The organism is Streptomyces sp. NPDC028368, from assembly GCF_055565615.1.
Genome location: NZ_JBVHTY010000015.1, coordinates 163772 through 215116, shown reverse-complemented (window position 1 = coordinate 215116; position 51345 = coordinate 163772). Strand labels below are relative to the sequence as shown.

Here is a 51345-nt window from a genome sequence, read left to right as displayed (position 1 = left end):
CGGCCCGCTGGGCATCAGTTACCGACAACGGCGGGATCTTCGGTCCAGGACGACTCACACTCAACCAACGACGAAACTCCGACTCAGGTCACTAGTGCTGGATTCCTCTTTCGCTGGGTATATGTGCTGGTGGCGGGGTGGTTGCGAGTGCTCGGGGCGGGTGCTGGTCGATGGTGTTACGGGCACGGCCGGGCAGTGACGATGACGAGCTTGCGGTGATCCGGCGGTTGACACGGGCGCGGAAGGCTCCGCGGGGTCTGGTGATGGGGGCGCGGATGGTGGACCTGAGCTGGGCCGGGTTCCGGCATTCAGGTCGGCGAGTTCGGCCAGGGTTTTGTTGGCGACGGCGCCGGAGCCGTCCGTCAGGGCCGCAAGATCGGTTGGGCGGTACAGCACAGGGATGCCGTCCTTGGTCGCCTGCACGCTCAGTCACTCCCCGTCCACCCCGGCCTTCAGGGACCGGCCAATGGCCAGCAGGGTGTTCCCCGGGGCATCACCTGTGCCCGCGCGGTGCGCGATGACCAGCGGCTTCGCCCTTGCCTTCACCGTGTTGGCGCCATCAGCCCGTGCGGATGCCGAGATGCTCGCCGTAAGCATGGGAACGGCGCAGGCCAGCACGGTGACGGCCACGGCGAAGGCGTGTCTGCGAGGCAGGGAAGTTGCTCCGTTCGGAGAAGGGCGAAGGAGGGTGTGATGCTGCTGGCAGTCGGGCGTGAAGTGCCTGAGTGTTGCCTGCGCCATGCCCGTCTCCGGCGTCCGCACCACCTGCGGCCACACCGAAATCACCCTCGCCCACCCGGCCGCCAGCCCCAGGCCCCGCAGACAACCAGGACGCCGGCCCGTCGAACACCGAGAATGCGGCCGTCGAACGACCGACGGGGCTGACGCGGCCGCTCCGTGAGGTCACTACGAATCGGCCGAAGTGCCTGGTCGTCATCAGGAACTCCACCCGAGACGGATATCGTCACTCAGACAAAGCCGCACATGGCATGAACACTTCGCATTTACATACCCAGAGGAGACTGTTGTGTCATTGGAGAAAGATGAGGCCATTGTGGCGTTACCGAACAACGCGGCACATGGCATCTCCCAGGCGGGAGGCCCCGATCTCGCCGTGGGCAAGCCGATGGTGGCGAGCAGCTCCAGTCAGGACCACGGCCCGGACAAGGCCGGTGACGGGCTGCTGCATACGTGGTGGCAGTCTGCGTATGCGGCCCCGTACCCCCAGTGGATCCAGGTCGACCTCGGGTCCCGGCGCACCGTGTGCCGGCTCGTGCTCAAACTGCGGGACGACTGGATTCCACGGAATCAGACGCTGAGCGTGGAGGGCAGCGTGGACGGCTCGACGTTCACTCCGATCGTCGCCTCGGCAAGCTACGCCTTCGCTCCCCATGCGACCGTCGAACTCCCCGCGACCATGGCCCGCTACATTCGGCTGGTATTCACGGCGAACTCCGGCCCCGTGGCCGCCGACGGGGCGGGGCAGCTCTCCGGTTTCGAGGTGTACGGCCTGGCCGCCGGTGAGGCCAGCAGGGCGGGCAGGACGTACGTGAAGATGGGGAAGTCCCGCGACTTCGTGGGCACCGTCCATCTGTACTTCCAGGGCGACCTCAGCTGGGACGGCGAGGGCGGCTACACCATCGACGGCAAACTGGATGCCTCAAGCGGTCGCGAAGCGCGCCGTGCCACCGTATGGCTTGAGCACGGCGGTGAGAGCGAGTCGTGGAAGAAGTCCGAAGAAACGGAAACTGCTTGGGGCCGCAGTGGGGTCCTGCGGATCAAGCTTTCCGGAAAGCTTGCCCTGGGGGAAAAGCTGGAACTGCGTCTCGGTACGTGGCAGACCGGCCTGATGGGCATCGGAAGCACTGAGTACACCGACACCCAGCAGTACGAAATCTCCTCACCATGATGCGGAACCCGCCTGCTCGGTGATGTAGAGGTGTGAGCCGCGCGGGCCGGTCAGCCGGGTGGGATGTGCTGCAACGGGGGCGCGCCTGAGCACCGAGGAGAACTCGGCGAAGGCGCCCCCGTCTACCAGCAGGACCACATCGGCGCGGACACCCAGAAGCGCCGCCGACTCGTACCGAACCACCAAGGGACGCTTGTCAACGGCCAGTTCGTTCCTGGTGGCTGCTGTCAGTGAACCTTGACAAACCTGCCATTCGAACTGGACCTGGGACCAGAGCTTGGGAGTGACGATGGGTTCCCACGTCCCCAGCAACGGGCGCCCCTCGTCGTCAAAGAGGACCAGGGACCAGCCGTCCCCGGCCGTGGCAGTTTGCACTCGGTGCTTGCCGGCGTAGGAGACCATGCCCGCGTAGCGGGGATTGCGGAGCATCTTGGCGATGCTGTAGGCCGATTCCCCCGACATGAAGTCCTGGAAGATCCGGACGACGACGTCGGCCTCGTCCGGGACAAGCTGCCCCTTACGCTCACCCTTGCGGACCCAGCCGTACGCGATGCGGCCCTGGGCGATGCCGTTCTGGGCGGCAGAAAGATGCTGACGGGCGATGCGGCGGGTGGTGTCCTCGGAGGGCTTGAGCGCCATCACGCACATCATGCGGGCCATGTGGCGGTCGCTGTCGTTGATGAGGTTCATGCGGCCGCCGGTGGCGCCGGTGACCGGACGCTTGACGTACTCGACGATGTCGATGAGGTCTTCGAGATCCCGGGGCTGGCGGACGAGCCGGTCAAGGTCATAGAAGATCACGCCATCGATGACGCCATTGGCCGGGTCGGCGAGGAGCTGGCGGAATTCGGGGCGCAGGACGATCCAGTCGATGGAGCCGTCGGGCTTGATGACCTTGCGCTTCTTGAAGGCCGAGGTGTCGGTCTCCCGGTAGACCTTCGCAAACGCGCCTCAGCGCAGGCGGGTCCTGGAGTCCTCGGCGTCTTCGAGCTGGCGGTCGACGTCGGCTTCGAGCCCGAAGCGGTCGGAGGAGATACGGAGATAGGCGCCTGGCCGTTTGGGGGCGTAGGCGGCGAGGTGGTCGTAGAGGTTGAGGGTGACCTGGCCCCCACGGGCGTGTGCGGGGACGTCGAAGTCCTCCATACGGTCACGGCTGTCGTCACGGTGTCGGCTCCTGGTGCTGGTCGGCTCCGATACCGGGCACTTTCCGTCGCACTCAGGGGTTTGGGGGTGCCATGGATCCGCTGTGGGATCCGCGGCCGCCCGTGTGGATACTGATCACCATGCGTACCGACTTTGATCCCGCTGACATGACCCGTAACGAGTTCTACAAGCTCCTGACCTCGGTGGTTGTCCCGCGTCCGATCGCCTGGGTGTCGACCTACGACCCATATAGTGATTCAGCGAACCTTGCCCCGCACTCCTTCTTCAGCATCGCCAGCGTGGCGCCGCCCGTCGTGCAGTTCAGTTCTGTCGGTCGGAAGGACACTCTGCGGAACATCGAGGCCACCGGGCAGTTCGTGGTGTGTTTTGCGCCGGAGGGGCTGGACCGGCAGATCAATGACAGTGCTACGGATTTTCCGCATGGTGTGAGTGAGTTCGAGGCGGCGGGGATCGCTTCCGAGCCGAGTGCGCGGGTGAAGCCGCCGCGGGTGGCGGAGTCGCCGGTGGCGCTGGAGTGCGAGGTGCACAGCACGCTGGGGATCGGGGACTCCACGGTCGTTTTCGGGCGGGTGGTGCATGCCGTGGTGTCGGACGATGTGCTGGTCGACGGGCATCCTGAGATTTCCCGGCTCCGGCCGTTGTCGCGCCTGGGCAAGGATGAGTGGGGCGCGGTCGCCGGCCTGCGGGAGATTTCCCGTATCCGGCATGCGGAGTGGCAGGGGCCTGCCGGGCAATAGTGAGCCGGAGGTTTCAAGTCGGTTCTGTTCGGAGCCACTTCCGGCTCACGGAGGTGTTCGAGACTCTGCGGTGATGGTGTCGGTGTGGGCCGGCGCAATGGGTGAATGGAGTCGCTGTGAACGACCTTGTCCCCGTCGTCCGGGAGTCTCTCGAGTCCGAGTCCGAGTCCGAGTCCGAGTCCGAGTCCGAGTCGGAGTCCGGGTTCAGCTCCGAGTCTGTGATCAACTCCGACTCGGAGTTGGAGTTCGGGTCCGTCTTGGCGTCCGCGTCCACCTCCGGGACCGCGTCCACCTCCGGGACCGCGTCCACCCCCGGGGCCGTGTCCGCCTCGCGGGCCGTGGTGGCGGCGTTCAGTCGGCGGTTTGCGCTGCGGGCGGTGGCTGCGGGGGCGGTTGCCGTACCGGTGACGGCGTACGGGGCCGGGGCTGCGCACGCCGCCACCGACGGTGGGCGGGGGCTGCGGGTGATGACCTTCAACCTGCGGTACGCCTCCGACACTCGGCCGAATTCGTGGGCCGAGCGGCGTTCCGTGATGCGGTCGCTGCTGCGTCGCGAGGCCCCTCAGCTGCTCGGCACACAGGAGGGCCTCTACGGGCAGCTGCGCGATATCGCGGCCGATCTCGGTCCCCGTTACGACTGGGTGGGGACGGGGCGCGGTGGCGGAAGCCGGGATGAGTTTGCGGCGGTCTTCTATGATGTGCGGCGGCTTGCTCCGGTCGAGTACGACCATTTCTGGCTGTCCGACACGCCGTATCTGATCGGTTCGGCGACCTGGGGTAACACCGTCATTCGGATGGCGACCTGGGTCCGATTCCGGGATCTGCGTGCGGGGGGCGAGTTCTATGCGCTGAACACCCACCTTGATCACGCACACCAGTACTCGCGGGAGCGGTCCGCCGCGCTGATCACCGAGCGACTGGGGGCGCTCGATCCGTCACTGCCGCGGATCGTCACGGGCGACTTCAATGTCGCGGCACACAAGAACCCCGTGTACGAGGCGATGCTGGGTGGCGGGGGGCTCGTGGACAGCTGGGATGCGGCTGAGGAGCGGAGTGCCCAGTACGCGACATTTCATGGGTATCGGCCGCTTGTGCCGGACGGGGACCGGATCGACTGGATTCTCACGTCGGCGGGGGTGCGGACGCGGCGGGCCACCATCAATACGTTTTCCGAGCACGGGCAGTTTCCGAGCGATCACCTTCCGGTGCAGGCGTTGCTGGACTGGTGAGCCGGGCACTCAGTGCTGGCGGGGGGGCCGAACCGCGGATCTGGAGGTGGTCGAGGAGGTCCTGTGTCGCGGCCGCCACGGCGTCAACGGCGTGGTCGAAAACCTCGCGGTTGTGTGCGGCCGGCGCGCGGAATCCGGAGACCTTGCGGACGTACTGCAGGGCCGCGGCCCGGATGTCCTCATCGGTGACCTCGGGCGTGACGGGCGGGCGGAGAGTCTTGATGCTGCGGCACATGCCTCCAGTCTGCCCCTTGGCCCCCGAGTACGGACCGCGGCGTGCGGTTCAGTCGAGCCCGGTGACCCGCATCGTGATGTTGAGGCGGCCGCTGGTCAGGCCGGATTCCGGGTTGCAGGTTCCCGGCCGGACCTTGGGTACGCCGTGGTAGACGAAGCGGGACGGTCCACCGAAGACGAAGAGGTCCCCGGAGGCCAGCTCGATGTCCGTATACGGCTTGGTGCGTGTCTCGGTGTTCCCGAACCGGAAGACGCAGGTGTCGCCGATGCTCAGGGAGACGACCGGCGCGCCGGACCGTTCCTCCTTGTCCTGATGCATGCCGAGCTTCGCCTGCGCATCGTAGAAGTTGATCAGCGCGGTGTCGGGGGTGTAGTCGTCGCCGGCGGCCGCGTCCTGGTAGGCATCGACCAGTGCCCGACGGCCCAACTCCACCATCCAGTCAGGGAATTCGGGTACCCGAGCGCCGTTGACGTCATCGGCGGTACGGGTGTACGCGTACGGCTGCCAGTGCCAGCCGATGCACACCGTCTGGACGGACATCACACCGCCCCGGGGGAGCTTGGTGTGCCGGATCGGGGCCGGGCCGCGCGCCCAGCCGCGGCAGGCGGTGACGAGCTCGCGCTGCTGGGCCAGGGTCAGCCAGCCGGGGACGTGGACGGCGCCGGGGGCGAGCTCGCGGCGGGCTGGTCGTTCTTGGCCGGAGGGCGGCGAGGCTTCGGCGGCGGTGCCGTGTGCCGCATCGTCGGGCCCGGGGGTGCCGGAAAGCCCTGTGCGCGCCGCGAGCCCCTCGACGTCCTCGAAGCCGGGAAGTGGCGTGCTCATGTGCTCCTCGACCTGCCTCGTGGTCTCGTGGTCTCGTGGTTTCGTGGTCTCGTTGTCTCGATTTCCGCCCGGTGACTGCGATGCGAAGGCCCGTTTCACCGATCCGGTCGCTTCGCGTCGCGTCGCGTCGCTTCGTGCCGCGTCCGATCGCCGGTGTCGCGTTGTTCCTCGGTCTTCTCTTCAGCGTGCCACGAGGCGGTCCGTCATGGGGGCGGGAGCGGCCGATGGCCGACGATCGTCGGCCATCGGTCTTCAGCCACCAGCCACGGGCCCCCGCCGCCGGCTGCCCAGCGTGCCTACGCCCCCGGCCGCGCTACTTAAGGTCGATCCGGAACACCTTGTCGGAGCCGGCCCCGCCACCCCCGTTGCTGTCCGCGTTCGTCGTCGTCAGCCACAGGGAGTTCTTGCCGGGTACGGGCACGACCGTACGCAGCCGTCCATAGTCGTTGGTGTAGTACGCCTTGGGGGTGCCGGCCGTTGTGCCGTTGACCGGAATGCGCCACAGGCGTTCGCCGCGCAGCGCCGCCATATAGACGGCCCCGTCGGCGTACGCGACCGCGCTGGGTGAGGCTTCCTTGACCGGCCACTGGCGTTTGGGGTTGGTCATCCCGTCAGTGGAGCAGGTGCCCTCACACAGGGGCCAGCCATAGTTCTTGCCGGGCTCGATGAGATTCAGCTCGTCGTACTTACTGTCGCCCAACTCGCCTTCCCACAAGTGTCCTTGGGCGTCCCAGGTGATGCCCTGCGGGTTGCGGTGGCCGTAGGAATAGACCAGGGAGTGGAACGGATTGCCCGGTGCCGGTTTGCCGTCTGGGGTCATCCGCAGGATCTTGCCGTTGAGCGACTCCCTGTCCTGCGCCAGATCGGGGGTCTGCGCTTCGCCGGTGGTGGCGTAAAGGAAGCCGTCCGGTCCGAAGGTGATGCGTCCGCCGTTGTGGTACTTGTTCTTCTTGATGCCGTTGACCAGCACCTTGTAGTCGCTGAGCCGGCTGCCGTCGAAGGTCATCCGGGCGATGCGGTTGCCCTCCGAGGCCGTGTGCATCACATAGATGTAGTGGTTGGTCTTCCAGGACGGCGATACGGCGATGCCGAGCAGCCCGCCCTCGCCGCCCGTGGTGACGACGTCGGGGACCGTGCCGACCTGCTTCTTCGTGCCGTCCTGCGCGAGTGTGTAGACCTTGAACGCGTCGCGCTCGGTGATCAGGGCGGAGCCGTCGGGGAGCCAGCTGAGGCCCCAGGGGATGGACCAGCCCGACGAGATCGTCTGGGGAGTCCCGGGGATCGAGGCGGGGGTGGCGCTCCCCGGTCCCTTCAGTTCCTTCGGCCCCTTCGGTTGCTTGGTGGTGGCGCCACCGGTACCGGCGGCCGAGACGAGAAGTCCGACGGCGAGGGCGGTGGCGGCCGCCACGGTGAGCGTGGTGTGACGTGCGGCTCTGCTGGTGCGGGTGCGCATGGGGGTCCTCCGGTCAGAAGGCATGACGGGGCGTTCCCTCGGGGCGAGCATCAGCGGCGCCGGGCTGATAGGAAAGTTTCCTGTCTGTCTCTCTGTTGGCGGGAACGTACTGCGCTCACGGGTGCGGGTCAAGGGGCGGAGGTGGGAGGTATCTCCGGTTCCGTTAAAGGGAGTTGAGCATTTCGATGACCCTCGCTCTGTGGGTTTCCTGCGCAGGAATCCGTAGTGAGCAGGGGGATTGTGTTTGCGGGAGGCCCGAGGGCGAGCCGCTGTCGCACCATAGGTCGGAGCATTTTTGTTCTGCCCCATTGACCGGGACCCCGCGGCTGGGGATTCTGCAAAGCGACACAAGGCAACACCACGCAACGTGGTCGATGAACCGCCGACGGCCGGCGCCCCCTGGGACCGTTGGCGAGCGGACCGCAGCCGCAGTCCCTTCCTTCGCAGTGCGAGCAAGAACGATGCGGTCATGCCCTTGTAAGCCAGGTCATGCCCTCGTGCATCAGGTCATGCCCTCGTACAGGAGGTTATGCCCTCCTACAGCAGTTACGTGCCCCGGTCAGGGGCCGTTGAGCAAGGGCCGGCAGGCAATGAGCCCACGGCCACAAACACCCACGAAAGGCTGGCCCCGTATGAACGACGCGATGGAGCAGAGCTCCCACACCGCCGACATCCCCCAGCACTCCCTCTCCGCCCCGTCCGGCGAGCAGACCTCCTGGAAGACGCCGGATTACACGGTGATCGAGACCGCGCTCGAGGTCACCGCCTATTCCCTGACCGCCCGCTGACCGCCCCGCCGTGCTGCTGCACGTGCTCGGCACCGCGGCGGGTGGCGGAGTGCCCCAGTGGAACTGCGCGTGTCCCGGGTGTTCCGGGGCGCGCGCCCACCCCGCCCGGCGCCGCCGCCATGCCTCGCTCGCCGTACGGGCCGACGACGCTCGCTGGTATCTGATCAACGCCACTCCCGACCTCGCCGACCAGATGGAGAGCACGCCGGCACTGCACCCGGGCCCCGAGGTGCGCCGCACGCCCGTGGCAGGCCTGGTACTCACCGACGCCGAACTCGACCACACCCTGGGCATCGCCCGGCTCCGTGAGGCCGACCGCATCGAGATCCTGGCCACCGCCCCCGTCCGCTCCGCGCTACGGGAACGGGCGCACCTGGACGACATCCTCATGCCGTACACCGACCTCGTATGGCGGGAATTGGGCCCTCGGCCGGTGCCGTTGTGCGAGGGGTCCGACGTCGAGATCAGCGCGATCCCGGTCTCCGGCAAGCGGCCCCGTTACGCGGCTGTCTCCGCTACGTCGTCCAACGCCGCCGGCAACACCTCCTCCAACGTCTCCTCCAACGGCTCCTCCAACGTCTCCTCCGACCTCTCCTCCGGCACCTCCGCCGACCTCTCCTCCGGCGTCTTCTTCCGTACCTCCTCCCACAGCTCCTCCCACACCTCCTCCCACACCTTCTCGCGCAGCGACCCGTGGGTGATCGCCCTCCGCCTGCACGACCGCCGCACCGGCGGCACCGCCGTCTACGCGCCCGCGCTCGCCGCCTGGTCCGACGCGTTCCAGGAGGCCCTGGCGGATGCCGACTACGTCCTGCTCGACGGCACCTTCTGGGACGACGAGGAGCCGCGCCGCAGCGGATTCTCCGCCCGAACGGCCACCGGCATGGGCCATCTGCCCATCGACGGACCGGACGGCACCGCCGAGCGGCTCGCCGCCTTCACCGCTCGCTGCTTCTACACCCACCTCAACAACACCAACCCCCTCGTCGACCCCGACGCGCCACAGCATCAGCGACTGGCCGCACGGGGCCTCGCGGTGGCCGCAGAAGGGATGGAGATCGCCCTATGAGTACGCCGTTCGAGGAGCGGCTGCGGTCCGTGGCGCGCGACAGCTACCACGACCGTCATCCCTTCAACATCCGTATGCATCAAGGCGAGTTGACGCCGGACGAGCTGCGCCGCTGGATCCGCAACCGCTTCCACTATCAGCGCCATATCCCGGTCAAGGACGCGCTGATCACCGCGAAGCTGCGCACACCGGAACTGCGCCGGATGTGGCTGCGCCGGATCCAGGACCACGACGGGCAGCAGCCGGGGGAGGGCGGCATCGAACGCTGGCTGCGGCTCGGCGAGGCGGCCGGGCTCGACCGGTTGCTGCTGTGGGACGAGTCGGGAGTGCTGCCGGGTGTACGGCTCGCGGTCGACGGCTATGTCAATTTCTGCCGGCTGGGATCCCCACTCGAAGCGATCGCCGCCTCGCTCACCGAACTGTCTGCCCCGGACATCATGACCACCAGGATCGACGCCTTCGAAAAGCACTACCGCTGGATCGACGCCGAGGGCCTGGCCTACTTCCGCGGCCGCCAGAGCCAGGGGCGACGGGACAGCAAGGAAGCGCTGGCGCTGGTCCTGGACTGGGCGCGGACGACGGCCGAGCAGGAGCAGGCGATCGCCGCGCTGACCTTCAAATGCCAGGTGCTGTGGGCGCTGCTGGACGCGGTCGAGCTGGGGGAGCGGCCATCGAGAGACCGGTCGTCGGGAGACCGGCCATCGGGAGACGGGTCTTCGGGAGACCGGCCGTCCGGAGACCGCTCTTCGGGAGACCGGCCATGACGGCGCGGTGGCGGCCCGTACTCGCCCCCGCCGTCCATCTCCGACACGACCGGGTGCGCGACACCGATCTGCTGCTTCTGCCCGAGCGCGTCGTGGTGCTCGAGGGCAGTGCGGGCGTCGTACTGCGACTGTGCGACGGAGCGCGTGACGTGCCGCAGATCGTCGAAGTGCTGGGGCGTCGCTACCCCGACGCACCGGTGGCGGACGAGGTGCCGGACTTTCTCAGCCGGTTACGGGAGGAGGGCTGGCTGCGATGACGCAACCCGCCGGGTCCTCTCCACCGCCCCGCCCCTGGGCGCTGCTGGCCGAGCTCACCCACCGCTGCCCGCTGCACTGCTCGTACTGCTCCAATCCACTTGAACTCACTCTCAGATCAGCGGAGTTGACGACTTCGCAGTGGGAGGAAGCGTTTCGTCAGGCAGGCGACCTCGGCGTGGTCAGCGCGCATCTCTCCGGTGGTGAGCCGCTGCTGCGTCCGGACCTGGCGGCGATCGTCGCGGCCGCCGACGCCGCCGGGATCCATACCCAGCTCGTCACCAGCGGCGTCGGCCTCGGCAAGGCGCGGCTCGGCCGGCTGATCGACGCCGGGCTGCGCAGCGTGCAGCTGTCCGTCCAGCATGCCGATCCGAACGCCTCCGACCTGATCGCCGGTCGCCCCTCCTTCGCCGGCAAGGAACGAGCCGCCGGCATGGTCCGCGACGCCGGGCTGCCCCTCGGCCTCAATGTCGTCCTGCACCGCCACAACCTCGACGCCCTGGACGCGCTCATCGATCTCGCGCCCGCCTGGGGCGCGGACCGTATCGAGCTCGCCAACACCCAGTTCTACGGCTGGGCACTACGCAACCGCGCCGCCCTGCTGCCCTCCCGCGAGCAGCTCGCCGCGGCGGAGGAGATCGTACGGCGCCGCCGCGCGGAACTGGCCGACGACCGGATCGAGGTGGTCTGGGTCGTACCCGATTACTTCGACGGCAACGCCAAACCCTGCATGGGTGGCTGGGGCGCCATCTCGCTCACCATCACTCCTGACGGTACCGTCCTGCCCTGCCCGGCGGCCGCGGCCATTCCGGATCTCAACGCGCCCAACGTCCGCGAGCACCGCCTGGAGTGGATCTGGAGCCGCTCCCAGACCTTTCACCGTTATCGAGGCACCGAGTGGATGCGCGAGCCATGCCGGAGCTGCGACCTGCGGGAGAAGGACTTCGGCGGCTGCCGCTGCCAGGCGTTCGCGCTCACCGGCGACGCGGCGGCCACCGACCCCGCCTGCCGACTCTCCCCGGACCACCGTCTCCTGCGCGACCTGGTGGACGCCCCGCCCGAACCGGCCATCCAGGGGCTCGGCCAACCACGCAAGCCCGCCCGACGCGCCGCGGCGACCCCGGACGGTGCGGGATGAACGTCCTGGTCCTCCGATGACGTGGCGACCGGATCGCGAGACGGCTGACCTGCGCGGCCTGTGCGGCCTGTGCGGCACTTCTGGTGCTACGGCGTCTCGTCCACGCCGGCCCTGCCACCGAGCCGGCCCAGCCAACCCTACGAGCCCGCCCCTTCCACAACCCACTACCCCAGAGAGTTGCGATCCCATGACCCGACCCCACCGTTTGCGATCCCTTTCGATCGCACTCACCGCCTCCGCCCTACTGCTCGGCACCACAGGAGCCGCGGGCGCCACCGGCGCGACGACTTCACCGGAGTCCGCGCCCGCCGCCTCGCCGCGGGCGGCCGTCCCGATGGCCGCCGCGCCCTATGAATATCTGGGCTGGGGCAATCCGCAAAAGCCCGCCGACGTGATGGCGGCGACCGGCACCAAGTGGTTCACGCTGGCCTTCGTCCTCTCCGACGGCGGCTGCAACCCGAAGTGGGACGGGAGCCGCGCGCTGACGGGCGGCAGCGATGAGTCGGCGATCAAAGCGATACGTGCCAAGGGCGGCGATGTGGTCGTCTCGGCCGGCGGCTGGAGCGGTGCCAAGCTCGGCGAGAAATGCGGCAGTGCCGCAGCGCTCGCCGGTGCGTACCAGAAGGTGATCGACGCCTACCACCTCAAGGCGCTCGACATCGATATCGAGAACACCGAATTCACCAATGCCACGGTCCGCGAGCGCGTCATCGACGCCCTGAAAATCGTCAAGGCCAAGAATCCCGGCATCATCACCTACGTCACCATGGGCACCACCCCGAACGGACCCGACGCCAACGGCAAGGACCTCGTCAAGAAGGGCGCGGCGGCCGGTCTGGACAACGATGGCTGGATCGTCATGCCCTTCGACTTCGGCGGCCACAGCGGGACCATGGGACAGGCCACCCTCAGCGCACTGGAGGGCCTCACGTCAGCGGTCAAGAGCGCCTATGGATACGGGGATGCGGATGCCTACCGCCACATCGGCGTCTCGTCGATGAACGGCAGGACCGATGACGCCGGCGAGACCGTCACCCTGGCGGACTTCCGTACGATCCTGGCCTACGCCCAGCAGCACCACCTCTCCCGCTTCGCCTTCTGGTCGGTCAACCGCGACCGCCCCTGCGGCTCCGGCGATGACGGCGACAGCTGCAGTGGGGTGTCGCAGGCGCCGTACGCGTACACCAAGATCGTCGTCAAGTACGCGGGGTGAGAACGCCGGGTGGCGTGAGCGGGCGTGCTGCGCCGCCGACGCGGGCAGGTGGGGGCTCGGCATGCGCTCCCGATCAATTCGGGTGCCGGTGGTGCCGGCGGGGACTACGGTGGAACTCGTCCAGGTGCGAAGGCCGGGGTTACTTCCACTCCTAATGGGGCGGTTGCGGGTTCGAGTCCCGTCGTCGACTTCGAGTCGGCGTAGCTCAATTGGCAGAGCGCCAACGTTCCCCAGCCGCTGAGATCTCTGGACGCACGAAGGCACGAACGCGCGAAGGCCCTGCCGGGCCCCGCCCAGCGCGGGCGCTCCCGGCAGGGCCTTCGCGCATCGTTGCCTTCGTGCACCGTCGTCCGGCAACGTCTTCCTGCATCGTCTGCATCGTTCGGTTTCACGTGCCCGTGCAGATCTCGCGCCGCGGCGCCCGAGGAAGGGCAGGCAGGCCTACGCCGCCTCAACCACCTCTGAGCGCACCGCCGTCGTCCAGATCTCCAGCAGCACCGCATACTCCGCCATGTCCTGCGCCGTCCACGCCAAGCCGTGCCGGGTACGCACAAATCGCCGGATCGATTCGTTGGCCTCGGACGCAGGAGTAGGCACCCCGGAAGGGGGAGAAGGAGTTGGGGACATGTGAGACATGCTAGGGGCAGTCACTGACAATTCGTCACCCGTGTGCGCCCGTCGTGCGCCCCCCTGCCCCCTCGCGCCCCCGCCCCTCCGCCACCCCCAACTCTCTGACCAGCAAGGACCATCGGCGGATCGTGCGCGCCTCGCTCTCTGCATGTGTCCAGTCCCACACGCTCCGCGTTCGCCCGATACCCGGTTTGCTGATCCACCCGTACGGCCCCCATGGGATCACCAACGGACCTTCGCTGGCACCAACGGACCTTCCTTGGCGCCAATGGACCTTCCATCGCACCCCGGACGGACGCCGGGGCCCCGACACCACCACATCACCACACCACCGCTCCACCTCACCGTAGGAACAGACAGAACGGGTGCCCGGCCGGGTCGAAGAGCACGCGGACGTCATCCTCCGGCTGTTCATGCGCCTGCTTTGCACCCAACGCGACCGCGTGCGCCCCGGCCTCGTCAAGGTCGTCGACCCGAATGTCGAGATGGAGCATCTTCTGCTGCTCCTGCGCCCGTTCCGGCCACACCGGCGGCCGGTACCCCGGCTCCGACTGGAACGAGAGCCCCGTACCGCCTTGCCGGGGCCTGAGCAGCACCCAGCCCGGTTCGCTGAATTTCACCTCCCATCCCAGCAGTTGCCGATAGAAGTCCGCGAGTACCTGAGCGTCCGGGCAGTCCACAACCACCGTCGCCAGCGAGAACCGAGGGCTCGCCCTCATGACCACTCCCCTCGTCACCGTCACGGCCGGGCATGCTGGTCCCCGCATCCGGCCCGAGTCCGACCCTGCCCCGGCAGACCACGCCCCGGCCAGTAGGCGTACATGCTGGCCGATATGGCTGACGAGGCGGTCGGCAGCCATTGTCAGTGGCCACCCGTACCGTGGTGCCCGTAACTATCCGAGCTGCTGGCGCTTCTCGGACCCGCCCCGTCCCCGTGACAGCGCACGGGGGCGGGGCCTTAGTCATCTGTCTACGGGAGCGGTGTCGTCACGGCGATGCCGTGCTGAGGACGGGGCTGCGGGAGGAGCTGTGGTGGTCCCGACTTGGGGCTTTGGTGCGTTCCGCACAGCGCCTGAACGATATGGGTGTCCATGGCGGCATCGATCGGGCCGAGCTTGGGCCGGCCGTTCGTGTCGAGCTTTTGGTAGCGCGTGAGGTTGAAGCCGAGGGATATCTGACGGCGGCCGTCGGCGCTGGACAGTGACCAGGTCATTGCCCCGAGCACCAGGCCGTTGTGTCCCCAGAATTCTCCGCAGGGAAGCTTCGTGCTGAACAGGCCCAGGCCGTAGCGTGCGGTACTTCCCTCGATCGGCACCGTGGTCTTCATCTGGTGCAGCTGGGCGGAGGGCAGGAGTTTGCCGCCCAGCAGCGCGCCGTAGAAGCGGTTCAGATCGGGCATGGTCGAGACCAGCGAGCCGGCCGTCCCGGCCCAGGAGAGGTTATAGACGCTGAATTCATGCGGGGGGTGGAAGCCGCCGTACGCGGCTTCGTACATCTTGGCGTGCGGGCCGGTGAGGTACGGCGAGGTCGGGAAGTAGGTGTCCCGCAGTCCTGCCTTACGGATGACGTGTTCGGTGATGTAGCGCTCCGGAGCCTCGCCGGTGACCTTGCGCAGGAGGAGCCCGGCGAGGATGTAGTTGGTGTTGGAGTAGTGGTGAGCCTGGCCCGGCTTTCCCAGCGGCGTGGCCTTGAGGCCCAGCCGGGCCAGCTCCTCGGGATCGAACTGATGGAAGCGGTTGTTCTCCAGGCTCTCCGGTGTCGTGAAGATTGCGCCGCTGTAGTCGCCGATGCCGCTGGTGTGATTGAGCAGCATCCGGACGGTGACGGCCCGGCCGCGCTCTCCGGGGACGAAATCGGGCAGATAGCGGCCTATCGGCGCGTCGAGCTCGATGCGTCCTTTGCCTACCTGCTGGAGTACGGCGACCGAGGTGAAGGTCTTGGTGATGCTGCCGATGCGGTGCCTCATCTGTGGGGTGGTGGGGCGTCCGGAGTCGACGTCGGCGAGTCCTGCGGCGCCCTGCCACCGCTCGGAGTCGTCTCGCACCGCAGAGTAGGCGCCGTACATCCCCGCGTCATGGAACGCCTTGAGTGTCTTGTCCAGCGCCGCGCGATCGAGCCCGGCCCGGTCGGCGGTTGCCGTGACGGCGGCGTCGTCGACCGGCGTCGCGGGGGCCGGGACAGCCGAGGCGGGGAGGGCCGAGGCCGTGGGGATGGTCAGCGCGAATAAGACGGCCGTGGCGGTCCCGGCGAGCCGCATGTGGCGGCGGTTCGGGCGGGCGACAGACATGGTGGCTCCGTTGGTTCAAGGCCTGTGGCAGGCGGTCGATCTTCGGCGACTCCGATTCTTGCGGTGCGACGACCTCGAGCCGTCAACCCTCAGAACTACCTTGATCCCAGGCCCAGATGACAAATGTCAGGTTTACCGTCGTCGGCGATGGTCCAGTCCACTGTCCTCGCCGCACTCTCTCCTGAGGCGCGGCGGGCCTGTGTGGGCGACGATGGAACTGCAGAGTCATTGCGGGAGGCCCCGATGGATTACCCGGAACGCTATGAGCTGGTATTTCAGGCTCTCGCCGTGGAAGACGACGTGGTGGTCGTCCGGCGTACAGAGCAAGCGGGTGCGGGCGGGTATCCGGTCTACGAAGATGATTCGGGGATCGTACGCGCGGAGATCAGCGACCGGGGCGAGGTCCGGATGATTGCCAGCGGGGGGCATCAGGCACCTCGGACACCGCTGCTGGCCCGCCCGCTCTGCCCCTGAGCCCGGCTGTGGGCCGGGCCGGCGACGTGTGTGCGCGCTCGCGGCCGCCGCCATGAAAGGCGGTAGTACGAAGCCCCGGGGGCAGTGGACGGAAGCCGGGAGCTCGGAGTTCGGGGGCTTATAGCGCGGCGATGGTGGCCGGACTCGTGATCATGGCTTGATGCCCGGCTCCCGGCGCTGCGGGAGCAGGAGCAGCGCGGGCGCAGCGCCGGAGCAGTGCCCGTCCCGCTGCGCGGCGGGACGGGGCGGTGCGGCAGCTACAGGCTCCGCAGGTGGGGCCGGGGCCGGGGCGTCTCCGGGGCGGTGGGCTCTTCTTCCTCGGCGGGCTGTTCAGCGGAGGAAGAGGGGGCACCGGGCTCGTCGGCCGGGTCCGGCTCGGGGTCGGCGTTGTGTCCTTCGAGTACCGCCATGGCGCGTTCCAGCGTCTCTCCGGTGACCTGCATCCGGATTCTGGCCAGTCGTTCTAACTCGGTGTGCGACACCACGTCAGAGTACCCGGCAGAACTTCAAACCCCGCTCGAGGCCAAGGATTTGTCACGAAGAGGAGACGCTGGGGTGAATGGGGGAGGGGGCGCGGCGGACGAGGATCAAGGCAGCAGGCGACGGTCATGGAGTACCGGGCCGGCTGGGCGGCGAATCGTCGGCCAGCGCCCGGCTGACCGCTGCTTCGGCATGCAGCCGGGTGGTCGGAAAGACCGGCACCGGGCTGTCGTCCGCGCTGATCAGCAGCTCGATCTCGGTGCAGCCGAGCACGATGCCTTCGGCCCCGGCGGCGACGAGATCCTTGATGACAGCCTGGTACGCACGCCGGGACTCTTCGCGGACGATCCCGACGCAGAGCTCCTCGTAGATCACCTGGTGCACGGTGCTGCGCCCGATGGCGTCCGGAACGAGCACCTCCAGGCCGTGATCCGCGAGCCGGCCGCGGTAGAAGTCCTGCTCCATGGTGAAGGCGGTACCCAGCAGCCCGACGCGGCGCAGGCCGTTCGCGAGGACGGCGCTCGCGGTGGTGTCGGCGAGGTGCAGCAGCGGGATGGTGACCGCGGCGGCGACTTCGTCGGCGACCTTGTGCATGGTGTTGGTGCAGATCAGCAGCATGTCTGCACCGGCGGCCTGCAGCGCCTTGGCGGCATCGGACAGCACCCGGGCCGCCACGTCCCAGCGCCCCTCGGCCTGCAGCCGTTCGATCTCCGCGAAATCGACGGAGTACAGCACACATCGCGATGAGTGGAGGCCGCCCAGGCGCTCACGCGTCAGCTCGTTCAGCAGCCGGTAGTACTCCGCCGTCGACTCCCAGCTCATGCCGCCGAGCAACCCGATAGTCCGCATTGGGCCACTCTCGCACATTCGTATGCCTGCTATCCGTACGGGGGTGGCGGGGTCGGTCGCGGCGTGACGGCGTCCAGGTCGCGTAGTTGGTGGCGCACTTCCTCCTGGAGGGCGGCGTCGTGCCGACGCGTCCCGCGGGAGCCCCCGGTCTGCCGGGACGCGGCCAGGGCCGCCTCGCGCCCGTATCGGAGGCAGTGCAGTGCCTCTTGGACCTCGCCGTGGACGGAGACGTGGCAGGCGTTCGTCACCGCCGCCGCGGAACGCCAGGCGAGGTCTGCGAGGGGGCCGGGGCTGTCGGCGGCGATCTGAATCTGCTGGAAAGCGGCCAGCATGGTCGGGAGCGTGACGGGCGTTCCGTCGTCCAGCTTCCGCCAGACGCCGTCCAGCGCCCGGCCGAGCACATGAGGGTCGCCCTCGCCGGTCTCGGCGTGGAAGCGCAGGAAGTGCGGCAGCAGACGAGCGGCGGTCAGCGCGGCGAGGGTGGCGCGGGCCTCGGCGGGCAACTCGGTGAGGCGGGCCGTCAGGCGGGCGGTCAGGCGGCGCTCTTCGTGGAGATGCCAGTCGCGGTGCCAACTGATGAAGTCGTCGCCTTCGTTGTTCGCGCTGCTGTCCATGGTGGGCATCGTCCCCCCCCGTGCCGGCCGGGCAGGGCCGGTCTAGTCCTCAGGCCCGGCCATCCAACGGATCGGCAGCTGCTCCGTTCCCCGGATGAGCATCCCGGTGCGCCAGGTGAGAGCCTGCGCATCGCAGTCCAGGGCGAGGTCGGGGCAGCGGTCCAAGAGGGCGCGCACGGCGATGCGTGCCTCCAGGCGGGCCAGCGGAGCGCCGAGGCAGAAGTGGATACCGTGGCCGAAGGCTGCGTGCCCGCGGGGCTCGCGGGTGATGTCGAAGTCGTCGGCGGCGGCGAAGCGTTCGGGGTCGCGGGAGGCGGAGGCCAGGACGACCAGTACGGCTTCCCGCGCGGGAATGACCGTGCCGTCGATCTCCACCGGCTCCGCGGTGAAGCGCCAGGTGGCCGTCTCCACCGGACCGTCGTAACGCAGCATCTCCTCCACGGCGTTGTCCAGGAGGGAGTCGTCGGCGCGCAGGGCGGCCATCTGGGCGGGATGCTGGAGCAGGGCGCGCACTCCGTTGGAGATGAGGCCGACGGTCGTCTCGTGGCCGGCGACCAGCAGGAGGAACGCCATGCCGACCAATTCGTCGCGGGAGAGCCGGTCGCCGTCCTCGTCGCTCGTGCGGATCAGGGCGCTGAGCAGGTCATCGCCGGGTGCGTTTCGTTTGTGATCGATGAGGCCGATGAGGTACTCGGCCATCGCGCGAGTGGCCTCGAGTACGGCTTCCGGGCCGGTCGGCGCGATGATCTCGTGCGACCACGCGCGAAAGGTGTCCCGATCGAGGAAGGGAACGCCGATCAGTTCGCAGATAACGGTCATGGGCAAGGGGAAGGCGAGCGCGTCCACCAGGTCGGCACGTCCGTCCGGGGCGGCGAGCATCGAGTCGAGCAGCTCGTCGGTGATCTGCTGGACGCGCGGGCGCAGCGCCTCGATGCGGCGCGAGGTGAACTCCCGGGCGACCAGCTTCCGCAGCCGGGTGTGGTGCGGCGGGTCGGCATCCAGCATGTTCGTGAACAGCGGCGATTCGTCGGTCTCCGGGCTCCACATCCCGGTGGCGCGCCAGTCCTTGCGAAGTCGAGGGTCGGTGAGCGCGGTCCGGACCGCTTCGTGGCCGACGATCAGCCACGCCTCTTGGCCTTCGGCGATCCGTGCACGGTGGACGGCCCCTTGGGCACGCAGCTTGGCGTAGTAGGGGTACGGGTCGGCGCGGAAGTCCGTTCCGTACGCGACCAGGTCGACAACTTGAGGGCGCTGCGGGTTCTCCGAATTCTGCGGAACCTCCGGACGCTGCGGAACCTCCGGAATGTGCGGACTCTTCGGAGTCTCCGGCATGTGTTGCCCCACCCTCTTGCGCTCTTCACGACCACTGGTTGGCGACGTTTCAGCAGGCTGGCGGGCCGGCATCCCGGCCCTGCGCGTCAACGCTGCTGTCGCCGTCACGGTCACCGTACGGACGGCCCGGGTATCCGTCATCGGCCGATCGGAGGAGCCGGACCCGGCCCTCGTCCTCCATTCGCAGTGCCTGATTCCCCGTTCCCTCCTTCCTAGGGTGGGTCCGGATGCCGACGGCCGGATGGGCGTGGGGCGGTGCCGGCGTGCTTGCCCGGCCCCACGCCCGTGGTTCGGTCAGGCCGCCTCTCCGTGTCTTTCTCTGCCTATCTCACGCGCTCGATCCGGGCGTGGCGGATAAGAAACTTTCCGGGCTCACGTACCTGCTCGAAGGCGGCATTGTTGAGCAGCACGCAGCTGCCCGATGCCGAAGTGACGGAAACTGTCGTCGACTTGTCGTTGTCCAGATTCGTCACCTTCAATGTGGTGCCTGGGGGAAATTGGTTGCTGGTCGCTGCTGGTGCGCCTCCCTCGCCGGAGAGGGTGACCGTCGAGCCGGGGCAGACGATGTCGTTGGCGCTGGGCTGTGCGGGGGCCTGGCCTTGGTCACCCGATCCGGTGGGCGGGTCTTGCGGGGGCGTCGTCCCCTGGGCAGGCGGCTCCGTCGAGGCAGACGGGTCCGTCGAGGCAGACGGGTCCGTCGAGGCAGACGGGTCCGTCGATCCGGGTGGTGTGGGGGTGGCGGGCCCAGGGGGCGTGTTGTCGCCGTTGCCGCCGGCGCACCCGGCCGCCTTCTGTTGGACCTCGATCTGTGCGATCACGGCTTTACGGTTGGCGATCCGGGCGGCCGACTGCGCGTCCGGATTGGCCTCCTGCGCGGCGATGAACTTCTGGTTGTTGTTCAGTGCGGTGGCCAGTCCGTCGCACGCCGCCGATGCATGGCCGGTGCCTGTCATGGCGACAGCGATGCCACCGACCATTGCCGCGGAACTGATGAAAATGGCGATCTTCTTGCCCTGGCCGATCCTTCTCTTTCGGGACACGCACAACTCCAGTCCTCGGTGGTGAACCCTTGGCTCGGGTTCGATACCGCCCAGTACGGTGGGGAATTGCGGCCCGTTTCAACGCCGGATCGAAATTATCCGAGGATGCCAAATCCGGGGTGCCGGCGGTCTGTTGCAGGTCCCCGGTACTGTCCGTTGGTCAGGAGTGCGGGCCGGCGTCGTTGGGGCGATGATGGGGCGTCAGGTCGTCTTCGCCGTCGAGCGGGCCGGCACGCCGCCCGCCGCGCGCGGCAGCGATCTCGCCGCGCCGTTCTGCGGGTGCGGGTGCGGGTGCGGGTGCCGGTACCGGTGGCCGTGCCGGCACCCGGCGCCGGCGTCGGGCCCGGCCACGTATCGGGCCCCGTCAGCAGCGCGCGTGCGCAGTGATGTCCGCGTCGAATTCGTCGATCATCGCCGGTGTGACGGTCGGCCGGCACTGGGCGATCGCGGCGAGATAGTCCTCGGTGCTCGCCCCGAGCCGCCCCTGGGCGCCCGCGCCGAGGCCGATCGATTCCAGGTCCCGTTCGAACGAAGCCTGGGCGGCCACCCGGGCGGCGTGCTCGATGTCGGCCGGCGTGAACAGTTCGCTGGCCGCCACCAAAGCCGTCACATCGACATCGGTCCGTCCGTTCGTATAGCGGGACCAGATCGCCGAGCGGGCGGCCTTGTCGGGTGTGCCGATGGGGATCAGGTAGTCGAAACGGCCGGGGCGCAGGAAGGCCGGGTCGAGTGAGCGGATGGAGTTGGTCGCACACACCAGCAGCCGCTCGTCCCGCTCCCGGAACCCCGGTATGAGCTTGAGGAGTTCATTGGTCACCCCGTGCAGTCCGCCCGGCTGCGCCGGTTCGGCGCGCACCGGAGCGATCTCCTCGACCTCATCGATGAAGACCAGCACCCGCTCCAGCTCCGCGATACGGGCGAACGCGCTGCGCAGGGCCGCCGCGAGGTTGCCCTCGTCGGCCAGCCGGGACGGCAGCAGCTCGACGAACGGCCAGCCGAGCTTGGCCGCGATACCCCGCGCGAACGTCGTCTTCCCCGTCCCCGGCGGACCGAACAGGGCGATCGCCCGCGGAGGCCGTACTCCGTGCCGGGCGGCCCGCTCCGGCTCCGCCAGCGGCAGCACGACACGCCGTTCGATCAGGTCCTTCTCCGTCTCCATGCCGGCCACCTTGGCCCACAGATCGGCGGGCAGGAACCGTCCGCCGAGGTCTTCCAGGAGGGTGGCGGCGGGGCCGTGGTGCGGCTCGACCTTCTCGAAGTAGGCCACGGCGGGCTGCCGCGTATAGCCCGCGTTGAGCAGCCCCTCGCCCAGGAGGTCCTCCTCGGGGAGTACGTACGCGATGCGGCTCACCCGCGCGGCAATCAGCCGCCGCTCCAGCTCCACCAGCAGTGCACTCGCCAGCCCCCGGCCACGCCACGCCGACGAGATGGCGATCCGCATCACCCAGCCACGCTCACCCGCCACGCAGGCGAGCGCCGTACCGATGGGCACACCCTGGTGGACGGCCACCACGGCGGGCTGCCGGGAGCTCAGCGCGCTGATGCACTCGGCGAGTGAGAACACCGACTCCTGCCCGAGTTCGGCCGTGGAGTCGATCAGGTGGACCACTGCAGCGAGATCGTTCTCGCGGTAGTCGTGGATCAGCCAGTTCACCGGTACCGCCCCTCGTTGGTGATGTTGCAGCGAGGCTAGGGGCGGCGGGGGACCGGGGCCCGCTCCACCTTGCACAAACCGGAGGGGCAACCTCTACGTTCCGTATGTAGCCAGATCTCTTCCGTGCCGGACGGCCCGCTTGAGTGGAGATGGGCGCCCTGGAGGGTAATGGCCGATACGAGGCCGTTCGGGGGCAAATGGGAGCGGCGATCCGGCGCCGGCGAGCTCGCGCGGAGGTTCCATCCATCCGCTGTGGGTGCCTCTGGGGCAGTGCAACTCTCATACGATTCAAGGGAGTTGGAGTCATGACCTCAGACCCCGGAATGCGAGCCCTGGGTCGGAGTCGCTCGCAGGAGACGCCAACTGGGCCTTAGTGCAGCCCAGTTGGGAATCGCTACGGATACCCGTCGCGTGCCGGCCCCCGTCCGGCGCGCCCGCCCGTCCTCCGATCCAGGTCCCGCCCCGAGCCCGGACCGGTCCCGCCTCCGACTCGGGACACGGCCCCGGGCGGCCCCGCCGCGCCGACATCCGCCCTTCCTCCCGCCTCCCCGTCGCCCTCCCCGCCGCCCTCGCTCCTCACTCACCGTCACGGTTCCGCCCCCATCCCCCCTTCTGTCCGCCATCTGGGAACCCCGCTACACCGTCGCGACGGCGACACGCCGGAGGGGCACACCATCCAACGGGTGATAAACCGGGCCTTAGCCACCCGAAAAGCGGACGTTGTACCCCGAATGCGGCGTTCTCCGGTGGTGCGGAGCCGTGATCTGGCTGACGTTGATCACGTCGCAATTGCGTCCCGTGAGCCGATGACGAGTCGGCCTTCGCAGTGGCGATGTGAAAGGACAGGTCTCCATGCGCACTGCTCGCACGCTGTTCGCCTCGGCCGCCGTCACCGCGGTCCTGGCCATCACTACTCCCGCCGCCCAGGCCATCACCGTGATGGGCGACGACGGCGGATCTTCCAGCAGCCGTGACCACAACGGGCGCGGCGACCACGACCACGGCCGTGGCGGCGACCACGGTGGCCGCGACCACGGCCGTGGCGGCGGCCACGACGGTGGCGGCTACGGCCGCGGTGGCGACAACCAGAAGCCGTCCGGTGGTGTGCGCACCGGTGGCGGCGCACTCACCGCACTCACCAACGACTGGGGTGGCGGCGACGGTGGCGGCTACGGCGGGTACGGCGGTGGCGGCCGCGACCACGGCCGCGGCGGCGACCACGGCGGCCGCGACCACGGTCGTGGCGGCGGTCACGACGGTGGCGGTCGCGACGGTGGCGGTCGCGACGGTGGCGGCTACGGTCGCGGTGGCGACCACGGCGGCCGCGACGGTGGTCGCGGTGGCGACAACCAGAAGCCGTCCGGTGGCATGCGCACCGGTGGCGGCGCCATGGCCAAGATCATCACCAAGGAAGGCGGCGGCGACGGTGGCGGCTGGGGTCGCGGTGGCGACCACGGCGGTCGCGACCACGGTCGTGGCGGCGGTCACGACGGTGGCGGTCGCGACGGAGGCGGTCGCGACGGTGGCGGCAACGGTCGCGGTGGCGACCACGGTGGCCGTGACCACGGCCGCGGTGGCGGTCACGACGGTGGCGGCTACGGTCGCGGTGGCGACCACGGCGGTGGCGGCTACGGGCGCGGTGGCGACAACGGCGACAGCCGTCGGCCGTCCGGTGGCGTCCACACCGGTGGTGGGGGCATGGCCCTCTCCGGCAGCAGCCTGGCCGCCGGCTCGGTGCTGATGCTCGGTGGTCTCGGTGCCGGGGTGTATGTGCTCCGCCGCCGGAACGCGTCGGGGAACGCCGCAGCCTGATCCGGCTGCGCCCCACACAGTTCGCTGTGCTGTCGCGGCCACCGTCGCAGATGGATGGTGGTCGCGACGACTGCCGTTCCGCCGCTCGCTCCAGTCCTTGCCGACGCTCGTTCATGAAAGGCAGCGCTCCATGGCCGACCAGCAGTCGACCCAGTCGCACCCACCCCGGACCGCGCCCGGGGCCGGCCTCCTCAGCCGTCGGCTGATGTGGCCTGCCGGGGCGTTCCTCCTGGGAACCCTGCTCGTCTACAACTCCATAGACACGCCCGCCGACCCCAAGGCGCAGCAGCCCCGCCCCGCGGTGGCCACTGCCAGGGCCGGCGGCTCCATCCCCAGATCCAGTCCAGCGCTGGCCCGCTCCATACCGAAGCGGCTGTCGATCCCCGAGATCGCCGTCGACGCGCCCTTCACGCCGTTGTCGATCGGCCCGAAGGGACAGCTCAACGCGCCGCCCGGAGAGAACAGCAATCTGGTCGGCTGGTTCAGTGGCGGGGCGACACCCGGCGAGCGCGGTGCGTCGATCGTCGCGGGCCATGTCGACACCAAGACCGGACCGGCCGTGTTCCTGCAGCTCAGCTCGCTCAAGAAGGGCAGCAAGATCGTCATCACACGGACGGACGGAATCATCGCGACGTTCAAGGTCGACTCCGTCCAGACGTTCAGCAAGTCGCAGTTCCCCAACGATCAGGTCTACGCCGACACGCCGGACGCGCAGCTGCGCGTGATCACCTGCGGTGGTCCGTACAACAAGCGCGCCAAGGACTACGAGGACAACGTCGTGGTGTTCGCGCACCTCGACTCGTCAGCCCGTAAGTGAGCCGAGCGCGGAAGCCGGGGGCCGGTCCCGGACAAGGGACCGGCCTTCGGCGGGCGGCAATCGCGAGCGCCCGCACGAACATGACCGACGGCGCATCCACCAAAGGGCCGGCATCTGCCGAGGGACATCTGCCGGTGTGGCACCGTACGAATCCAGGACTCATGTGCAGGACTCAAGTGGGGGAGGAGGCAGGTCCGTGCCAAGAGCGCTCCGCTGAGACGCCGTGCGCCAAGGAGAGTTCCCACTCGACGCAGGCCATCCCGTTCAACGGACGTCAACTGTGCGGTGCACCTGGGCCGTCGAGGTCCGGGCCGTCACCGATGGCCAGTTCCAGTCCGCCCCTCCCACCGTGGTAGCTTCTGCATGCATCTGCATACAACTCGTATGCAGAACCCGCGACGGGAAGTGCGACCCGAACTGCACGCGCTCGGCGAAGCGCGATCGGGAATCAGCGGGGAGAGCGGTGGGGATCGGTGGGGATCGCGATGGAAAAAACCATGCAGTCGGGACGTGAGAAGGCATACGCCTATCTCAAGGACCACATCCTCACAGACCCTGAGATGCAGGACCGCTTCCTCTCCGAACAGGACCTCGCTGACCGCATCGGCATTTCGCGCACCCCGATCCGCGAAGCCCTGCTCCTGCTCGCCGCCGAGGATCTTGTACGGCTGGTCCCCAAGCGTGGCGCGCATATCGCCCCGCTGTCCGGACGCGACATCGGTGAGCTGATGGAAATGCGCAGCCTGATCGAGCGCTTCGCCGCCGAACGTACGACAGCGCAGGGCACCGCCCCGGTATCGGAAATGGCCGACATCCTTGCCCTGCAGGAAACACTGAGGGGCGAGGGCACCGCAAAGGAATTCCTCGCCGCCGACCACCGCTTCCATGCCACTCTCGTCGCCGCCGCCGGAAACACCCTGATGAGCCGTCAGTACGATGCGCTACGCAGCCGTCAGGGCCGGGCGGGCGCCATCGCGCCGTACCGGTCGGAAAGGCGCCGGGACGAGGCGCTTGCCGAGCACCGGCACATTCTCGACTGCCTGGTGGCCGGCGATGCCGCGGCGGCCTGCACGGCAATCGACAGTCATATCCAGGCCACCCAACGCATCCTGATTGCCGCGTAGTTACGGCCCGGGGCGAGCCGGAGCGTTTTTGCCCCCGCGCCATGCACCAAGGGCCATCACTGGCTGCGGCGCCTCGCTAAAGGCGTCGATTGGCCAGTACGGCCACCGCACGACGTACCCGCTCGGTCTCCTCGACGTCCACATCGGCGGTGAGTAGCTCAGGCGCAGCACCCAACCGGGCGCGTACGGTGCCATCGGGCCCGATCAGGGCACTGTGTCCCACACCCATCGGCGTCTTGGTGGGCAGCTCCGGATCGGCCAGCGGATCCGGAGCCGCGGCTCCCACCGCGGCCAGCCAGACCGTCGCGTCCAAGGCGCGTGCCCGCACCAGAAGGTCCCACTGATCACGCTTACCGGGACCGGCCCCCCACGAGGCGGGCAGAACGGAAACCGTCGCCCCCGCGTCCGCATGCGCGCGGAACAACTCGGGAAACCGCAGGTCATAACAGGTGGCCAGGCCGATACGGACGCCATCGACGTCGATCGTCACCACACGTGAGCCCGCGGCAACCGTGTCCGATTCCCGGAAGCCGAACGCGTCATACAAATGGATCTTGTCGTACGACACCTCGGCATCGGGCCCCGTAGCCAGCAGCGTATTGGCCACCCGGTCCTCGGACGCCGGAGTGAACATGCCCGCAATCACCGTCACCCCCACCTCCCGGGCCACCGCCCGCACCCCTTCGGCCCACGGCCCGTCCAGCGACTCGGCCACCGGCCCCAAGGGCACCCCGAACCGCACCATGGTCGCTTCGGGGAACACCGCCAGCCGGGCTCCCTCCCGCGCCGCGCGGCGCACCTGGTCCTGCACCGCCGCGAGATTTTCCTTCGGATCGGTCGATGGGGTCATCTGACAGAGTGCGATGCGCATGCAGCTCCCTCTTCCTCTTCCTGCTCTTGATAATTCTTGAGCCGATCGCTGTGTCCCGATCGCTGTGTTCCGGACGCCACAGCGCCGACAGTCCCACGCTACGTTCCCTCCATGCCGCGCACCCCCGAAAACGAGGTCCGCACCTATGAGGAATTGATCGTCCTTGTCCGCGATCGGCACCGGGAATACCACTGTCGCGGTGACGAAGGGGAGAGCCCGAAACCTCGGTAAGGGGCTTCCTGCAGCAGGCAATTGGACCTATCTGGCACGGGCGCTTCCATCAGCCTCCTGCTGTGAGAACCGGCCTTCGGCCATGAGTGGATGCGCCCACCCGGAATCCGTTCGACGCCGGGGGAGCGGTCAGCTATAAACCGCGGATGGGCATCTGGACGGACGCATTCCTCGCACCCGCAGAGCCGACCCCGCTCCCCGTCGAACGCTTCGGCCGCATGGCCATCGATCTGATACGTCAACAGGTCGTCCGCACGCGCTGGTTCCTGGTCGTCTGCGAACTGTCCGCAAACGCCCAACTGCCGTACATCAGCGTCGTCTGGCAGGCCCGAGAGTGCGCCGTATGGCAGGCCGGCCAAGTTTTGCCGGCCTCGACTTCACCCATCCGGCTGTCTTGGACCACTTCGAATGGGAGACCACAGGTCGATCCTTGCCTGTTTCGCTCTCGCCCACCCGCAGGCCGGTGAGACCTGGGGCTGACGCGCGTCCGGTGCGGTCCCCGCACCCTCGTCCGGGCTGCCACCGGCGATTGTCAGACCCTGCCGTTACCGTTCATTGGCATGGACGGACTCTCCCCGCATGCCGCGCAGTTGCACGCCGCGATGGTTGGCCCACCGCCTGACCTGGAGGGGGCCGGCGGCGTGTGGGCGGCTTGCGCCCGCCTGACCCCGGTGGAGCTGGGCGCCCTCCTGCCGACCGCCTATCGCACCCTCGCCGATGAGCGCGCCGCCGTCCGCGCTCGGCGGGTCGCCCGCGAAGTGACCTGGGCCAAGGCGCAGCCATCGTTCACGGCCGCCACTCTCACGGAGCTTTACGCGGCGCTGGCCGCATCACCGAAGCCCACCGATGTCTGCTACGCGGCGGGCGCGCTGTTGCGCTGCACCGACACGTGGGACCAGGCGGCGCTGGCGGAGCCCGCCGGGACCCTCGTCACGGCGGCGGCGGTGGCGAAGGGGGATCACATCGCCGGCGCTGCCCTGGCAGTGGCTGCGGTAGCCGGCCCGACAGCCGAAACGGAGCTGGTCGCCCGCCTGCGGGAGACATATGAACGCAGTCCACTCAGGCTCGCCGAACTCGAAGTGATTCTTACGGCCACCGGACCCCAAGAGCGGGCATGGCTCGCCGAGGACCGCAGGCACGGCCCCATGCCGGGGACCTGGCCACCCCTGACGGACCGTCTGCAGGAGTACGTTCCCGCCCCGCTTTTCGCGGAGCTGGCCCGGCAGACCCTCCACACCGCAGCGAGCCACCTCGCTGCCCTTCACGCAGGCCGGATCCCCTACGTCGCCGACAAGGCCTTCACCACAGACGATGCGGAGACGCTCCGTCGAGCTACCTCGCTCGCCCTGCGACGCGATGAACCCTGGGCCGGCGACGTACTCGCGACCCTGCTGCCCCAGCTCGCGGTGGCTCCGACCTCGGCGCGGACCCTCCCGTCGCAGAGTGCCTGCATCGGCCTCGCCCAGGCCGTCGAGGCGTACCCGACACCCGAATCCGTCGCCGCGCTACGCGAAGCCCGCCGGGTCGTCCGGCACGCCGGCGTCAGCAAGAAGCTCGACCGCATCCTGCACCGCGCCGAGCGCAACCTCAGCCGACGCCCCGAGATCGTGGTCCGCCTCCCCGACCTCGGCTATGGGCCGGACGGAACCCGGCGCATCCCCTGCGGTAAGTACACCGCCGTACTTACTGTCTCCGACCAATCCGACGAACCCACTCTGACCTGGGAGCATTCCGACGGACGCTCCTTGCGGGCCCTCCCGCCCGCCGCTCGTCGCGACCACTCCGAGGAAGTCGCCGCGGCCCGCGATGTACTACGGAAAACCCGCGCCCGGATACGCACCCTGATCCGCGGCCTCGAAGGCGGCTACCTCGACGGAACCGTCTACCGATTCGACCGCTGGCGCGATGCCCTCGCCACGCACCCGGTAGCGCGTGGTGCGGCCCGCCGACTGATCTGGGAGATCGAACACGCCCCTGGAGACTGGCGAGCGGTGCTCCCGGCAGCCGGCTCTCCGGTACACCCTGACCACGACTCCAACTCCGACTCCGACCCTGGCTCCAGGTCCGGCTCCGACTCCGTCCCCGACCCGTCGTCGGGCGTCCGTCTCTGGCACCCCGCCCGCGCCACGGATAACGAGCGACGCCGCTGGCGCGACCAAATCGCCGACCTGCGTCTGCGCCAGCCTTTCCGGCAGGCCTATCGCGAGCATTACCAGCCCCAGGAGAGTGGCAATACCACCGCGATGTTCCACGGCCACTTGGTCCGCGTCGAGGCGGTCCTGGGCCTGGCCACACGCCAGGGCTGGAGCATCGAAGACGAGGAACTCGCCTTTCCCCTCCCCGATATGAAGGCTTTCCTCGACATCTCCGCCAAGCTCTACCCAGGCGTTACGGGATGGGCCGAGGCCCGGCATGTGCACTTCGTTCGTGCCGAGGGCGGACCACAACCGCTGTCCGGCATCGACCCCGTGCGACGGTCGGAGATCCTTCGCTCGGTCGACCTCCTCATCAGCGCCGGAAGCTTCGCCTGGTGCGACGCCCACACGGACGCCCACACCAACACCCATCCCAACGCCCACACCAGCCCCCATGACCATGACGCCTGGCACGATCTCAATCGCCTCTACGACCTCCCCCTCGGCCAGACCGCCCGCCTCCGCCGCGAGGCACTGCAGCGCATCCTCGCCAGTCACATATCCTCCGGCCGCCTAGAGCTCGGCCCCCGGCACCTGCACCTGGACGGCTACGACATCCATCTGGCCACCGGCCGCGTAACCCGCGACGGCGACCCGGTGGCCATAAGCCTGCCCGAGGGCCGTGCAGCAGCCCGGTCCCTCCCGTTCCTCCCGTACGACGAAAAGCTTCTGGAACGCATCGTCCGCACAACAGAGGAACTCATGGCACGGCACGGAAGCGGCTCCTTGGGCTGAAGTTTCGCGGGGTTCACGCCAGTACCACCACCGCCGCGCAGCGCACCAATGCGCCCGGGGTGCCCCGTACACCTGGGCGCATTGATGCGCTGCGGGGCGATCTCGATGGCGGCGGCGCGTACGAACACCTCCAGCGCGCCGTTGGCCATCGAGGCCGCGGTCCCCGTGGGAATGGGCTCGCGGCTGAGCACTCCGGTGATCAGGGCGAAGGACCCGCGCTCGGCGATGCGGCCGACCCGTCAGGACAAGAAGTCTCGGGACGTCATGACCTCACAGCCGCGCACGGACCGCGCAGCCCCAAACAATCCCCGCGGTCCCCGCTCAGTCCTCCGCCCGCTGCGTGATGGCGGCTCCGGTGCGGTCTCCCAGGAACTCGTACCATCGGCGCTGCAGGCAGACATACCGGGTATCGGCCTCGACAAGACTGAGGAAGGCGCGCACGGTCTCCCCGAGGCGCTGTTGCAGCTCGGGGTCGGCCAGCTTTCCGTCCTCCGTGAAGCCCTGATGAGCCGCGGCAAGGCTGAACATGTCCGGGTAGACCCGGGTGCCGAGGTGCTCCAGCGGAACTCTCAGCGCCCACAGCCCCCGGTTGCCGCCGACCAAGGACGGTGAGGCGGAGACAAGCAGCGCGTGCTTGTTCTTGAATGGCTGGGGCTGGATCCGGGAGACCCAGTCGATCGCGTTCTTCACCACTCCCGGGACGGAGGCGTTGTACTCGGGGGAGGAGAGCACAAAAGCGTTGCACCGTTCGAGCCGGTCACGCAGCGCCAGCGCGCCCTTCGGCACCCCTTGCGCGGCCTCCACGTCGGCGTCGTACAGCGGCATGTCGAAGTCCCGCATCGCGGCCAGATCGACGGTGGCGCCGGCCTCCGTGAGCATGTGCCCCACAAGGGAAGCCAAGCGGACGTTGGTCGATCCGGTCCGCAGCGAAGCACCGAGGACACATACGCGCAGCGGGCCGGGCTGTGCATCCGTGGGCATGGATTACATCCTTCCGGCACGTGAACGCGCGCCTTCAAGGCTCGAGGCCGACCGTGCGGAGCGACCGCCTGGGTGTGGCAGCAGCGTATAGCTGCCACCGCGGCAAGTCCGGTACCACCGCGCCGCACCCCTGTCTGCTCCGCCATCCGACGCATCCGCACCGCAGGCGTCAGCGGTTCCACCAGATGAGTACGCCACCCAGCACGAGCAGCAGACAGATGCCGAGGTTGACCACCTTGTGCGCGAGGAACACCGCGGCGAACTCGCGGATCGTCGCGCTGGGCCAGAAATAGGCGGCGGTGGGGGAGCCCACGACCTGACCGTTGACTCCGGCTTTCCGCGCCATCAAAGCGGCACGGAAGGCGTGGTAGTTGTTGGTGACGACGACACACCGGTAATCCGGCTTCGCGTCCTCCATGATCTTCTTGCTGAACCGCAGGTTCTCCTCGGTGGTACGAGAGCGGTCCTCCCGCTCGATCCGGTCCGCCGGAAACCCCCGCTCGATGAGGTAGTTGGCCATGGCGTGGGACTCCGGCAGCCTCTCGTCCGGCCCCTGTCCACCAGAGGTCAGCAGTACGGGGGTGCTGCCGCGGGCGGCGAGCTGTTCGTACACCGCGCGGCCGCGTTCCAGCCGACTGGCCAGCAGCGGCGGCACTTTGGATCCGCCGATGAGCCCGGAGCCCAGGACAATCACGTAGTCGGCGTCACGACGGACCCGCAACCGTCCGTAGAGGAAGGCGTAGCCGACGAAGCACAGAAAGAGGAACGAGACATAGCCGACCAGCCCGACGGCGGTGACACCGATCACGAGCAGTGTGCGCGAGCGCATGACGAGGGCCGCAACCAGCAACGCGATAACCGACAGGATGCCGAGCCCGGCCAGCAGGGACAGCAGATTGGCGGGGCGCCTGCCTTCCTTGCGCACCATTTTCACGCCGTTGGCGATCAAGAAGCAGGCGAGGACGACGATCCCCAGCGCCGGTAGCGCCAGCAGCGCGACGATCGCGATCGCCCCCAGAAACGAATGTGCCTGGCCGACCTTGCCGACCACCGCCAGCAGCGCGAACGTGACGGCGAGCCCCAGATGCACGGCATTGCCGAACCGGCGCCGGTCGCGCAGCACGCCGACGCCGAACAGGACGGAGAACAAGACCGCGGGAGCGAAGACCAACATGCCCACATCGTAGGCAAATTCAGCAAGCGCGGAGCACGCGGCGGCACAGTCACCCGCCAGGCACCACCTCGACGGATCCGATGTACTCCTGGGTCTCCGCATCGCGCAGCCGTACGAGCTGCGCCCAGTAATAGATCACCAGGCTGAACGCGGCGATGATCACGATGTCCCACCACAGCGGAATGGCGTCCGCCGCGCCACAGGACACCGTGGATGCCGGGCCCGTGCTGCAGAAGCCACCCTGCCAGGAGATCACGCCCATGCCCACCAAGTAGACGGGCAGCCACTGCGCGGACCTCCAGTCCGGGTGCGGGACCTTCGGGTTGAGCCTGAGCAGCGCCGAGCCGCCGAGCAGCAGATAGCCGAGCACGATCGCCACGCCCAGCCGCCACAGCGTGTCCCAGCCGGCCCAGTAGATGATCAGGTTCGACACGATGAATGCCACCGGCGCCCAGAACATTCCGCCGGGCAGCCGGTAGGGGCGAGGCCGGTCCGGATCCTGTTTGCGCAGACACCCGAAGGCGAGCGGTGCGCCCGCGTACATCAGCACACTCGACGAGGTGACAAAGCCGACCAGCTTCTGCCAGGTGGGAAAGGGCAGGAAGACGACGAGCCCGATGACGAACGCGAAAAGCAGGCCGAACCACGGCACACCCTGTCTGGTGGTGCGCTCGAAGACCGCGGGCACATAGCCGTTGCGGGACAGACCGTACGAGACCCGCGATGTGGCCGTCATATAGATCAGACCGGTGCCGGACGGCGAGATGACCGCGTCGATATACAGCAGCGTTGCCAGCCAGCCGAGGCCGACCGAGGCGGCCAGACCGGCGAACGGTCCCGCCTTGCCGGCGAACGACAGGTTGGCCCACCCGTGCGCGAACGCGCTGTGCGGCAGGGCGCCGATGAAGACCACCTGCAGGGCCATGTAGATGAATACGCCGATGAAGATCGAGCCGATGACTGCCCGGGGGATGTCCTTTGCCGGATTACGACTCTCGCCCGCCAGTTGGTCGGCCTGCTCGAAGCCCAGCAACGCGAAGATGATGCCGCTGGTACTGACGGCGGAAAGCACGCCCTTGGCGCCGAACGGGGCGAAGCCCTGGTAGCCGAAATTGCTGCCGTGGAAGGCGGTCACCGCCAGTACGAGGATGGTGAGGACGGGTACGAAGACTTTCCACCACGTCGCCACGCTGTTGGTGTGCGCCAGCCATCTGATGCCGAAGAAGTTGACGATGACGAAGAACGCCATGAACGCGACGGCCAGAGCGTATCCGCCGGCGGTCAGATGGTTCTTGGAGGCCTGCACCCAGGGGGCGTGCACGCTGAGGTAGTCCAGCGACGCCATGACCTCGATCGGTGCCACGGTGACCGCCTGCAGCCAGGAAAACCAGCCGAAGGACGCACCGGCGGCGCTGCCGAACGCGTAGTGGGGGAAACGCGCCGTGCCGCCTGCGACGGGATACGTGGCTCCCAGTTCGGCATGCACAAAGGCCAGGACGATAATGGCGACGGCCCCGATCGCCCAGGAGATGAGAGCCGCCGTGCCGGCTGCCTGCGCAGCGAACAGCGCGCCGAACAGCCACCCGGATCCGATGATGGACCCTCCTGATGTCCAGATCAGGCCGATCAAGCCGATGTCTCGCTTGAGCCCTGGATTCATGGGCGCGGCCGGAACAGGTGCTGCTCTGTGCATCTCCACGGGGCGTGTCCTCGTTCTGAGAGGTGAGGCGTAATGCGCCATGCGCGGTTACGGGGAATTCCACTCTCACGGAAGCCCATACGGAAAGCGGCAGCGCCGCGCCGAATGCATCGGCGCGGCGTAGGGAACGGCGCCGGTATGGGTCACGGCCGCCGGAGCTCGGGCGTACGTGGTCCGGGCGTTACTTCACACGTCCGCTGTGACGGCCGGCTTACCGAACCACCGGATCGGTAACCACCGGATCGGTAACCACCGGATCGGCGATACAAAAGGTGCTGCCGTTGCGCGGGCCGAGCCGGACTCCGATATCCAGGGAACGGGCCGAACCGTCAACCGAGAAGGCTCTGCTCGTTTTGGCGAGTTGCGCTGCGCGCTGTCCCCGATAGCGGAAATACACGCTGATGTGGTGGTCACCGGGAGCGACGGTGATTTCCGTGGCTCCCCACTTCGCTTCGTGCGGCCGGCCGTCGATTTCGATGACCGGCGTGGTGAGCAGATGATGGAACCATGCCGCGAAACGCGAGGGCTTGACATCAACCACGACAACCGACCCTGTTTTCCCCATGAGTTGATGATAGGCGTCGGCGTCGGCGTCCGGAACACCGGAACTGCCGACGACTCAGTGCGACGCCTGTGCGGCCGCGCGTTCGCGGGCGAGCGCGGCCCGCGTGGGGTCGCCGAGCTGTTCCTCGAGCCGGGCCTGGGCCGACCAGTTGTACGGGCAGATCGGGCGCAGCTGGATGCGTTCGCTCAGCAGCGTCCGCGCCAGCCCGGCGCGGCCGGCACGGAGGGCCGCCTCGACGAGGGTGCGCTGGATGGCGTCCCGTTGGGCGTGGCTGCCGCCGAAGTCGTTGAGGCGGTGTCGCAGGGGCAGGAGCAGGTCGGCGGCACGGTCGTAGTTCCGCTGTCCGTAGGCGATGAGTGCCCGGCAGACCGGCAGGCCGATGCCGGCGGTCATGGCCCGGTTGGACACGCCAGGTTCCGCCCCGGCCACCCAGCTCTGCCGGTCGTGCACCAGGCGCTCGGCCTGGGCGAGGCGGCCCGCTCCCACGTACGCCATGACGGCGTGCACGTCGTTGAAGGCGTAGTGGGGACCGTCCTGACGGCTCTCCCAGGCATCGGCGAGCTGGGCCCACCGTGCGCTCTGATCGTCCTGGGCCAGATACAGCCGCCACAGCAGGGCGGCGGCGTCCAGCAGCTGCATCGCCGCACCCGGCGACGCCTCGTGGTGGATGGCGGAGTCGTAGATCTCCAACACGCGGGCGGTGTCGCCAAGTTCCAGCGAGTACAGGGCGTAGTGCCACCAGTTGTGGACGGTGAGCAGGGTGCCCGCTGACCAGTCCTCGCTACGGGCGTCGAGGAAGCGGATACCGTCCGTGAAGCGGCCCCGCATCTCGTAGGTGTGCACCACGCCGTGGATTCCCCACACATCGTGCGGATGCTGCGCAAGGGCCGCCAGACCGGCCTCCTCGGCGCGTTCGTAGTGTCCGGTCTCCTCCAGGCCGAACGCGTACATGCTCAGCAGCGGACCGTGGTGCCGGTCGTCCTCGCTCCAGGCGCCCAGCGCTCCGCCGATACGGTCGCGCAGGCGCTGGGCATCCCCGGTGAGGAAGTCGTGCTGATGTCCCGCGAAGAGCGCCAGGGCATCACGCGGGTAGGCCATGGTGAGATCGCCGAGTACGCGGCCGGCGCCGTAGAGGTCACCGTCCAGCCAGGCCGCTGCCGCGGCCATGTGCATGCGCTCGCGGCGCGTCAGGGCACTCTCGTCAAGACCGGAGCGGAAGTGCGTGAAAGCTTTCCGAGCAGCAGCCGCGTCTTTCTCCTCGGTCCCCAGCACCCCCAGGTACGCAGCCAGGGCCTGACCCATCACCGATCCCGGTGAGGACGCAAGGACCGACTGCGTACTCTCCACGACCTCCGGCCGGAAGAACAGCAAATCGTCCAGGGCCTGTTCGTAATGAACGTGGGCCTCGGCGCCGGTGTCGCTCATCCGATGCCCATGACGGTCCGCTGTCATACATAGCTCCCGGGGTGCTCAGAACGGGCGGGGCTGGGGGACTGGCGGGAGGACGCAGAGCCCCTCGTGGCACCATGGCCCGCCGTCACCTCCGCTCGCCATCCTTCCACCGCTCCATCGTGACCGCTTGGCTGCCATGCGGAAAGGGCGGCTCAGGATGAGGCCGTGCCCGCTTGCATTGGCGGCCCGCACGGCCGCGCCGGACCGCCGGCAACGACCGCGGGACCGTCGGCAACGACATCATCGGCTCGGAGCGCCACCGGGCGAGCGCGTCGACGTCACTCTGCGATGCCCCTGGTGAGCACGACAACGGTGACGAATCTGCGGTAGAGCCGGATCGGGTCCTCGTCGGTCAGGCGGACGGTCACGGCATCGCTGCGTTCGACACCGATGATCCACGTGGCCATCTCGGCGAGGTCCGGGTTGCGGAACCGTACGGTCAGCGTGGCGGGCAAGGTGATGCGCGGCGGAGTGGCCTGCGGCAGGGTCCGTATGGCCTCCCGCGCGGCATTGTGGATCAATTCCCGTGCCTCGAGGGGATGGAGGCTGTCCGCGGCGAACCTGGACACCGATGACTTGACCACGGCGCTGCGGATTCCGGGGCAGAAAGGCGCGATCTCCGCGGCGGTTGTGTCGTCGCCGGTGATCAGCAGCACCGGCACCCCATGGCCCAGCGCGACCAGGGCGTTGATACCGCTCTCCCCGGCGATCACGCCGCCCAGCCGTACTTCGCTGATGGCTCGCGGGTTGTAGGTGTGGGACAGCGTGGCCGGTGCGCCCGACATCGAGCCGTGGTAGGAGACGAAGAAGACACCGTCGAACGAGGCGTCCAGGCCCTGCATCATGTAGAGCGGCTTGTGCCGTCCGGACAGATACCGGGCGCGGCCCGCGAGGGTGTCGGGGCGCAGGTTGGCCATCGTCGAGTGGGAGTCGTTGACCAGGAACTCGCTCGCGCCGCCGGCTGCCGCCCCCTCGATCGCGGCGTTGACTTCCTCCTGTAACAGGCCCCGGTAGTAGGCGTATTCAGGCTCCGAGGGACGGCACTGCGACCAGTCCACGATGCCTGCGGTGCCCTCCATGTCGGAGGAGACGAAGATTTTCACGACACACGCTCCATGGGTGTGGTGGCGAGTGCCAAATAGGGTACGGGGGAAAGACGTGGCCGGTTCGCTCAGTCCGGTTCGCTGAGTCCGGTTCACGTGCGTGCAGCTGCACGCCGGCATTGCAGAACAACGGTGCGTCGCGCACGCGGTCTCGGCCCGACCGTTACCACGTGAGCCTCTGGCTGGTCCCCTTCCGTCTTCCTCAACTCCCGTTGTCGTGCGACTGTTTGACCGGTGCCGCGGAGCGGAACCAGGGGGAGGGCGACACGGCATGACGGGTATGGGAATCAGGCCGCTCGGCGACGACCCGCAGCGGCTCGGTGCCTACCGGCTGCTGGGGCGGCTCGGTTCGGGCGGTATGGGGCGGATCTATCTGGCGCGGTCATCCGTGGACGGTTCGCTCGTCGCGGTCAAGACGCTGCTGGCCGACGGCGTCGTCAGCGACACCGACCGGCGGCGGTTCGCCCGCGAAGTGCGGCTGGCCCGGCGGATCGACAGCGCGTACACGGCCCGGGTGCGCGACGCCGACCCGGACGCCGAGCTGCCATGGATGGCTATCGAGTACATACCGGCGCCCGCGCTGTCCGAGCTCGTCCGCAGCGCGGGACGGCTGCCCGGCTCGGCGGTGCGCTGGATCGCGGCGGGCACCGCGCAGGCGCTGGTGGCGCTGCACGACGAGGGCATCATCCACCGGGACGTCAAGCCCCAGAACATCCTGCTGCCCCTGTCCGGGCCACGCCTCATCGACTTCGGCATCTCACACGCCAACGACATCACCCGTACGACGCTGACGCTGGGCACCATCGCTTTCACCTCGCCGGAGCAGGCGCGTGCCGAGCCTTCCACCACGGCGTCCGATGTGTACTCGATGGGTGCGACGCTCTTCCACCTCGCCGTCGGCCGCCCGCCCTACCCCGACGTCGACGACACGATCCGTCTGCTGACCTTCGTCCAGCGCGGCGAACTCGACCTGACGGGGCTGCCCAAGGAACTGGCCCCGCTGATCCGCCCGTGCCTCGCCGCCGATCCGGGCGATCGGCCCGAACCCGCCGACGTACTGCGACGCTTCCTGGAGGAAGTCGACCGGACACCCACTTCGCAGCGCGGCGAGCGCTGGCTGCCGCCGCGGTGGACCGCACTGATCGAGAAGTACGAGGCGCAAGGCCGGGCGCTACGCGAGGGCGCGGAGGCTCCCACGATCGACGGGCGGACGCAGCAGGTGCCGCCGCCGGGGCGCACCCGCGTCTACACCGAGGAGCGGGCCGCGCGCCAGAAACAGATCCAGCGAGCCCGCGCCGAGGAGAAGCGCAGGAAGGAGGAAGAGCGTAGGAGGGAGGGAGAGCGTAGGAGGGAGGAGAACCGCAAGAGGGCCGAGGCTCGGGCGCGGATGGCGAACGCGCTGAAGGCCCAGGAAGAGCGACGGGAACGCGAAGAGCGGCAGCGACGGGAGCGCGAAGAGCAGCAGCGGCGCAAGCGCTCCGAACAGGCCCGGCAGGCGCAGCGGGCGCGGACCTCGGCGCCCTCCTCGTCCCGGTCATCATCTCCGCCGCAGTCGGCCAAATCCTCGTCCGACGGCGGCTTGTGGGTAGTGGTCGTGCTGATCGCCCTCGCGCTCTTCATCTGGCGGCCGTGGGAAAAAACTGACACAGCCGGTTCGACGAGCGGCACGTCGAGCAGCTCGTCGAGCGGTACGTACACGAGTGGCGGGACCGGATCCGCCTCGACGAGCGGGGCGCTGACGAGCGGCGGTAGCGGTGCGACGCCTACGTCTGGCGCGTACACGGACGGCGGGAGCGCTCCCTCGCCCACACCTACGCCGACGCCGACACCGACGCCTGCGCCGACAACCGATGCGCCCCACACCCCGAGCCCGGTCGATGCGGCCTTCGCCTCCGTACGGACCGGCGACTGCCTCGACGCCTACCAGGACGGCTACGGCAAGTGGAGCCGAACGGCTCCGCTACAGGTCGGCTGCGGTGCGGCCAACGCGTATCTGCAGGTGCTCGCGGTGACCACCGGGAGCTGCCCGTCCGGCGGGGGACGCGGCAGCTGGTGGCACAGCGGCGAGGACTACTCGTCCACCAACCTGTGCGTGGAGCGGCAGTTCCGTAAGGGCCAGTGCTTCTTGGCCAAGGCCGCGGGCGGCCGCCCAGGCGGTGCGAACCTCCTCACCTTATGGAACTGCAGCGCCAACCGGGTGCCACAGGAGTTCAACTACATCATGCAGGTCACGGCCGTTCTGCCGGCCTCGGCGGGCACGAACGCCTGCCCGCGTGACCCGGGCCGCTACGGCTATTCCTGGAACGTTTACGACGGCGGGACCATGATCTGCGCCAAGGTCGCCTGACACCGCTCGCGCCGGCCACCCTGCCCGCGCGGCCGTCGGCCCTGGAGCAACCCGGTGGCGTTCACCGCGGTCGCCGTCGGCGCCGCCACATACGCCTTGGGCGGATACGCGGAAGACCGGGACCCGCCCGGGGATCCGCGGCGGCCGGCCGAACAGCTGGCGATCATCGACCTCTGCCAGGACTTCGCGAAGGAGAAGATCCGGCCCGCCGCCCGAGCGGTCGACGAGGCCGACACCGAAGTCCCCTGGGAGATCTGGGGAGAAGCCGCCAGGATGGGCCTGACCTCCTTCATGCTTCCCGAGGAATACGGAGGCGGCGGTTCCACCGACCTGTTCACCCAGTGCCTGGTGCAGGAAGAGCTGTGCGTCGGCGACCTGGGCCTGGGGAACCTGCTGACCGCCAATGGCTTCTTCGCCCACCCGATCCTCGAACTCGGCACCGACGAGCAGAAGGAACGCCTGCTGCGTCCGCTGGCTGGCGAGGCACCGCCGATGACCTCGCTCGCGGTCACCGAACCCGATGTCGGCTCCGATGCCGCCTCGCTCCGCACCCTGGCCGTGCGCAAGGGCGACCGCTACCTCCTGACCGGCCGCAAAGCATGGATTTCCAACGCGGGTGCGTCGGAGTTCTACATCATCTTCGCCACCGTCGACCCGAGCCTGCGCGCCAAGGGCATCACCGCCTTCGTCGGGCGCGCGGGATCCCGTTCCCCGAGGCCGGGTTGGCGCAGTGCCCCCAGGAGGCGGTGCGGATCGCACGGTCCTGGGACGGCCCGTCTGTGGCGAAGGCCGTCGGGCGCTCGCACAAGACCGAGGTCGGCGGCGTCCGGCTCGGCCTGGAGACCGACGCCGACGTCACCGCCGCATTCGAGGACTTCGCCGCCCGGCTGGGCGCCCGCTCCGTGGTCATCGAGCGCATGGATACCCGCCCGGACGCCGTCGAACTGATCGCCGGCGTGCGCTATGACCCCGTCTTCGGCCCAGTGGTGCTCGTCGGTGCCGGCGGCACGTCGGCCGAACTGTGGCGGGACACCGCGCTCGAACTCGCGCCCGTAACGGCCGACGGCGCTCGGGCGATGCTCCGCCGGCTGACCTGCTGGCCGCTGCTGAACGGGTGGCGCGGGGCCGCCCCATGCGATGTGGACGCCGTCGCGCGGGCCGTCGCCGCACTGTCCACACTGCCCGCGCGCGACCGCACGGTCGTCTCCGCCGAGATCAACCCGCTGCGGGCGGGACCTGACGGGGTCCTCGCGGTGGAGCTACTCATCGAGCGCGCCGCGGCCCTCGACGCCGCGCCGGTTGACGTACTCGTCGAGCCCGCCGCGCCGCCCGACGTCGCGTCGCCCGATGCCGAGCTGGCCGACGGCATGACCAGCAATGCCGGCACCACCGAGGAGGAAGACTGACATGAGTGGCACCGCGCCATTCCGGGGCAGGGTCGCGATGATCACCGGAGGCGGGTCGGGCATCGGACGCGCCACAGCCCTCCGGTACGTCGACGGGTGGTCGGCAATGTGCCCGCGGGCCGGTTCGCCTCGCCGGAGGAGCTGGCAGACATTGCCGCGTTCCTGCTCGAAGACCGCTCCGCCTACATCACCGGCGAGGTGCTGACCGCCGACGGCGGACAGTGGCTGGGCCGACAGGTCTACGGCGCACCACTCGGGCCGGATTCTTGAGGTGGCGCCGGATTCCTGAGGCGCCTGCTCGCCGCCAACCACACGGATGTGCCGGTCAAGTTCACACCTCGTCGTATGCGGCGTGACGGTTGCTGAGCAGCACCTCGGCCAGTGCGCGCCACTGGCTTCGCGGGAAGGCATGGGGCTGATCGGTGACGACCTGGACCGCCACATGGTCGGCGCCCCTGGTCAGGTACGCATCGATCCGGTGGGCAATCCGCTCGGGGGAGCCCCAGATGAAGAGCGCGTCGATCAGACGGTCGCTTCCGTGCGCCGACAAGTCGTCCGTGGTGAAGCCGCAACGCAGCCAGTTGTTGGCGTAGTTCGGCTGGGCCAGGTACGGGGCGAGCGCCGCGCGAGCCGTCGCGCGGGCGGTTGACGGGCTCGTGTCCATCACCACGGACGCGGAAGGGGCCAGCAGGGGGCCGTCGCCGAGCAGCTTGCGGGCGTAGGCGGTGTGGTCGGGGGTGGTGAGGTGCGGATGAGCCCCCGCACTGCGGGTGGCCGCGAGCTGCGTCATCTTCGGCCCATGAGCGCAGATGAGCCGCGCGGCCTTCGGCAACGGCGCGGTGGAGCGGTCCAGTTCGTCGAGGTAGCTGCGGAGGGCTGTGTACGGCTGGTGGTAGCGCTTCTCGATCTGCGGGTGGCCCACACCCAGGCACAGAAGCAGGCGCTGGCGCATGCCCGCAGGCAGGGCGTGATGGTTCGCGGCGAGCGTGTGCGCGGGCTGAGGCCAGATCGTCACGCAGGCAGGGACTACGACCGTGCGTCGGGTCGCCGCGAGCAGCTCTGCCGTCGTGACCAGGTCACCGCGGGGATTGCCCCCGGGACTGCCACCGAGCCAGAGCGTTCCAAAGCCCAGCTCATCGAGTTCAGCGGCGGCCTCCCTTGCCTGGTCGCGGTCCCCGTGGGTGAAGGCCAAGCTCCAAATACCTATTCTTCCCAGGTCCATGCCACGTGTGTACCGTCGAGCGGCCAGACCCGTGACCGGGCGGGCCTTGGTGACCGGAAACCCGCGAGCTTTCGCCCGAGACGTCGCTCTTGACTGGCCGCAGCGATCAGGATGTCAAGCGCTCAGGGCAGCCTCAACGTGAACCAGGGCACGCTGTCACCCGGCAGCACGTACCTCTCCACTTCGACAAATCCGTGCCGTTGCGCGAACCGCAGCCCGTCCGGGTTGGAGGCCCAGACAATCGTCTCGATCACGTCGGCGCCGAGCTTTCGCGCCTGTGCCAGCCCGCGCTCGTAGAGTTCCCCGCCAAACCCTTGTCCGCGGTGAGCGGGAAGCACCCTGGCGATCACTGTGGCCGTCGAAGCGTCCTCGCTCGTCGGCGGACGTACCGTCGTGCAACCCACAAGGACGTCGTCGAGATACGCAACGTCCAACTGGTTGCGCTGGGCTCGCTCACGTATCTCATCGAGAGACAGGACGGCAGTGGGAATGATCAGGTTGTGGACGGACTGCCAGTCTTGGAGCGTGGCATCGCCGTCCACCCGTTCGAAGCGAAGGTGAGACATCGCCACAGGAAACCCCGCACATCCTGGGGAGTCAACTGGAATTGGCACCCGAGTCCTTCAGAGCGCGCGGGCACGGAGGCGGCGCAGCATTCGGGCATCCTCGAAGCCCACCGTGCGGGCCGCGGTGTCCACCGTCGCGCCATGGCTGATCAGGTGCTGGGCGCGCTCGAGTCGTAGCGTCTGCTGGTAGCGCAGCGGCGTCAGGCCACCCGTGGCGCGGCTGAACATCCGGGTGAGGGTGCGCTCGCTCACGCCGTGGTGGGCGGCCAGGTACGCCAGCGGTAGCTGCTCGGCGAACCGCGCGTCGATGAGATCCTGGACGTGATGGACGGTTTCGTCCAGGTGAGAGCGGTGCCTCAGCATGGCGCTGGCTTGCGGCTCCTGACCGTTGCGGCGCGCGTAGACGACCATGTTCCGCGCTATCCGGGCCGCGAATGCCGGACCGTGCCGGGCCGCCAGAAGGTGCAGCGCCAGGTCGATGCCGCTGGCGATTCCCGCCGAGGTCACCACCCGGTCGTCGGTGGTGAACAGCACGTCCCGCACCACGTTCGCCCGGGGATGGCGGGATGCCAACTCGTCCTGCAGATCGTGGTGGGTGGTGCATCGGCGTCCGTCGAGCAACCCCGCCTGGCCCAGCGCAGCCGCCCCGGCGCACACACTGGCGACGGTGCCGCCGGCGGCGTGATGCGCGCGCAGCCGCTCCAGCGGCACCGGCCCCAGTTCCGGTCCGCCGAGAAGTGCGGGCGCCCGCCACCCCGGCACCACAACCAAGTCGTCGGGCGCCAGGTCCGGCCAGTCGGTACGGGCGGTCAGCGGCAATCCCTGGGCGCTGGTCACCTGTTCCTGCTCGGCGAAGTAACTGAGGCGGTAGGGCTGCCCGAAGTTCACTGCCGTGCTGAATGCCTGGGCAGGTCCGGCCAGGTCGAGCAGGTGCACTCCGGGCAGCAGAACGAAGACGACGTGGGTCACGCCCCGGATGATCCCAGTTCAGCTTCCAGCTCGGCCACCGTGGCGATCCGGGCGAACCGGTCGCGAAGGACCGCCTCCGTACGCTCAATGATCGCCTCGGCGCTGATCCCACCGATGGCGTTCGTGGTGGTGGCATCGGTGACGAAGACCATCCGGTAGCCGAGGTCGCTGCCGACCCGGGTGGTGGTTTCCACGCACTGTTCGGTACGGATTCCGCATACCCACAACTCGCCCACGCCCGCCTCGGTCAGCAGCTGTTGCAGGTTGGTGGTGGTGAAGGCGTTGTGGGACGTCTTGCGCAGCACCGGTTCGTCGGGCTTCGGCCGCTCCAGCTCGTCCAGGAGCCGGACGTGGCCTTCGGCCGGGTCGAACACGTCCCCGCTGCCGGGCTCGGTGTGCAGCACCCACACCACCAGATCGCCGTTTGCGCGGGCGAGGCGGACCAGCTGGTTGACCGGTTCCGCGATCTTCGGGTTGGCGATCTCATCCCACAGGGGGCGGGCGCGGAACGATTCCTGGACATCGATCACTATCAACGCTCTGTTCATGCCATCAGTGTGACGAGGAGCGATGCGGCTAGGACAGGCCTGATCCGGGCCCGCACCGGACCGATCCGGTCAGCGAGCCCTGGCTGCTGGCGGGGCGTCAGGACGCCCGCTCGTTCGCGGCTACGGGCTATCGCGGATCAGCGAGAAGCGGCCTGAAAGGCCTCAAGCAGCTCGCTTACGCGCCGCGACGGCCGTCGGGTCCGTTCCACGACAGTGATTCGGCGATCCGGTATCGACTAGCTTGCTAGAATGCTAGCATCGCCTGGTGAGTGATGAGGAAGTCAAGCAGTTCAACGTGTACCTGCCGATCGGGCTGATCAAGCAGCTCAAGTACCGCGCCATCGAGTCGGGCATGTCGTTGTCGGCGTTGGTCGCTGACGCACTGCGCGCCTACCTCGACGACACCCATGGGCACACACAGCAATCGACTGAGAAGGAGAGCTGACATGGCGACCGAAGGAATCGAGGCCGTGTTCTTGACGACCCACAACTGGGGTAAGGCGGCGAAGTTCTTCCAGGCCCTGGGCTACGAGTTGGAGTTCTCGACCGACCACAACTCCGGCCGGCTCCGCAACGGCGACGGGCCGTACGTCTTCATCGCCGAGATCCCCGAGGACCGAGAGCCCCAGACGCAGATCGTGCTGAAGGTGCCGGACGCAGGCGAGTTCCGTCCCGATCCTGCCGTCGAGGTGGTCACGCCGTTCGAGGACACCCATTACGGGACCAAGGAGATGACCGTCCGCGACCCCGACGGGCGTCTGTGGAGCCTCCAAGCTCCCACCAAGAACTGACCGCAACGAAGGGCGAACACGAAGGGGGAACACCATGACAGACAAGCAGACCGAGGCGCCGGACAGCACTGCGGTGCGGACCGCCCTCTGGCGGGCCATGCACGTCCAGGCCGACTCGCCACCGTACGTGCTCGAGGACGAGATCGGCCTACAGCTGGCGGACCCCGACGATGACTGGCGCCGCCGCCCCGACATGGACCCGCACGCCACCCAAGGATTCCGGGCGGCCATCGTGGCCCGCGCTCGTTTCATCGAGGACCTGATCGCTGAGCAGGCCGACCGCGGCGTCACCCAGTACGTCATCCTGGGAGCCGGCCTGGACACCTTTGCCCAGCGTAGGCCGGAGGTCGCCGCCCGCCTACGGGTCTTCGAGGTAGACCAGCCCGGCCCTCAGGCCTGGAAGCGCCATCGCCTGGTCGAACTCGGCTACGGCATCCCCGACTGGCTGCATCTGGTACCGGTCGACTTCGAGGCGAGCGGAGACTGGCTGAAGAAGCTGGCCGCTGCCGGCTTCGATTCCAGCCGGCCGGCGGTCATCGTCTCCACTGGCGTCACCATGTACCTCACCAAAGACGCCACCGCGGCCACCCTGCGCCAGATCACCGGGCTCGCACCCGGCTCGACGCTCGCCATGACCTTCCTGCTGCCGACCGAACTGCTCGACGACGCCGATCGCCCCGGCCTCCGGACGAGCGAGGAAGGCGCGCAAGCATCCGGAACGCCGTTCATCAGCTTCTACACCCCGCCCGAGATGCTGGCACTGGCCCGCGAAGCCGGCTTCGAAGACGCCCGACACGTGTCGGGAGATTCGCTCGCCGAGCGCTATTTCGCCGATCGCACCGACGGCCTCCGCCCGTCAAGCGGAGAGGACCTGCTGCTGGCCACCACCTGATCCCTCGTCACGGCCATCTGCCCGTGGGCGGTGTCGCTCGGCAACCCGGCGGTAGCAGAGCTGACGCCTCAGCGAACGGGCACACCGCCCTTCGCTGAGGGCGAGGCTGGGCCCCGGGCAGCTCGAGCGCCTGCGCTTACGGAGGAGAACCAGAGGCCCTGATAGGTGGCTTTGGGGCGCCGGCCTGCGCTGATGGCCTTTCGGTTGTTTCACGGTCATGCCCGATGATGCGGCTGAAAGTCCCAGAGAAGTCCCAGGGCCCCAAGGGGGACGGCCACTCTTTCGCCTCTAATACTCCAGCTGTAGATGGTGATCTTCACGCTTGTGCGGCTTGCCGCCGGTAGTGGCTGGCTTTGGATCGGGCCTGGTGGCGGCGTCGCCAGTCGGACCAGCGGAGCCAATGAGTAGCATCGTGAGTGGACTGTGTGACGAGAGTGATGAACAGGCGCTGGATCTCGTTGCAGGTGAGCGGAATAAGGCCGTCTGGTGCTGGTTGTCGGGCGTGCTCGTCGGCTCTGACGACGGCGAGGAAGGCATGCGCGAGCATGGCGAGGGTGACCCAGCGGGTCCAGGACGTGTAGCGGCGGGCCTGGTGCTCATCCAGTGCGGCCAGGCCCTTGCCGGACTGGAAGAACTCCTCCACTCGCCACCTTGATCCAGCGACGCGCACCAGCTCGGTCAGCGGCACCGTGGTGGGCGAGTAGCAGCGGTAGTAGGCGAGTTCGCCGGTGTGGCGGTTGCGGCGGATCAGCAGCTGACGGCTCCCAGGGCGGGGATCGGCTACGTCGATAACGGCCCAGTCGTAGAAGCGGTGACCCTTTGCCCCGGTCCCGGCCGACAGCTTCTGCCAAGCTCGCTTGGGGACCTTCTTGGCCAGGGAGTCGGCACGGAACCTCCCAGCCCCTGTGGTGGCTTCGTGTGAGCAGGCCACCGCGAGAACATAGCCAACGCTGCGTTCCTCCAGCACGTTGCGCAGTTTCGGATTGCCGCCGTAGACCTCGTCGCCCGCTACCCACGGGGCCAAGTGGCTGGCGTCGAGGAACCGGTCAACCATGCGCGAGGCCAGTTCCGGTTTGGTGGCGAACGGGGCGTCCTCGCCGAGCCCGGCGGCACGGCAGCGGCCTGGGTCAGAGGTCCAGGAGGCCGGGACGTACAACTCCCGGTCCACCGCGGCGTGCCCGCGCCGACTGGCATAGACCAGGTAGACAGCGACCTGGGCGTTTTCGATCCGGCCGGCGGTGCCGGTGTACTGGCGCTGGACGCCGACCGTGCTGGTGCCCTTCTTCACATCGCCGGTCTCGTCGACCACCAGCACCGCCCGCTCGTCGTGCAGATGCTCCACCACGTAGGCCCGCAGGTCGTCGCGGACGGCATCGGCATCCCACTTGGCCCCGCTGAGCAGGTGCTGCATGGCGTCCGGAGTGGCCTCCCCGGCCCACTCGGCGATCGTCCAGCAGTTCTTGCGCGGCAGGTCCGCCAGGAGTCCGAGCACCAACCGCCGGACCCGACGCCGTGGCTCCACCCGGGCGAACCGGCCCGCAATCCGGCCCATCATGGCCTCGAATGCGTCATGCCATCGGGCCGGGTCTACGCTGTGACCTGCGGCCACCGCTTGATCGTTCGTTGTCTTCACAAACTACGATGATCACCGGTGGCCGCAGCCATCCCGCCCCCCCCGTCCAGATGACGGAACCGCACGGTGACAGCAGATACGTCAGGCCATCCAGCCAAGAACTGGATGATGAGGCTCAATCGTGCATGGAGTCGGCTCGGACAGTGTCAGGACAACTCGCTTTGGCACGAACCCCGGAGAATCCTGCCGAAAACGATCACGATCCGCAGCCGACTACGGGGCGGTCGCAGCCCGGTGTCGTGACCAGAGCGGTTGTAGGGCGATGCCGAGGGCGAGCAGTACCGCGGCGGTGAGGGCCGTGGCACCGAGCCAGCCGAACGGCAGGCTCGACGCGACCGGCAGGGCCAGTAGCAGAGCGACCCCCTGCAGGACAGTGGAGGTCACCACCAGCTCCTGCACTGGCTGGCCCTTCCGCCTGCGGATCACCGTGATTCCCCACAGCAGTGGGAAGAGCAGGCAGACGATTGCGAGGAGGGCGAAGAGGGGCACGTCGAACACGGCCCCCATGTTCCCGCCGCCGGGTGAGTCGTCGCCCGGAACGGGCACCGGATGTTCCACATTCCAGTTCGCGACCCGCGTCGCTTCCACGAACACGACGGAGAACGCCCCCGAGGCCAGCGCCGCCGCGCCGAACCAGGCCTGGCCCACTGCCCTGTCTCCTGCCACCATCGCTGCTCCCCCCAGTAACCGCTCCGCCGGGTCGACGCGTTCGCTGCTCCAGACCCTGCGTGATCGACAATAGCGGGGTACCGATGGCCAGCATCGTGATCCGACTGGCGACGCCACCACCAGGCCCGATCCAAAGCCAGCCACTACCGGCGGCAAGCCGCACAAGCGTGAAGATCACCATCTACAGCTGGAGTACTAAGCGGGGTTCGGGGGCGAGGTGTGGGCTGGAGCTCGTACATCGGCCGAGCCGCCCTGTGCTGACGGGGTGTCGGATACGTTATGACAGCAGGATGGCTTGCCGGTTGGGCCTGCGCCGGGCCTTGTGGCGATATCTGCCGTAGGTGGGGCCAGGAGAAGTCGGGGTCGGCTGCCGAAAGTGTCGCTGCTGTTCACACACTGATGTCGAGACTGGGGCTTGGGGCAGCGCGGTGGCCGCGTCGTTAGCTCGTCGGCATGCGTTGGCGCAAGTCCTGGTCGAGGATGTCCATTTGGTCGGCCAGGGCGACTTTGTGAGCGGGCCAGGGTTCCGCGGGGGTGAGACGGAAGTCGACACCGTCCGCTGGGCGGAAGATGCCCAGCGATGTGCCGTGTTCTTTCTGGTCGTGCTTGATGGCGCACAGTGAGGGGGCGATCAGCGGGCGGATGAGTGAGTACCGCTCGCGCCACCCGTCGCTCGTGCCGATCCTGTCGATGACCTTGAGGGTGTCCAGGTTGGGGCGCAGGCTCTCGGGCCGGCGGTCCTGGTGGCGGCGTACGTTCACCTCGACGATCGCGTATTTGGCGAACTGGGTGGTCTCGATCATGCTGCGGAAGGGGACGGGAAACAGCCGTACGTGTTCCGGGGTTCCGCAGTCGAGCCGTATTCCGGCGACGCAGCTCGTCTCGCGGTACTTCGTGGACAGTTCGGGATACGTCTTGACCGTGATCATGATGCGTGCACGTTCGTACGAGCCCTCCATTGCCCACCCCCGGTGTGATCCGCCTGGTCCAGATTGGAAGTGAGGCGGTCCCCAGGCACAAGAGCGCCTGCCTGCAGGGGAGTAGAAGTCAGGCCAACGCGGTGACAGGTAGCGATCTGCGGCGGCGAAGGGTCTCCGGAACCACTTGACGATGGCAGCGTTCTTCGTCCTTCTCGAAGCACAGCACGGCTACCCGTCCCTGAGCTGCGTGTTCGGCCAGGGCGTCGAGATATCAGGGAGTTTCACGACCAGCTGCGCGGACAGGTCCGCGAGACGCTGGGCCGCGACGCGGCACCCACCGCCGGCGTGATCGCCTCGCAGTCGCTCAAGGCGGATGCCGTCGTCGGAATGGACAGTCGCGGCTTCGACGGCGGCAAACTGGTAAACGGCCGCAAGCGGCACATCGTGGTCGACACGCTCGGCCTGCTGCTGGGCGAGATGGTCACCGCCGCGGACACCGGCGACCGCACCGCCTCCCAGGTGCTGCTCGGGCAGGTCGCCGACGTACACCACCGGATGGAACCGGTCTGGGCCGACGGCGGCTACACCGGCAGCCTGGTCGCCTCTAAGGGCTGTCCCGTAATCCCTGGCGGGCGCGCGACGACAGCTACGGCACCTCGCCGCGTTGTCGGAACATCCCGATACATCCAGTATCGGGACGCTCCTCCGCCTTGCGATGCAGCTCGGCATCCGTACGGCAAAGGGAGAGCCGAGACCTAGTGAGCGCAGCGAACGCAGTGCATCTGACGCCGCGCGCTGATCCGCCAGGGATTACGGGACAGCCCTTAGCGCCTCGGGCGCCTGTCGGCCGTAGCCGACGAGAAGGGAAGGATCTTGCTCGCAGCGCCAGTACGTCTCGACGAGGTCGGCGCGGTAGGGGCCAAGAGCGCAGGTGTCTGACCGCAGTGTGTGCCGTGCGTGAGGGCGTTGGTGGCCAGCTCGGAGACGCAGAGGCGGACGTCATGGTCCCGCTCCTCCAGGTCCCAGGCGGCGAGGGTGCGGAGGGCGAAGTCACGGGCCTGACCCACGGATTCGGGGACAGGGGTAAAGAATCGCTGGGTGGGATCGAGCATGGCGAGCCTCATGTCTCGGCGTCCAGGGCAGGGGCAGAGATGCGAGTGCGGCGGCGAGAGCGGTCTGGCGGCCGGCGGGTCGTGCTTCGGACGAGCATCAGCCGGACACCGGAGCCGGTGATCTGCCGCCGCCGCTCGGTGGCTATTGGCTTGGGCCCCAGATGGGAGGCGGCAGGCAGGACCATTCCATAGACATCCGGCAGATCGAGCACGTCCAGCAGCCCGGTGAACGCCGTGCTGAGGACGCTCGTGGTGTTGCCGCGATCGATGAAGACCGCGCCCGGCACAAGCTCGTGGCTGCGGCAATACTCCGCCAGGGCCCCGGTCAGGGCCGTTTGCCGGGCGGCGGTGCTCTTGGGGAGCCGGAGGAAGCCGTAGACGATCGGGCCGTTCACCGGGCGATGCTCCGTGAGGGGTTCCATAGGGTTCCATAGGAGAGACCGTCCAAAGGATCAAAAAGGGGCGGGAGGCGTGGCCCGACAGGTTCCGGGCCGGCTCTACGCGAGTGGCCCTGCTCAACCCGTCGGGAAATGACCCGCAGTTGTACTTCCGTTGCACTTGCGTGCCCCCGCCCGTTCGCGTCGTGCTTCGATGCTGTTCGGAAGGGAGCGGCTCGTGGCGACCGTGCACCACTGGAGCGGCCTGGAGGCCCATGCCCTGCGGCTCGCGCTGCGGATGAGCGTCAGGGTCTTCGCCCAGCCTCTCGGGGTCGCTCAGCGCACGGTCGCCAAGTGGGACAAGCTCCTTGAGTCCACCGAGCCGAGACCTGACACGCAGGCGATCTTGGACACCGCGCTGGCCCGTGCGGATGCCGCTGCTGTCCGGGGCCGGTCGCCCCACTGCCGGGCCGGGACGCCGGGTGACCGCGTCCGGCCCGCGGGCCTGGGAATACGAATCATGGACCGACGACCTCGACCGGGTCGTGGTCGCGCTGTCCCGCCAGTGTCGGCGTTCGCGTAAAAGTGCCCAGCTCGGTACCGGCGAACGTGCACAGCACGCCGTACGTGTCAGGCCAGCAGCGCTGCGGCGTGGCGACGTGCCTGGTGCAACCAGGAGGCGCGGGTTTCATCGGAAGAGTCGGTGACCGTTCGGAAGACGACCCGGCGAACGTCGGCAACTCCTACGTAAGGCAGGACGCATGCCGCCCAGATCCTTTGCAGCGGGTCCCCGAACTCGGCCTCTTCGCGGTCGGCAAGGGTATCAGAGGTGTTCAGGACGAGGGCTCGGCCGACTCTCAGTAGCCCTTCGGGCTCCCCCTCCGAGGTTCCCAGTTTGTAGGCGACGCCGGGCGCGAGGACACGCTGCACCCAACCTGCAAGGACAGCGGGTGGCATGCCCCACCAATTCGGGTGCACGAACACCATGGCGTCAAGTG

Annotated in this window: 54 protein-coding genes and 3 pseudogenes (1 of these 57 running past the window's edge); 23 read left to right on the top strand and 34 right to left on the bottom strand. The window is 68.4% G+C overall.

Annotation, left to right across the window (positions count from 1 at the left end; all coding sequences use genetic code 11):
- Positions 1 to 60 precede the first annotated feature (60 nt).
- Positions 61 to 396, bottom strand: coding sequence for a hypothetical protein (locus ACZ4S3_RS30735; protein WP_467939915.1), 336 nt, complete (start codon positions 394 to 396; stop codon positions 61 to 63).
- A 33-nt stretch (positions 397 to 429) separates the two neighbouring features.
- The gene (locus tag ACZ4S3_RS30730) at positions 430 to 630 is read right to left on the bottom strand and encodes a hypothetical protein (protein WP_467939882.1); all 201 of its coding nucleotides are present in this window, start codon (positions 628 to 630) and stop codon (positions 430 to 432) included.
- A 397-nt stretch (positions 631 to 1027) separates the two neighbouring features.
- On the opposite strand from ACZ4S3_RS30730, the gene ACZ4S3_RS30725 reads away from it, so the two are divergent.
- A complete protein-coding gene (locus ACZ4S3_RS30725; RefSeq protein ID WP_467939880.1) occupies positions 1028 to 1909 on the top strand; it encodes a discoidin domain-containing protein in 882 nt (293 codons plus the stop codon).
- Here ACZ4S3_RS30725 and ACZ4S3_RS30720 read toward each other — a convergent pair.
- Both ACZ4S3_RS30720 and ACZ4S3_RS30715 read right to left on the bottom strand, forming a co-directional pair.
- On the bottom strand, positions 1901 to 2767 hold the full coding sequence (locus tag ACZ4S3_RS30720) for a recombinase family protein (protein WP_467939911.1): 867 nt from the start codon (positions 2765 to 2767) through the stop codon (positions 1901 to 1903). The two genes, ACZ4S3_RS30725 and ACZ4S3_RS30720, sit on opposite strands and share 9 nt — an antisense overlap.
- A 93-nt stretch (positions 2768 to 2860) precedes the next feature.
- The gene (locus ACZ4S3_RS30715) at positions 2861 to 3052 is read right to left on the bottom strand and encodes a hypothetical protein (RefSeq protein WP_467939878.1); all 192 of its coding nucleotides are present in this window, start codon (positions 3050 to 3052) and stop codon (positions 2861 to 2863) included.
- 140 nt (positions 3053 to 3192) lie between these two features.
- Here ACZ4S3_RS30715 and ACZ4S3_RS30710 point away from each other — a divergent pair, with 140 nt between their 5' ends.
- Positions 3193 to 3810 (top strand): flavin reductase family protein, encoded by a 618-nt coding sequence (locus tag ACZ4S3_RS30710; RefSeq protein ID WP_467939906.1) that lies wholly within the window; start codon positions 3193 to 3195, stop codon positions 3808 to 3810.
- Between the two features lie 320 nt (positions 3811 to 4130).
- Positions 4131 to 5039 carry an endonuclease/exonuclease/phosphatase family protein gene (locus ACZ4S3_RS30705; protein ID WP_467939876.1) on the top strand — a complete coding sequence of 303 codons (909 nt, stop codon included), beginning with the start codon at positions 4131 to 4133 and terminating at the stop codon, positions 5037 to 5039.
- Here ACZ4S3_RS30705 and ACZ4S3_RS30700 read toward each other — a convergent pair.
- From ACZ4S3_RS30700 to ACZ4S3_RS30690, 3 genes are all read right to left on the bottom strand, one after another.
- Complete coding sequence (locus ACZ4S3_RS30700; protein WP_467939874.1) at positions 4969 to 5274, bottom strand: DUF2277 domain-containing protein; 306 nt, start codon at positions 5272 to 5274, stop codon at positions 4969 to 4971. The two genes, ACZ4S3_RS30705 and ACZ4S3_RS30700, sit on opposite strands and share 71 nt — an antisense overlap.
- A 48-nt stretch (positions 5275 to 5322) precedes the next feature.
- Positions 5323 to 6096 carry an alpha-ketoglutarate-dependent dioxygenase AlkB family protein gene (locus ACZ4S3_RS30695; RefSeq protein ID WP_467939872.1) on the bottom strand — a complete coding sequence of 258 codons (774 nt, stop codon included), beginning with the start codon at positions 6094 to 6096 and terminating at the stop codon, positions 5323 to 5325.
- Between the two features lie 313 nt (positions 6097 to 6409).
- Positions 6410 to 7549, bottom strand: coding sequence for a PQQ-dependent sugar dehydrogenase (locus ACZ4S3_RS30690; protein WP_467939870.1), 1140 nt, complete (start codon positions 7547 to 7549; stop codon positions 6410 to 6412).
- Positions 7550 to 8193: 644 nt separating this feature from the next.
- On the opposite strand from ACZ4S3_RS30690, the gene pqqA reads away from it, so the two are divergent.
- The 6 genes from pqqA (at position 8194) to ACZ4S3_RS30660 (ending at position 12776) form a co-directional block, all read left to right on the top strand.
- On the top strand, positions 8194 to 8337 hold the full coding sequence (gene pqqA / locus ACZ4S3_RS30685; RefSeq protein WP_467939868.1) for a pyrroloquinoline quinone precursor peptide PqqA: 144 nt from the start codon (positions 8194 to 8196) through the stop codon (positions 8335 to 8337).
- A 10-nt stretch (positions 8338 to 8347) separates the two neighbouring features.
- The gene (locus ACZ4S3_RS30680; protein WP_467939866.1) at positions 8348 to 9406 is read left to right on the top strand and encodes an MBL fold metallo-hydrolase; all 1059 of its coding nucleotides are present in this window, start codon (positions 8348 to 8350) and stop codon (positions 9404 to 9406) included.
- Positions 9403 to 10170: a pyrroloquinoline-quinone synthase PqqC gene (gene pqqC / locus ACZ4S3_RS30675; RefSeq protein WP_467939864.1), complete on the top strand. Its 768-nt coding sequence runs from the start codon at positions 9403 to 9405 to the stop codon at positions 10168 to 10170. Before ACZ4S3_RS30680 ends, pqqC begins: the two co-directional genes overlap by 4 nt.
- Positions 10167 to 10427, top strand: a complete 261-nt coding sequence (pqqD, locus tag ACZ4S3_RS30670; protein ID WP_467939862.1) for a pyrroloquinoline quinone biosynthesis peptide chaperone PqqD — start codon at positions 10167 to 10169, stop codon at positions 10425 to 10427. The genes pqqC and pqqD overlap by 4 nt, the downstream gene beginning before the upstream one ends.
- A complete protein-coding gene (gene pqqE / locus ACZ4S3_RS30665; RefSeq protein WP_467939860.1) occupies positions 10424 to 11563 on the top strand; it encodes a pyrroloquinoline quinone biosynthesis protein PqqE in 1140 nt (379 codons plus the stop codon). Before pqqD ends, pqqE begins: the two co-directional genes overlap by 4 nt.
- Before the next feature lie 187 nt (positions 11564 to 11750).
- Positions 11751 to 12776 carry a chitinase gene (locus ACZ4S3_RS30660; protein WP_467939858.1) on the top strand — a complete coding sequence of 342 codons (1026 nt, stop codon included), beginning with the start codon at positions 11751 to 11753 and terminating at the stop codon, positions 12774 to 12776.
- A 441-nt stretch (positions 12777 to 13217) separates the two neighbouring features.
- Here the strand turns inward: ACZ4S3_RS30660 and ACZ4S3_RS30655 are convergent, their stop codons facing one another.
- The 3 genes from ACZ4S3_RS30655 to ACZ4S3_RS30645 all read right to left on the bottom strand — a co-directional run bounded on the left by ACZ4S3_RS30655 (position 13218) and on the right by ACZ4S3_RS30645 (position 15693).
- Positions 13218 to 13373, bottom strand: a complete 156-nt coding sequence (locus tag ACZ4S3_RS30655) for a hypothetical protein (protein WP_467939856.1) — start codon at positions 13371 to 13373, stop codon at positions 13218 to 13220.
- Positions 13374 to 13747: 374 nt separating this feature from the next.
- A complete protein-coding gene (locus ACZ4S3_RS30650) occupies positions 13748 to 14125 on the bottom strand; it encodes a VOC family protein (protein ID WP_467939854.1) in 378 nt (125 codons plus the stop codon).
- 251 nt (positions 14126 to 14376) lie between these two features.
- Positions 14377 to 15693, bottom strand: a complete 1317-nt coding sequence (locus ACZ4S3_RS30645) for a serine hydrolase domain-containing protein (RefSeq protein WP_467939852.1) — start codon at positions 15691 to 15693, stop codon at positions 14377 to 14379.
- Between the two features lie 243 nt (positions 15694 to 15936).
- Here ACZ4S3_RS30645 and ACZ4S3_RS30640 point away from each other — a divergent pair, with 243 nt between their 5' ends.
- Positions 15937 to 16167: a DUF6296 family protein gene (locus ACZ4S3_RS30640; RefSeq protein WP_467939850.1), complete on the top strand. Its 231-nt coding sequence runs from the start codon at positions 15937 to 15939 to the stop codon at positions 16165 to 16167.
- Positions 16168 to 16424: 257 nt separating this feature from the next.
- Here the strand turns inward: ACZ4S3_RS30640 and ACZ4S3_RS30635 are convergent, their stop codons facing one another.
- The 6 genes from ACZ4S3_RS30635 to ACZ4S3_RS30610 all read right to left on the bottom strand — a co-directional run bounded on the left by ACZ4S3_RS30635 (position 16425) and on the right by ACZ4S3_RS30610 (position 22136).
- Positions 16425 to 16649, bottom strand: coding sequence for a hypothetical protein (locus ACZ4S3_RS30635; RefSeq protein WP_467939848.1), 225 nt, complete (start codon positions 16647 to 16649; stop codon positions 16425 to 16427).
- A gap of 124 nt (positions 16650 to 16773) precedes the next feature.
- A complete protein-coding gene (locus ACZ4S3_RS30630) occupies positions 16774 to 17496 on the bottom strand; it encodes an aspartate/glutamate racemase family protein (protein WP_467939846.1) in 723 nt (240 codons plus the stop codon).
- A 29-nt stretch (positions 17497 to 17525) separates the two neighbouring features.
- Positions 17526 to 18110, bottom strand: a complete 585-nt coding sequence (locus ACZ4S3_RS30625) for a DUF416 family protein (RefSeq protein ID WP_467939844.1) — start codon at positions 18108 to 18110, stop codon at positions 17526 to 17528.
- A 42-nt stretch (positions 18111 to 18152) separates the two neighbouring features.
- Positions 18153 to 19442: a cytochrome P450 family protein gene (locus ACZ4S3_RS30620; RefSeq protein WP_467939842.1), complete on the bottom strand. Its 1290-nt coding sequence runs from the start codon at positions 19440 to 19442 to the stop codon at positions 18153 to 18155.
- Positions 19443 to 19765: 323 nt separating this feature from the next.
- On the bottom strand, positions 19766 to 20482 hold the full coding sequence (locus ACZ4S3_RS30615; protein WP_467939902.1) for a hypothetical protein: 717 nt from the start codon (positions 20480 to 20482) through the stop codon (positions 19766 to 19768).
- A 364-nt stretch (positions 20483 to 20846) separates the two neighbouring features.
- A complete protein-coding gene (locus ACZ4S3_RS30610) occupies positions 20847 to 22136 on the bottom strand; it encodes an ATP-binding protein (protein ID WP_467939840.1) in 1290 nt (429 codons plus the stop codon).
- A gap of 852 nt (positions 22137 to 22988) precedes the next feature.
- Between ACZ4S3_RS30610 and ACZ4S3_RS30605 the strand changes: the two genes are divergently transcribed.
- The 3 genes from ACZ4S3_RS30605 to ACZ4S3_RS30595 all read left to right on the top strand — a co-directional run bounded on the left by ACZ4S3_RS30605 (position 22989) and on the right by ACZ4S3_RS30595 (position 25889).
- A complete protein-coding gene (locus ACZ4S3_RS30605) occupies positions 22989 to 23948 on the top strand; it encodes a hypothetical protein (protein ID WP_467939838.1) in 960 nt (319 codons plus the stop codon).
- 130 nt (positions 23949 to 24078) lie between these two features.
- Positions 24079 to 24765: a class F sortase gene (locus ACZ4S3_RS30600; protein WP_467939836.1), complete on the top strand. Its 687-nt coding sequence runs from the start codon at positions 24079 to 24081 to the stop codon at positions 24763 to 24765.
- A 497-nt stretch (positions 24766 to 25262) separates the two neighbouring features.
- Positions 25263 to 25889 (top strand): GntR family transcriptional regulator, encoded by a 627-nt coding sequence (locus tag ACZ4S3_RS30595; RefSeq protein WP_467939897.1) that lies wholly within the window; start codon positions 25263 to 25265, stop codon positions 25887 to 25889.
- Between the two features lie 76 nt (positions 25890 to 25965).
- On the opposite strand, the gene ACZ4S3_RS30590 is transcribed toward ACZ4S3_RS30595, so the two are convergent.
- The gene (locus tag ACZ4S3_RS30590; protein WP_467939834.1) at positions 25966 to 26760 is read right to left on the bottom strand and encodes a carbon-nitrogen hydrolase family protein; all 795 of its coding nucleotides are present in this window, start codon (positions 26758 to 26760) and stop codon (positions 25966 to 25968) included.
- 791 nt (positions 26761 to 27551) lie between these two features.
- Between ACZ4S3_RS30590 and ACZ4S3_RS30585 the strand changes: the two genes are divergently transcribed.
- Positions 27552 to 29921 carry a DUF4132 domain-containing protein gene (locus ACZ4S3_RS30585; RefSeq protein WP_467939832.1) on the top strand — a complete coding sequence of 790 codons (2370 nt, stop codon included), beginning with the start codon at positions 27552 to 27554 and terminating at the stop codon, positions 29919 to 29921.
- Between the two features lie 77 nt (positions 29922 to 29998).
- Here ACZ4S3_RS30585 and ACZ4S3_RS30580 read toward each other — a convergent pair.
- From ACZ4S3_RS30580 to ACZ4S3_RS30550, 7 genes and pseudogenes are all read right to left on the bottom strand, one after another.
- Positions 29999 to 30157 (bottom strand): annotated as a pseudogene (locus ACZ4S3_RS30580) (short chain dehydrogenase); the annotation flags it as partial.
- An 85-nt stretch (positions 30158 to 30242) separates the two neighbouring features.
- A complete protein-coding gene (locus ACZ4S3_RS30575) occupies positions 30243 to 30902 on the bottom strand; it encodes an NADPH-dependent FMN reductase (RefSeq protein WP_467939830.1) in 660 nt (219 codons plus the stop codon).
- Positions 30903 to 31071: 169 nt separating this feature from the next.
- Entirely contained in the window at positions 31072 to 32076 is a 1005-nt protein-coding gene (locus ACZ4S3_RS30570; protein WP_467939828.1) for a YdcF family protein, read from the bottom strand.
- Positions 32077 to 32125: 49 nt separating this feature from the next.
- On the bottom strand, positions 32126 to 33736 hold the full coding sequence (locus tag ACZ4S3_RS30565; protein ID WP_467939826.1) for an APC family permease: 1611 nt from the start codon (positions 33734 to 33736) through the stop codon (positions 32126 to 32128).
- 250 nt (positions 33737 to 33986) lie between these two features.
- A complete protein-coding gene (locus tag ACZ4S3_RS30560; RefSeq protein WP_467939824.1) occupies positions 33987 to 34340 on the bottom strand; it encodes a hypothetical protein in 354 nt (117 codons plus the stop codon).
- Between the two features lie 54 nt (positions 34341 to 34394).
- Positions 34395 to 35792: a tetratricopeptide repeat protein gene (locus tag ACZ4S3_RS30555; RefSeq protein WP_467939822.1), complete on the bottom strand. Its 1398-nt coding sequence runs from the start codon at positions 35790 to 35792 to the stop codon at positions 34395 to 34397.
- 278 nt (positions 35793 to 36070) lie between these two features.
- Positions 36071 to 36895, bottom strand: coding sequence for a M55 family metallopeptidase (locus ACZ4S3_RS30550; protein ID WP_467939820.1), 825 nt, complete (start codon positions 36893 to 36895; stop codon positions 36071 to 36073).
- Positions 36896 to 37166: 271 nt separating this feature from the next.
- Between ACZ4S3_RS30550 and ACZ4S3_RS30545 the strand changes: the two genes are divergently transcribed.
- The 4 genes and pseudogenes from ACZ4S3_RS30545 to ACZ4S3_RS30530 all read left to right on the top strand — a co-directional run bounded on the left by ACZ4S3_RS30545 (position 37167) and on the right by ACZ4S3_RS30530 (position 40918).
- Positions 37167 to 39242 (top strand): serine/threonine-protein kinase, encoded by a 2076-nt coding sequence (locus ACZ4S3_RS30545; protein WP_467939818.1) that lies wholly within the window; start codon positions 37167 to 37169, stop codon positions 39240 to 39242.
- A gap of 54 nt (positions 39243 to 39296) precedes the next feature.
- A pseudogene (locus tag ACZ4S3_RS30540) lies at positions 39297 to 39926 on the top strand (acyl-CoA dehydrogenase family protein); the annotation flags it as partial.
- A complete protein-coding gene (locus tag ACZ4S3_RS30535) occupies positions 39842 to 40648 on the top strand; it encodes an acetate--CoA ligase family protein (RefSeq protein WP_467939816.1) in 807 nt (268 codons plus the stop codon). The pseudogene ACZ4S3_RS30540 and the gene ACZ4S3_RS30535, both read left to right, overlap by 85 nt.
- Before the next feature lie 18 nt (positions 40649 to 40666).
- A complete protein-coding gene (locus ACZ4S3_RS30530) occupies positions 40667 to 40918 on the top strand; it encodes an SDR family oxidoreductase (protein ID WP_467939895.1) in 252 nt (83 codons plus the stop codon).
- Positions 40919 to 40979: 61 nt separating this feature from the next.
- On the opposite strand, the gene ACZ4S3_RS30525 is transcribed toward ACZ4S3_RS30530, so the two are convergent.
- The 4 genes from ACZ4S3_RS30525 to ACZ4S3_RS30510 form a co-directional block, all read right to left on the bottom strand.
- Positions 40980 to 41870: a TIGR03620 family F420-dependent LLM class oxidoreductase gene (locus tag ACZ4S3_RS30525; protein WP_467939814.1), complete on the bottom strand. Its 891-nt coding sequence runs from the start codon at positions 41868 to 41870 to the stop codon at positions 40980 to 40982.
- A gap of 122 nt (positions 41871 to 41992) precedes the next feature.
- Positions 41993 to 42436 (bottom strand): GNAT family N-acetyltransferase, encoded by a 444-nt coding sequence (locus ACZ4S3_RS30520; RefSeq protein ID WP_467939812.1) that lies wholly within the window; start codon positions 42434 to 42436, stop codon positions 41993 to 41995.
- 57 nt (positions 42437 to 42493) lie between these two features.
- The gene (locus tag ACZ4S3_RS30515) at positions 42494 to 43405 is read right to left on the bottom strand and encodes a GlxA family transcriptional regulator (RefSeq protein ID WP_467939810.1); all 912 of its coding nucleotides are present in this window, start codon (positions 43403 to 43405) and stop codon (positions 42494 to 42496) included.
- On the bottom strand, positions 43402 to 43953 hold the full coding sequence (locus tag ACZ4S3_RS30510) for a cysteine hydrolase family protein (protein WP_467939808.1): 552 nt from the start codon (positions 43951 to 43953) through the stop codon (positions 43402 to 43404). Before ACZ4S3_RS30510 ends, ACZ4S3_RS30515 begins: the two co-directional genes overlap by 4 nt.
- 265 nt (positions 43954 to 44218) lie before the next feature.
- Between ACZ4S3_RS30510 and ACZ4S3_RS30505 the strand changes: the two genes are divergently transcribed.
- Genes ACZ4S3_RS30505 through ACZ4S3_RS30495 form a run of 3 tightly spaced genes read left to right on the top strand, consistent with a single transcriptional unit; the run spans position 44219 to position 45636 of the window.
- The gene (locus tag ACZ4S3_RS30505; RefSeq protein WP_467939806.1) at positions 44219 to 44398 is read left to right on the top strand and encodes a ribbon-helix-helix domain-containing protein; all 180 of its coding nucleotides are present in this window, start codon (positions 44219 to 44221) and stop codon (positions 44396 to 44398) included.
- Between the two features lies 1 nt (position 44399).
- Complete coding sequence (locus ACZ4S3_RS30500) at positions 44400 to 44744, top strand: VOC family protein (RefSeq protein WP_467939804.1); 345 nt, start codon at positions 44400 to 44402, stop codon at positions 44742 to 44744.
- A gap of 34 nt (positions 44745 to 44778) precedes the next feature.
- Positions 44779 to 45636 (top strand): class I SAM-dependent methyltransferase, encoded by an 858-nt coding sequence (locus ACZ4S3_RS30495; RefSeq protein ID WP_467939802.1) that lies wholly within the window; start codon positions 44779 to 44781, stop codon positions 45634 to 45636.
- A 316-nt stretch (positions 45637 to 45952) separates the two neighbouring features.
- On the opposite strand, the gene ACZ4S3_RS30490 is transcribed toward ACZ4S3_RS30495, so the two are convergent.
- The 4 genes from ACZ4S3_RS30490 to ACZ4S3_RS30475 all read right to left on the bottom strand — a co-directional run bounded on the left by ACZ4S3_RS30490 (position 45953) and on the right by ACZ4S3_RS30475 (position 49084).
- On the bottom strand, positions 45953 to 47188 hold the full coding sequence (locus tag ACZ4S3_RS30490) for an IS701 family transposase (RefSeq protein ID WP_467939893.1): 1236 nt from the start codon (positions 47186 to 47188) through the stop codon (positions 45953 to 45955).
- Between the two features lie 294 nt (positions 47189 to 47482).
- Positions 47483 to 47938 carry a hypothetical protein gene (locus ACZ4S3_RS30485; protein WP_467939800.1) on the bottom strand — a complete coding sequence of 152 codons (456 nt, stop codon included), beginning with the start codon at positions 47936 to 47938 and terminating at the stop codon, positions 47483 to 47485.
- A gap of 440 nt (positions 47939 to 48378) precedes the next feature.
- Positions 48379 to 48867, bottom strand: coding sequence for a hypothetical protein (locus tag ACZ4S3_RS30480; protein ID WP_467939798.1), 489 nt, complete (start codon positions 48865 to 48867; stop codon positions 48379 to 48381).
- A gap of 118 nt (positions 48868 to 48985) precedes the next feature.
- Positions 48986 to 49084 carry a hypothetical protein gene (locus tag ACZ4S3_RS30475; RefSeq protein WP_467939796.1) on the bottom strand — a complete coding sequence of 33 codons (99 nt, stop codon included), beginning with the start codon at positions 49082 to 49084 and terminating at the stop codon, positions 48986 to 48988.
- A gap of 161 nt (positions 49085 to 49245) precedes the next feature.
- Between ACZ4S3_RS30475 and ACZ4S3_RS30470 the strand changes: the two genes are divergently transcribed.
- The gene (locus tag ACZ4S3_RS30470; protein ID WP_467939891.1) at positions 49246 to 49617 is read left to right on the top strand and encodes a transposase; all 372 of its coding nucleotides are present in this window, start codon (positions 49246 to 49248) and stop codon (positions 49615 to 49617) included.
- A gap of 361 nt (positions 49618 to 49978) precedes the next feature.
- Here the strand turns inward: ACZ4S3_RS30470 and ACZ4S3_RS30465 are convergent, their stop codons facing one another.
- Complete coding sequence (locus tag ACZ4S3_RS30465; protein ID WP_467939794.1) at positions 49979 to 50365, bottom strand: hypothetical protein; 387 nt, start codon at positions 50363 to 50365, stop codon at positions 49979 to 49981.
- A gap of 220 nt (positions 50366 to 50585) precedes the next feature.
- On the opposite strand from ACZ4S3_RS30465, the pseudogene ACZ4S3_RS30460 reads away from it, so the two are divergent.
- A pseudogene (locus tag ACZ4S3_RS30460) lies at positions 50586 to 50913 on the top strand (helix-turn-helix domain-containing protein); the annotation flags it as partial.
- A gap of 64 nt (positions 50914 to 50977) precedes the next feature.
- Here the strand turns inward: ACZ4S3_RS30460 and ACZ4S3_RS30455 are convergent.
- Positions 50978 to 51345: the 3' portion of an NAD(P)H-dependent oxidoreductase gene (locus ACZ4S3_RS30455; RefSeq protein ID WP_467939792.1), read on the bottom strand. It continues 229 nt past the right edge of the window; only the last 368 of its 597 coding nucleotides appear in the window; its start codon lies off the right edge, out of view — the gene reads right to left on this strand; the stop codon is at positions 50978 to 50980.

What these genes read in the sequence shown, in the direction of transcription:
- pqqD (WP_467939862.1), top strand. Translation starts at nt 10,167, where the DNA reads ATGACGGCGCGGTGGCGGCCCGTACTCGCCCCCGCCGTCCATCTCCGA.
- ACZ4S3_RS30700 (WP_467939874.1), bottom strand. Translation starts at nt 5,274, where the DNA reads ATGTGCCGCAGCATCAAGACTCTCCGCCCGCCCGTCACGCCCGAGGTC.
- ACZ4S3_RS30570 (WP_467939828.1), bottom strand. Translation starts at nt 32,076, where the DNA reads ATGTTGGTCTTCGCTCCCGCGGTCTTGTTCTCCGTCCTGTTCGGCGTC.
- ACZ4S3_RS30575 (WP_467939830.1), bottom strand. Translation starts at nt 30,902, where the DNA reads ATGCCCACGGATGCACAGCCCGGCCCGCTGCGCGTATGTGTCCTCGGT.
- ACZ4S3_RS30695 (WP_467939872.1), bottom strand. Translation starts at nt 6,096, where the DNA reads ATGAGCACGCCACTTCCCGGCTTCGAGGACGTCGAGGGGCTCGCGGCG.
- ACZ4S3_RS30470 (WP_467939891.1), top strand. Translation starts at nt 49,246, where the DNA reads ATGGACAGTCGCGGCTTCGACGGCGGCAAACTGGTAAACGGCCGCAAG.
- ACZ4S3_RS30620 (WP_467939842.1), bottom strand. Translation starts at nt 19,442, where the DNA reads ATGCCGGAGACTCCGAAGAGTCCGCACATTCCGGAGGTTCCGCAGCGT.
- ACZ4S3_RS30560 (WP_467939824.1), bottom strand. Translation starts at nt 34,340, where the DNA reads ATGGGGAAAACAGGGTCGGTTGTCGTGGTTGATGTCAAGCCCTCGCGT.
- ACZ4S3_RS30710 (WP_467939906.1), top strand. Translation starts at nt 3,193, where the DNA reads ATGCGTACCGACTTTGATCCCGCTGACATGACCCGTAACGAGTTCTAC.
- pqqA (WP_467939868.1), top strand. Translation starts at nt 8,194, where the DNA reads ATGGAGCAGAGCTCCCACACCGCCGACATCCCCCAGCACTCCCTCTCC.
- ACZ4S3_RS30630 (WP_467939846.1), bottom strand. Translation starts at nt 17,496, where the DNA reads ATGCGGACTATCGGGTTGCTCGGCGGCATGAGCTGGGAGTCGACGGCG.
- pqqC (WP_467939864.1), top strand. Translation starts at nt 9,403, where the DNA reads ATGAGTACGCCGTTCGAGGAGCGGCTGCGGTCCGTGGCGCGCGACAGC.
- ACZ4S3_RS30690 (WP_467939870.1), bottom strand. Translation starts at nt 7,549, where the DNA reads ATGCGCACCCGCACCAGCAGAGCCGCACGTCACACCACGCTCACCGTG.
- ACZ4S3_RS30660 (WP_467939858.1), top strand. Translation starts at nt 11,751, where the DNA reads ATGACCCGACCCCACCGTTTGCGATCCCTTTCGATCGCACTCACCGCC.
- ACZ4S3_RS30510 (WP_467939808.1), bottom strand. Translation starts at nt 43,953, where the DNA reads ATGAACAGAGCGTTGATAGTGATCGATGTCCAGGAATCGTTCCGCGCC.
- ACZ4S3_RS30490 (WP_467939893.1), bottom strand. Translation starts at nt 47,188, where the DNA reads ATGGGCCGGATTGCGGGCCGGTTCGCCCGGGTGGAGCCACGGCGTCGG.
- ACZ4S3_RS30645 (WP_467939852.1), bottom strand. Translation starts at nt 15,693, where the DNA reads ATGTCTGTCGCCCGCCCGAACCGCCGCCACATGCGGCTCGCCGGGACC.
- ACZ4S3_RS30495 (WP_467939802.1), top strand. Translation starts at nt 44,779, where the DNA reads ATGACAGACAAGCAGACCGAGGCGCCGGACAGCACTGCGGTGCGGACC.
- ACZ4S3_RS30520 (WP_467939812.1), bottom strand. Translation starts at nt 42,436, where the DNA reads ATGTCTCACCTTCGCTTCGAACGGGTGGACGGCGATGCCACGCTCCAA.
- ACZ4S3_RS30555 (WP_467939822.1), bottom strand. Translation starts at nt 35,792, where the DNA reads ATGACAGCGGACCGTCATGGGCATCGGATGAGCGACACCGGCGCCGAG.
- ACZ4S3_RS30525 (WP_467939814.1), bottom strand. Translation starts at nt 41,870, where the DNA reads ATGGACCTGGGAAGAATAGGTATTTGGAGCTTGGCCTTCACCCACGGG.
- ACZ4S3_RS30585 (WP_467939832.1), top strand. Translation starts at nt 27,552, where the DNA reads ATGGACGGACTCTCCCCGCATGCCGCGCAGTTGCACGCCGCGATGGTT.
- ACZ4S3_RS30640 (WP_467939850.1), top strand. Translation starts at nt 15,937, where the DNA reads ATGGATTACCCGGAACGCTATGAGCTGGTATTTCAGGCTCTCGCCGTG.
- ACZ4S3_RS30535 (WP_467939816.1), top strand. Translation starts at nt 39,842, where the DNA reads ATGGATTTCCAACGCGGGTGCGTCGGAGTTCTACATCATCTTCGCCAC.
- ACZ4S3_RS30650 (WP_467939854.1), bottom strand. Translation starts at nt 14,125, where the DNA reads ATGAGGGCGAGCCCTCGGTTCTCGCTGGCGACGGTGGTTGTGGACTGC.
- ACZ4S3_RS30590 (WP_467939834.1), bottom strand. Translation starts at nt 26,760, where the DNA reads ATGCGCATCGCACTCTGTCAGATGACCCCATCGACCGATCCGAAGGAA.
- ACZ4S3_RS30625 (WP_467939844.1), bottom strand. Translation starts at nt 18,110, where the DNA reads ATGGACAGCAGCGCGAACAACGAAGGCGACGACTTCATCAGTTGGCAC.
- ACZ4S3_RS30605 (WP_467939838.1), top strand. Translation starts at nt 22,989, where the DNA reads ATGCGCACTGCTCGCACGCTGTTCGCCTCGGCCGCCGTCACCGCGGTC.
- ACZ4S3_RS30485 (WP_467939800.1), bottom strand. Translation starts at nt 47,938, where the DNA reads ATGGTGGCAGGAGACAGGGCAGTGGGCCAGGCCTGGTTCGGCGCGGCG.
- ACZ4S3_RS30500 (WP_467939804.1), top strand. Translation starts at nt 44,400, where the DNA reads ATGGCGACCGAAGGAATCGAGGCCGTGTTCTTGACGACCCACAACTGG.
- ACZ4S3_RS30715 (WP_467939878.1), bottom strand. Translation starts at nt 3,052, where the DNA reads ATGGAGGACTTCGACGTCCCCGCACACGCCCGTGGGGGCCAGGTCACC.
- pqqE (WP_467939860.1), top strand. Translation starts at nt 10,424, where the DNA reads ATGACGCAACCCGCCGGGTCCTCTCCACCGCCCCGCCCCTGGGCGCTG.
- ACZ4S3_RS30545 (WP_467939818.1), top strand. Translation starts at nt 37,167, where the DNA reads ATGACGGGTATGGGAATCAGGCCGCTCGGCGACGACCCGCAGCGGCTC.
- ACZ4S3_RS30480 (WP_467939798.1), bottom strand. Translation starts at nt 48,867, where the DNA reads ATGATCACGGTCAAGACGTATCCCGAACTGTCCACGAAGTACCGCGAG.
- ACZ4S3_RS30600 (WP_467939836.1), top strand. Translation starts at nt 24,079, where the DNA reads ATGGCCGACCAGCAGTCGACCCAGTCGCACCCACCCCGGACCGCGCCC.
- ACZ4S3_RS30565 (WP_467939826.1), bottom strand. Translation starts at nt 33,736, where the DNA reads ATGAATCCAGGGCTCAAGCGAGACATCGGCTTGATCGGCCTGATCTGG.
- ACZ4S3_RS30595 (WP_467939897.1), top strand. Translation starts at nt 25,263, where the DNA reads ATGCAGTCGGGACGTGAGAAGGCATACGCCTATCTCAAGGACCACATC.